The organism is Geomonas diazotrophica (assembly GCF_018919385.1).
In the GTDB taxonomy this organism is placed as follows: domain Bacteria; phylum Desulfobacterota; class Desulfuromonadia; order Geobacterales; family Geobacteraceae; genus Geomonas; species Geomonas diazotrophica.
The window spans coordinates 283,352-339,259 of record NZ_JAHLMF010000006.1; the positions used below are offsets into that span (position 1 = coordinate 283,352).

52 protein-coding genes (2 of these 52 only partly in view) are annotated in these 55,908 nt (G+C 62.8%); 23 read left to right on the forward strand and 29 right to left on the reverse strand.

The annotated features are described in order from the left end of the window. Positions 1–850 carry the 5' portion of an efflux RND transporter periplasmic adaptor subunit gene (locus KOM00_RS08640; RefSeq protein ID WP_216498508.1) on the reverse strand. Its footprint begins 368 nt before the window's first position, so 850 of the gene's 1,218 nt are visible here — the first part of the coding sequence; it begins with the start codon at positions 848–850; the stop codon falls past the left edge of the window. Positions 851–927: 77 nt separating this feature from the next. Further along, positions 928–1,209: a DUF503 domain-containing protein gene (locus tag KOM00_RS08645; protein WP_216498509.1), complete on the reverse strand. Its 282-nt coding sequence runs from the start codon at positions 1,207–1,209 to the stop codon at positions 928–930. 372 nt (positions 1,210–1,581) lie between these two features. Here KOM00_RS08645 and rdgC point away from each other — a divergent pair, with 372 nt between their 5' ends. Beyond that, positions 1,582–2,775 (forward strand): recombination-associated protein RdgC, encoded by a 1,194-nt coding sequence (gene rdgC / locus KOM00_RS08650; protein ID WP_216498510.1) that lies wholly within the window; start codon positions 1,582–1,584, stop codon positions 2,773–2,775. A gap of 161 nt (positions 2,776–2,936) precedes the next feature. Here the strand turns inward: rdgC and mnmA are convergent, their stop codons facing one another. Beyond that, positions 2,937–4,016 (reverse strand): tRNA 2-thiouridine(34) synthase MnmA, encoded by a 1,080-nt coding sequence (mnmA, locus tag KOM00_RS08655; RefSeq protein ID WP_216498511.1) that lies wholly within the window; start codon positions 4,014–4,016, stop codon positions 2,937–2,939. A 220-nt stretch (positions 4,017–4,236) separates the two neighbouring features. Here mnmA and KOM00_RS08660 point away from each other — a divergent pair, with 220 nt between their 5' ends. Further along, positions 4,237–5,067, forward strand: coding sequence for an HDOD domain-containing protein (locus KOM00_RS08660; RefSeq protein WP_216498512.1), 831 nt, complete (start codon positions 4,237–4,239; stop codon positions 5,065–5,067). Here the strand turns inward: KOM00_RS08660 and KOM00_RS08665 are convergent. Genes KOM00_RS08665 through KOM00_RS08675 form a run of 3 tightly spaced genes read right to left on the reverse strand, consistent with a single transcriptional unit; the run spans position 5,049 to position 9,434 of the window. After that, entirely contained in the window at positions 5,049–5,465 is a 417-nt protein-coding gene (locus KOM00_RS08665) for a (deoxy)nucleoside triphosphate pyrophosphohydrolase (protein ID WP_216498513.1), read from the reverse strand. The genes KOM00_RS08660 and KOM00_RS08665 overlap by 19 nt on opposite strands. 43 nt (positions 5,466–5,508) lie before the next feature. After that, positions 5,509–6,636, reverse strand: coding sequence for a hybrid sensor histidine kinase/response regulator (locus KOM00_RS08670; protein WP_216498514.1), 1,128 nt, complete (start codon positions 6,634–6,636; stop codon positions 5,509–5,511). A 2-nt stretch (positions 6,637–6,638) separates the two neighbouring features. Next, the gene (locus KOM00_RS08675) at positions 6,639–9,434 is read right to left on the reverse strand and encodes a PAS domain-containing hybrid sensor histidine kinase/response regulator (RefSeq protein ID WP_216498515.1); all 2,796 of its coding nucleotides are present in this window, start codon (positions 9,432–9,434) and stop codon (positions 6,639–6,641) included. A gap of 297 nt (positions 9,435–9,731) precedes the next feature. Here KOM00_RS08675 and KOM00_RS08680 point away from each other — a divergent pair, with 297 nt between their 5' ends. From KOM00_RS08680 to KOM00_RS08690, 3 genes are all read left to right on the forward strand, one after another. Further along, positions 9,732–10,307 carry an ANTAR domain-containing response regulator gene (locus KOM00_RS08680; RefSeq protein WP_216498516.1) on the forward strand — a complete coding sequence of 192 codons (576 nt, stop codon included), beginning with the start codon at positions 9,732–9,734 and terminating at the stop codon, positions 10,305–10,307. A 247-nt stretch (positions 10,308–10,554) separates the two neighbouring features. Continuing rightward, the gene (gene htpX, locus KOM00_RS08685; RefSeq protein WP_216498517.1) at positions 10,555–11,394 is read left to right on the forward strand and encodes a zinc metalloprotease HtpX; all 840 of its coding nucleotides are present in this window, start codon (positions 10,555–10,557) and stop codon (positions 11,392–11,394) included. A gap of 12 nt (positions 11,395–11,406) precedes the next feature. Further along, the gene (locus tag KOM00_RS08690; protein WP_216498518.1) at positions 11,407–12,333 is read left to right on the forward strand and encodes a TerC family protein; all 927 of its coding nucleotides are present in this window, start codon (positions 11,407–11,409) and stop codon (positions 12,331–12,333) included. A 153-nt stretch (positions 12,334–12,486) separates the two neighbouring features. Here KOM00_RS08690 and KOM00_RS08695 read toward each other — a convergent pair whose 3' ends face one another. The 6 genes from KOM00_RS08695 to KOM00_RS08720 form a co-directional block, all read right to left on the reverse strand. Then, positions 12,487–13,791, reverse strand: coding sequence for a hemolysin family protein (locus KOM00_RS08695; RefSeq protein ID WP_216498519.1), 1,305 nt, complete (start codon positions 13,789–13,791; stop codon positions 12,487–12,489). Between the two features lie 217 nt (positions 13,792–14,008). Further along, positions 14,009–14,509, reverse strand: coding sequence for a chemotaxis protein CheX (locus tag KOM00_RS08700; RefSeq protein ID WP_216498520.1), 501 nt, complete (start codon positions 14,507–14,509; stop codon positions 14,009–14,011). Positions 14,510–14,629: 120 nt separating this feature from the next. Further along, positions 14,630–15,835, reverse strand: a complete 1,206-nt coding sequence (locus tag KOM00_RS08705; RefSeq protein ID WP_216498521.1) for a methionine adenosyltransferase — start codon at positions 15,833–15,835, stop codon at positions 14,630–14,632. A gap of 124 nt (positions 15,836–15,959) precedes the next feature. Next, positions 15,960–16,355, reverse strand: a complete 396-nt coding sequence (locus KOM00_RS08710) for an FxsA family protein (RefSeq protein WP_216498522.1) — start codon at positions 16,353–16,355, stop codon at positions 15,960–15,962. Between the two features lie 9 nt (positions 16,356–16,364). Then, positions 16,365–17,738, reverse strand: coding sequence for a sigma-54-dependent transcriptional regulator (locus KOM00_RS08715; protein ID WP_216498523.1), 1,374 nt, complete (start codon positions 17,736–17,738; stop codon positions 16,365–16,367). An 11-nt stretch (positions 17,739–17,749) separates the two neighbouring features. Next, the gene (locus KOM00_RS08720) at positions 17,750–18,943 is read right to left on the reverse strand and encodes a pyridoxal phosphate-dependent aminotransferase (RefSeq protein ID WP_216498524.1); all 1,194 of its coding nucleotides are present in this window, start codon (positions 18,941–18,943) and stop codon (positions 17,750–17,752) included. 179 nt (positions 18,944–19,122) lie between these two features. On the opposite strand from KOM00_RS08720, the gene KOM00_RS08725 reads away from it, so the two are divergent. Beyond that, positions 19,123–20,406: an O-acetylhomoserine aminocarboxypropyltransferase/cysteine synthase family protein gene (locus KOM00_RS08725; RefSeq protein ID WP_216498525.1), complete on the forward strand. Its 1,284-nt coding sequence runs from the start codon at positions 19,123–19,125 to the stop codon at positions 20,404–20,406. A 319-nt stretch (positions 20,407–20,725) separates the two neighbouring features. On the opposite strand, the gene KOM00_RS08730 is transcribed toward KOM00_RS08725, so the two are convergent. Further along, a complete protein-coding gene (locus KOM00_RS08730; RefSeq protein ID WP_216498574.1) occupies positions 20,726–21,217 on the reverse strand; it encodes a YchJ family protein in 492 nt (163 codons plus the stop codon). 33 nt (positions 21,218–21,250) lie between these two features. Then, the gene (locus tag KOM00_RS08735) at positions 21,251–21,541 is read right to left on the reverse strand and encodes a Dabb family protein (RefSeq protein WP_183349410.1); all 291 of its coding nucleotides are present in this window, start codon (positions 21,539–21,541) and stop codon (positions 21,251–21,253) included. 233 nt (positions 21,542–21,774) lie between these two features. Here KOM00_RS08735 and KOM00_RS08740 point away from each other — a divergent pair, with 233 nt between their 5' ends. Together KOM00_RS08740 and KOM00_RS08745 are read left to right on the forward strand one after the other, a co-directional pair. Continuing rightward, the gene (locus KOM00_RS08740; protein ID WP_236026834.1) at positions 21,775–22,479 is read left to right on the forward strand and encodes a DUF4350 domain-containing protein; all 705 of its coding nucleotides are present in this window, start codon (positions 21,775–21,777) and stop codon (positions 22,477–22,479) included. Positions 22,480–22,546: 67 nt separating this feature from the next. Next, on the forward strand, positions 22,547–22,921 hold the full coding sequence (locus KOM00_RS08745; protein ID WP_216498527.1) for a desulfoferrodoxin: 375 nt from the start codon (positions 22,547–22,549) through the stop codon (positions 22,919–22,921). Between the two features lie 88 nt (positions 22,922–23,009). On the opposite strand, the gene KOM00_RS08750 is transcribed toward KOM00_RS08745, so the two are convergent. Together KOM00_RS08750 and KOM00_RS08755 are read right to left on the reverse strand one after the other, a co-directional pair. Beyond that, entirely contained in the window at positions 23,010–24,380 is a 1,371-nt protein-coding gene (locus KOM00_RS08750) for an HD-GYP domain-containing protein (protein WP_216498528.1), read from the reverse strand. Then, positions 24,373–25,980, reverse strand: coding sequence for a HEAT repeat domain-containing protein (locus tag KOM00_RS08755; protein WP_216498529.1), 1,608 nt, complete (start codon positions 25,978–25,980; stop codon positions 24,373–24,375). Before KOM00_RS08755 ends, KOM00_RS08750 begins: the two co-directional genes overlap by 8 nt. 256 nt (positions 25,981–26,236) lie before the next feature. Between KOM00_RS08755 and KOM00_RS08760 the strand changes: the two genes are divergently transcribed. From KOM00_RS08760 to KOM00_RS08770, 3 genes are all read left to right on the forward strand, one after another. After that, positions 26,237–27,532 carry an Nramp family divalent metal transporter gene (locus tag KOM00_RS08760; RefSeq protein ID WP_236026835.1) on the forward strand — a complete coding sequence of 432 codons (1,296 nt, stop codon included), beginning with the start codon at positions 26,237–26,239 and terminating at the stop codon, positions 27,530–27,532. A 5-nt stretch (positions 27,533–27,537) separates the two neighbouring features. Next, entirely contained in the window at positions 27,538–28,455 is a 918-nt protein-coding gene (locus KOM00_RS08765; protein WP_216498531.1) for a universal stress protein, read from the forward strand. 391 nt (positions 28,456–28,846) lie between these two features. Beyond that, positions 28,847–29,035, forward strand: coding sequence for a hypothetical protein (locus tag KOM00_RS08770; RefSeq protein ID WP_216498532.1), 189 nt, complete (start codon positions 28,847–28,849; stop codon positions 29,033–29,035). Positions 29,036–29,112: 77 nt separating this feature from the next. Here the strand turns inward: KOM00_RS08770 and KOM00_RS08775 are convergent, their stop codons facing one another. Continuing rightward, complete coding sequence (locus tag KOM00_RS08775) at positions 29,113–30,537, reverse strand: DEAD/DEAH box helicase (RefSeq protein WP_216498533.1); 1,425 nt, start codon at positions 30,535–30,537, stop codon at positions 29,113–29,115. Positions 30,538–30,773: 236 nt separating this feature from the next. Beyond that, positions 30,774–31,397, reverse strand: a complete 624-nt coding sequence (locus tag KOM00_RS08780; protein ID WP_216498534.1) for a hypothetical protein — start codon at positions 31,395–31,397, stop codon at positions 30,774–30,776. Between the two features lie 236 nt (positions 31,398–31,633). Here KOM00_RS08780 and KOM00_RS08785 point away from each other — a divergent pair, with 236 nt between their 5' ends. The 3 genes from KOM00_RS08785 (at position 31,634) to KOM00_RS08795 (ending at position 35,770) form a co-directional block, all read left to right on the forward strand. Then, a complete protein-coding gene (locus KOM00_RS08785; RefSeq protein ID WP_216498535.1) occupies positions 31,634–33,082 on the forward strand; it encodes an ATP-binding protein in 1,449 nt (482 codons plus the stop codon). Continuing rightward, the gene (locus KOM00_RS08790; RefSeq protein ID WP_216498536.1) at positions 33,079–33,759 is read left to right on the forward strand and encodes a response regulator; all 681 of its coding nucleotides are present in this window, start codon (positions 33,079–33,081) and stop codon (positions 33,757–33,759) included. Before KOM00_RS08785 ends, KOM00_RS08790 begins: the two co-directional genes overlap by 4 nt. Positions 33,760–34,093: 334 nt before the next feature. Further along, the gene (locus KOM00_RS08795; RefSeq protein WP_216498537.1) at positions 34,094–35,770 is read left to right on the forward strand and encodes a methyl-accepting chemotaxis protein; all 1,677 of its coding nucleotides are present in this window, start codon (positions 34,094–34,096) and stop codon (positions 35,768–35,770) included. A gap of 95 nt (positions 35,771–35,865) precedes the next feature. Here KOM00_RS08795 and KOM00_RS08800 read toward each other — a convergent pair whose 3' ends face one another. From KOM00_RS08800 to KOM00_RS08815, 4 genes are read right to left on the reverse strand one after another with little or no spacing between them, the layout of a single operon-like run. Next, positions 35,866–36,174, reverse strand: coding sequence for a hypothetical protein (locus KOM00_RS08800; RefSeq protein ID WP_216498538.1), 309 nt, complete (start codon positions 36,172–36,174; stop codon positions 35,866–35,868). Positions 36,175–36,189: 15 nt separating this feature from the next. After that, positions 36,190–36,843, reverse strand: a complete 654-nt coding sequence (locus KOM00_RS08805) for a CBS domain-containing protein (RefSeq protein ID WP_216498539.1) — start codon at positions 36,841–36,843, stop codon at positions 36,190–36,192. A 38-nt stretch (positions 36,844–36,881) separates the two neighbouring features. Next, positions 36,882–37,493 (reverse strand): DUF4124 domain-containing protein, encoded by a 612-nt coding sequence (locus tag KOM00_RS08810; protein WP_216498540.1) that lies wholly within the window; start codon positions 37,491–37,493, stop codon positions 36,882–36,884. Positions 37,494–37,552: 59 nt separating this feature from the next. Next, positions 37,553–38,425, reverse strand: a complete 873-nt coding sequence (locus KOM00_RS08815; RefSeq protein ID WP_216498541.1) for a methylenetetrahydrofolate reductase — start codon at positions 38,423–38,425, stop codon at positions 37,553–37,555. Between the two features lie 274 nt (positions 38,426–38,699). Between KOM00_RS08815 and KOM00_RS08820 the strand changes: the two genes are divergently transcribed. Next, positions 38,700–40,334 carry an ABC-F family ATP-binding cassette domain-containing protein gene (locus tag KOM00_RS08820; RefSeq protein ID WP_216498542.1) on the forward strand — a complete coding sequence of 545 codons (1,635 nt, stop codon included), beginning with the start codon at positions 38,700–38,702 and terminating at the stop codon, positions 40,332–40,334. A 284-nt stretch (positions 40,335–40,618) separates the two neighbouring features. Here the strand turns inward: KOM00_RS08820 and KOM00_RS08825 are convergent, their stop codons facing one another. From KOM00_RS08825 to KOM00_RS08835, 3 genes are all read right to left on the reverse strand, one after another. Then, positions 40,619–41,218, reverse strand: a complete 600-nt coding sequence (locus KOM00_RS08825) for a MarC family protein (protein WP_216498543.1) — start codon at positions 41,216–41,218, stop codon at positions 40,619–40,621. Between the two features lie 134 nt (positions 41,219–41,352). Beyond that, entirely contained in the window at positions 41,353–42,342 is a 990-nt protein-coding gene (locus KOM00_RS08830; protein WP_216498544.1) for an NAD(P)H-quinone oxidoreductase, read from the reverse strand. A gap of 127 nt (positions 42,343–42,469) precedes the next feature. Next, positions 42,470–42,838: a hypothetical protein gene (locus KOM00_RS08835; RefSeq protein ID WP_216498545.1), complete on the reverse strand. Its 369-nt coding sequence runs from the start codon at positions 42,836–42,838 to the stop codon at positions 42,470–42,472. 144 nt (positions 42,839–42,982) lie between these two features. Between KOM00_RS08835 and KOM00_RS08840 the strand changes: the two genes are divergently transcribed. From KOM00_RS08840 to KOM00_RS08870, 7 genes are all read left to right on the forward strand, one after another. Then, on the forward strand, positions 42,983–43,726 hold the full coding sequence (locus KOM00_RS08840) for a YebC/PmpR family DNA-binding transcriptional regulator (RefSeq protein WP_216498546.1): 744 nt from the start codon (positions 42,983–42,985) through the stop codon (positions 43,724–43,726). A 209-nt stretch (positions 43,727–43,935) separates the two neighbouring features. Beyond that, positions 43,936–44,430 (forward strand): crossover junction endodeoxyribonuclease RuvC, encoded by a 495-nt coding sequence (ruvC, locus tag KOM00_RS08845; protein WP_216498547.1) that lies wholly within the window; start codon positions 43,936–43,938, stop codon positions 44,428–44,430. A gap of 83 nt (positions 44,431–44,513) precedes the next feature. Continuing rightward, positions 44,514–45,113 (forward strand): Holliday junction branch migration protein RuvA, encoded by a 600-nt coding sequence (gene ruvA / locus KOM00_RS08850; RefSeq protein WP_216498548.1) that lies wholly within the window; start codon positions 44,514–44,516, stop codon positions 45,111–45,113. 371 nt (positions 45,114–45,484) lie between these two features. Next, positions 45,485–46,357 carry a transglutaminase-like domain-containing protein gene (locus KOM00_RS08855; protein WP_236026848.1) on the forward strand — a complete coding sequence of 291 codons (873 nt, stop codon included), beginning with the start codon at positions 45,485–45,487 and terminating at the stop codon, positions 46,355–46,357. 104 nt (positions 46,358–46,461) lie between these two features. After that, complete coding sequence (locus KOM00_RS08860; protein ID WP_216498550.1) at positions 46,462–48,801, forward strand: hybrid sensor histidine kinase/response regulator; 2,340 nt, start codon at positions 46,462–46,464, stop codon at positions 48,799–48,801. 69 nt (positions 48,802–48,870) lie between these two features. Beyond that, the gene (ruvB, locus tag KOM00_RS08865) at positions 48,871–49,884 is read left to right on the forward strand and encodes a Holliday junction branch migration DNA helicase RuvB (RefSeq protein ID WP_216498551.1); all 1,014 of its coding nucleotides are present in this window, start codon (positions 48,871–48,873) and stop codon (positions 49,882–49,884) included. Positions 49,885–49,891: 7 nt separating this feature from the next. Continuing rightward, positions 49,892–50,599: a DnaA/Hda family protein gene (locus tag KOM00_RS08870; protein WP_216498552.1), complete on the forward strand. Its 708-nt coding sequence runs from the start codon at positions 49,892–49,894 to the stop codon at positions 50,597–50,599. Positions 50,600–50,761: 162 nt separating this feature from the next. Here the strand turns inward: KOM00_RS08870 and KOM00_RS08875 are convergent, their stop codons facing one another. The 4 genes from KOM00_RS08875 to trpB form a co-directional block, all read right to left on the reverse strand. Further along, positions 50,762–52,660 carry an ABC-F family ATP-binding cassette domain-containing protein gene (locus tag KOM00_RS08875; RefSeq protein ID WP_216498553.1) on the reverse strand — a complete coding sequence of 633 codons (1,899 nt, stop codon included), beginning with the start codon at positions 52,658–52,660 and terminating at the stop codon, positions 50,762–50,764. Positions 52,661–52,786: 126 nt separating this feature from the next. Continuing rightward, positions 52,787–53,281 (reverse strand): LEA type 2 family protein, encoded by a 495-nt coding sequence (locus KOM00_RS08880; protein ID WP_216498554.1) that lies wholly within the window; start codon positions 53,279–53,281, stop codon positions 52,787–52,789. 99 nt (positions 53,282–53,380) lie between these two features. Continuing rightward, positions 53,381–54,073: a lytic transglycosylase domain-containing protein gene (locus tag KOM00_RS08885; protein WP_216498555.1), complete on the reverse strand. Its 693-nt coding sequence runs from the start codon at positions 54,071–54,073 to the stop codon at positions 53,381–53,383. Between the two features lie 240 nt (positions 54,074–54,313). Then, positions 54,314–55,504 (reverse strand): tryptophan synthase subunit beta, encoded by a 1,191-nt coding sequence (gene trpB / locus KOM00_RS08890; protein WP_216498556.1) that lies wholly within the window; start codon positions 55,502–55,504, stop codon positions 54,314–54,316. Between the two features lie 264 nt (positions 55,505–55,768). Here trpB and KOM00_RS08895 point away from each other — a divergent pair, with 264 nt between their 5' ends. Continuing rightward, a protein-coding gene (locus KOM00_RS08895; RefSeq protein ID WP_216498557.1) for a tRNA (cytidine(34)-2'-O)-methyltransferase crosses the window boundary here: on the forward strand, positions 55,769–55,908 show its beginning. It continues 337 nt past the right edge of the window; the window shows 140 of its 477 coding nt (coding positions 1–140); the start codon lies at positions 55,769–55,771; its stop codon lies beyond the right edge, outside the window.

Consider the following 55,908-nt stretch of genomic DNA (forward strand, 5'->3'; position numbering starts at 1 on the left):
GCGCGCCGCGGAACCGTACGTCCGGCAGGGCATCGAGGAGGATCTCGCACGGCTGCCCCACCTTGACCTTGGCCAGGTTGGCCTCGGATACGTCGGCCTCCACCTGCAGCGACCCCATGTCGGCCATGGTGACGACGGCAGCCTTGGCGTTGGCAGAGGCGGCAAGCGGCGAGACGATGTCGCCGACGTCGGCGTTCTTGGTGAGCACCACGCCGTCGAAGGGGGCGCGGATCAGCGTGTAGTCAAGGGACGCCTCCGCACCCCGCAGGGCGCTCTGCGCTCCGCTGATATTGGCCTGGGCTGCGGCGACTGCGGCGACCGCGCGCTGGTAGCGGGCCTCGGCGGTATCGTAATCCGCCTGGGCGATGATCCCCTGGCCGATCAGCTCCTTCGCCCGTGAGAGAGCCCGGGTGGCATCCTTTTGCTCGACCCTGGCCTGCTCGAGGTTGTCCCGCGCAGCCGAAAGCGTCGCCGAGGCCTGCCCCTTTTCGGCAGCCACATCACGGTTTTCGAGCCGTGCCAGAAGTTGCCCCGCCCGCACCACGCTCCCCTCCTCCACCCCGAGCCATTCCAGCCTACCGGTTGCCTTGGAGGCCACCGCCGCCTTTCTCTGGGCCACCACGTAGCCGCTCGCGTTCAAAAGGGAGATGGTCTGCGAGGGATAGATGAGGGACACGGTGGCCACTTCCACCTCGACGCTGCGCCTCGCCGCCACGGTCCAGATCGCCAGCACCAGGGCCAAAAGCACCAGCACCGTCACGACCTGCGTGCGCCGCTTCTTGCCGGCGCCTCCGGCGGGGGTGTGGCGTTGCTTGTCGATGGTCAGTCTGTTCAGGTCATCTTGTGCCATGCAGGGTCACCCCGATTAGCGATTTCATAGAAGCGGAAGCTAACACATTTTCGAATGGGTGGAAAGCCACAATGCTGCTACAGCTCTTCGACCTGCAGGTCGATGATCTGCAGGTCCGGCCGTTCCGAGACCAGCCAGTACTCAAGTTCCTGCAGGAGCTGCCTGGCGCGGGTGGGGTTTGGGGCGACCGTGACGAAACAGAGCTCGGCATCGGCTGGTTGGTCGTTCAGGGCGCTCTCGGAACAGGCGACGTTGAACCGGTTGCGCGCACGGGCCAGCACGCTCTTCACGATCGCCCTCTTCTCCTTGAGCGTGCGGCTTGGCAGCAACAGCCTCATCTGCAGCAGCGCAACGTGCATCGGGTCCTCCTTTGACAAAGACAATGCAGCGATTCTACCACATCGGAGTAATTGCTGGAGCAGGCGACCCGGTATGCGGCTCGTGTGGTGACGGGGGCCGGTTACGTGTTGTTTTGGCGCGGCAAATTGAGTACACTGGCGCCGCTCTAAACGGAGGCGACATGAAGGAGTTCGTACTGATCCTGATTGCCGTCCTTCCGTCGGGATCACCATGAGTTCCGGTGGCGTCCCCTACCCGGCCCAAAAAGCCGAGCCGGAAGCGGGAACCGTTGGCTTTTACCCTTTTTAACTTGCCCCTCAAAGGCAAAAGGTGTATCCATGCTGTCCCGCCCGCGCGGGAAACAAGAAACGCAAACCGAAGGAGAAACATCGATGGGCATCCTCGCCAACACAGTAAGCGTCTGCCACTTCAAGGTCCAGGGAGATCTACCGCCGCAGGAAGAGCTTTACGCCTGGGTCACCAAGCAGCTGGCAGCGAACAGGTTCAACCCGATCGACCAGGGAACCGAGGAAACCTCGGTCGGCTGGGCGCATCTGGACGACCCCAGAATAGCCGACTTCGACTCCCCCGCGGCCTGCTGCCGGGAGCACTATTTCATGTTCACGCTGCGCCGCGACAAGCGCTCCGTCCCCTCCGCGGTCCTGAAGGCGCACCTCGAGAAGGCCAAGGAGGAGTTCCTCGCGGAGAACCCGAACTTCGCCAAGGTCCCCAAACAGAAGCGGGAGGACCTGAAGGAGGCGGTGCACGCCATGCTCCTGTCGCAGACACTCCCCACCCCGGCCACCTACGACGCGGTCTGGGACACGAAGAGCGGCATCCTCACCTTCAGCTCGCTCTCTCCCAAGGTCATCGAGCTCTTCGAGGAGATGTTCAAGAAGACCTTCGAGGGGCTCAGGGTCTCCGCCTTCCATCCCTACGCCCGTGCCGAGAGCGTGCTGGACGAGGGGAACAAGGTACTGCTGCAGCAGGCCAACAAGGCCGGCGGCGACAACTACCTGGAACTGATCAAGGAGAACCAGTGGCTGGGGACCGACTTCATGCTCTGGCTCATGTACCAGACCATGAACGAGTCCTCCGAGTACAGCGTGAACCAGCCGGGCGTGCTGCTCGCCCAGGAGCCCTTCGTGTCGTACCTGGACGACCGCGTGGTGCTGCTTGGCTCCGGCGAAAACGGCGCGCAGAAGATCACGGTGGCCGGTCCGCAGGACCACTTCAACGAGGTGAGAAGCGCGCTCTTGAACAAGAAGCAGATCACCGAGGCGACGCTGCACCTGGAGGCGGGGGACGACCACTACAAGCTGACGTTGAAGGGTGAGCTGTTCCACTTCGCGTCCTTCAAGTCTCCGGCGGTCAAGCTGGAGAAGGACAGCACGGTGGACGAGGCGATGGAGCGGGAGGCGGTCTTCTTCGAGAGGATGCTGCTGCTTGAGAAAGGGACCCAGCTCTTCAACTCGGTGTTCGCGACCTTCCTGAAGCTGAGGCTGGGGAACGGATGGGCGGAGGAGTCGGAGGCCATCCAGAAATGGCTCAACGTCTGCAGCTTCTGCAACAGCCAACTCGCCTAACCGCTGCGGCGGAATTGCATCACGGGTAAAGCAAAAGGGCGCCGGGGAATCTCCCCTGCGCCCTTCGTGCATCCGGTGCGGTAGCCATGGTGCAGATCTGCGGGGCAGCGCAGGGCAATGATCATTTGCCCCTACAGTTCCCAGATACCTGCCGAGGTCGGCTACTCCCCTACATGCAGCGCTTTCACGATGCGGCCGCCCCCCACCAGTTCATCCCCCTGGTAGAAGACCACCGACTGCCCCGGGGTCACCGACTTCTGCGGCTCGGCAAAAAAAACTTCGCCCATCCCTTCCCCCAAAAGCTTCACCCGGCAGTCGACGGGCTGCTGCCGGTAACGGATCTTGCACGTGGTCTGCACCGCGTCCCCCGCGACGGGGACCACCCAGTTCAGATCGCAGGCCACAAGTCCCGCAGCGAGCAACCCCCCGACCTCGCCGACCACGACCCTGGCGTCGGCCGCGTCGATGGCGACCACGTAGAGCGGCTCCTTCCAGGCGATCCCCAATCCCCTTCTCTGCCCGATGGTGTAGCGGTGGGTGCCGTTGTGGCGCCCGAGCACGGTTCCGTTCACATGCACGATCTCGCCGCTTCTCCCCTGGAGCCCGCCCCCCTTTTCCAGGAAGGCGACGTAATCGTCGCCGGGGACGAAGCAGATCTCCTGGCTGTCGCTCTTCTGCGCCACCGGGATCCCGAAGCCGGCGGCCAGCCTTCTCACCTCGTCCTTGCTCGGCATATCCCCCAGCGGGAAGATGACGCGGGCCAGTTGCCGCTGGGTGAGGGTGTAGAGAAAGTAGGACTGGTCCTTGGCCAGATAGGCCGCCTTGAGCAGGTGCCAGGTCCCGCCTTCGTCCTTGCTGGTCCTCACGTAATGGCCGGTGGCGAGGTAATCGGCGCCCAGTTCCAACGCCTTGTCCAGCAACAGCCCGAACTTCACGTACCTGTTGCAACGCACGCAGGGGTTGGGCGTCTCCCCCGCCAGGTACTGGGCGCGGAAATCATCCATGATCAGGCGACCGAACTCCTCCTCCAGGTGCACCTGATGGAACCCTATGCCGAGATATTCGGCAACGACCTGGGCGTCCCCCTTGGCCTGGGGGTCCTCTCCATCGCGCCGAAACAGCTTCATGTTGATGCCGATCACCTCCGCCCCCTGCTCTTCGAGAAGCGCCGCGACCGTCGATGAATCCACGCCGCCGCTCATGGCGACGGCTACCTTCTTGCCTTTGTACTCTGCTGACATATCTGCTCCGTTATGCTGCGGGTTACTGCGGTTTGCTGCGCATCCATACTTGACCGAATCGCCGCTCCAAGGCAACCTTTTTCTCCTGTCGCGGCGAGAAGTCCCCACCGGGGCGGGATCCCACTTAAGTTCCACGGCCGCCGACCGATTTGTATTGTGATGCCTGGTTTTTGTGGATTAAACTGTCTTCCGGGTCCGTACCCGTCGAAGGAGAATCGCCATGCCCCTGTCGCTCACCATCAGACGCCTGCTGAGTACGCAGCCGATCGACCTCCCGGTCTTCCACCCCATCGCGGTGAGGATCCTGCACCTGCTGCAGACTCCCGACTTCACCATGACCCAGATCACCGATCTTGCTAACGAGGACCAGTCGCTGGCCGGCCAGATACTGAAGATGGCCAACTCCCCGATGTACATCGGGCGAGTCCGGACCGAGACCATCAAGGAAGCGGTGGTAAGGCTTGGGGGGCAGGAGATCGCCAACCTTTCCATGGCGGCATCGCAGGCGAGTTTGCATACCTCGGAAAACAGAACGATCAACAGCTTCATGCAGTCGCTCTGGCTGCACAGCCATGCCTGCGCCCTAGGCAGTCGCTGGCTGGCGCGGCGGGCCGGCTATCCGCAGCACGGCGACCAGGCTTACATGGCGGGGCTTCTGCACGACATCGGAAAGCTGTACCTCTTGAAAGCGCTGGAGCGGCTGAACCAGATGGGGGTGGCGCAGGCGGCGCTCGAGGAGGACTTGCTGCTGGAGATCTTCGCCGAACTGCACGTCGAGCAGGGGTGCCGGCTCATGGAGCACTGGAACATGCCCAAGGGGTACTACAACGTGGTCGCCAACCACCACGACGAGAATTTCGACACCCAGGACATAGTGCTGACAGTGGTGAGGCTCGTGAACACGGCGTGCCGGATGAAGGGGATCGGCCTGCTGCACGACCCGGAGATCGACCTCTTCGAACAGACCGAAGCGGCCATGCTGCAACTCAGCCAGGAAGAGATGGACGATCTTCTGGACGTCCTGGAGGATTCTCAGGAACTGGTGTTGTAAGAGTTCTGGTACTCCAGAATGATGGGGAGGTCGGCGTCGGCCCACTCCAGCTCCAGCATCCTCTCCGGGGGGAGCCATGTCAGGGCGGAATGCTCGTACAAGGTGATCTCGCCGGATGCGATGCTGCAGACGTAAGGGTACAGGGTCACATCGAAGCCGGGGTACCGGTGGGTGGTCGGAGTGAGCGGGCGCCCCACCGCTATCTCCACCCCCATCTCCTCGACAAGCTCGCGTTTCAGACACTCCTCGCGCCCCTCGCCGGGCTCTATCTTCCCACCGGGAAACTCCCACCGAAGCGGCAGGTTCATGGATGCGCTGCGCCGGGCCGACAGCACCAGCCCGTCGCGCTCGATGATGGCGCAGGCTACGTGGACATGTTTTCTTTCTTGCGTATTCATGGCGTCGGACTATAGCACCAAATGATCCGGCAGTCCCTATTTTTCAAGTTGCGGGGATGCTATTGGCGTCCGGGAGCACCAGCGGGATCTGCAGCTGGAAAACGGAGCCGCCGTCGGGGGAGTTCTCGGCCCAGATGCTGCCGTCCAGCAGTTCGGTCATGCGCCGCGCCAGGGTGAGCCCGAGCCCCAGCCCCGGATAGGAGCGGGTGATCGAACCGTCGGACTGGGTGAAGTCGCCGAAGATGCGCTCAAGGTCCGCCTCGTCGATCCCCACGCCGGTATCGGAAACCGCGAACTGCAGCATAGGCTCGCCCGCGACCTCCTGCTGGCGCACCTCAAGCCCCACGGCACCGCGGGGGGTGAACTTGACCGCATTCCCCAGGAGCATGACGAGGATCTTGTGCAGCATCCCCTGGTCGGTGACCACCGCTTCCGGCAGTGCCGGGTCCAGGTGGACCTTGAAGGCAAGCCCCTTGGTATCGGCCATGGCCCGGGCCTCCATCACCACGATATCGAGGAAGCTCTTCAGGTGGAACGTGGCATTCTCGGGCGCTCCCCCCTCCCCTTCCAGCCGGCTGGTCTCGATGAGGTCCTCCACGATCCCCAGGAGCCTCAGGGCTGATTTCTGCACCATCCCCAGATACTTGCGCTTGTTATCATCCTCTTCCTGGTTGAGCACCAGGTCGGTCATGCCTATGATCGGTGTGAGCGGCGTGCGCAGTTCGTGGCTTACGCTGCGCAGGAACTCCTTCTTGGCACGCTCCGCCGCGCTCGCCAGCTGCTCGAGAAGATCGCGGTATCGCTTCAGTTCCAGGTGGTTTTTCACCCTCGCCCGGACGATGTGCGGGCTGATCGGCTTGGTGAGGTAATCGATCGCCCCCAGTTCCAGCCCCTTGATCTCCTGCTCCTCCTCGATCATGGCGGTCACGAAGATGACCGGGATGTCGCGCGTGGAGGGATCGCCCTTAAGGATGGCGCAGAGCTCGAACCCGTCCATCCCCGGCATCATGATGTCCAGAAGGATCAGGTCCGGTTTGTCGGCACGGATCAGTTCCAGGGCGTCCAACCCGCTAGTGGCGAAGAACAGTTCGTAGTCGTCCCCGAGGCTCTCGCTCAGGATCTCGATGTTGGCGGGGGTGTCGTCGACTATCATCACTGTCTGGCGTTTCATAGCTACTCCCTGTTATCCGGATGGTGCTCCTGCCCTGCCGGAAAGATGGCCAACAGCTGGCGTGCCTTCCTGAAGTCCAGTTTTTCCATGCAGGCCTGGAGCGCCTGCAATTCTTTGGTGAAGCGGCCGCTCGGCACCTGTCTGCAGAACTTGTCGAACTGCCGCTTGGCGTCCAGGCTGTTCCTGGCCAGCAGGCGTTCGAGCTTCGTCTTTTCGGCCGCGAAATGGTCGGGCAGGAAGTGACCTTCGGGTGCCGAAGGTACCGCCCGCGCCACGGGGGGGACAGCCGGTGCGCGTTCCGCCTGGTGCGCCGCGGTACGGGCCAAGGCGCGGATCATCCCGTCCACGAGGAGCGAAGGGCGCACCGGAGCCGCGTAGACGGCGCTCACCCCCCACTCGTCCCCGAGCTGCTGCACCGTCTCCAGTTGGTCCGCAGGAACCGTGGCCACTACCGCGACCTCACTGCGGTACCGGCTCGAGATGCTGCGGGAAAGCTGTTCCAGCCCCTCCTCTCCGGCGGTAACACCGTCAATCACCACCATGTCGAAGGGAATCTGGTCCGCCGCCGGCTGCTCCTTGAGCGCCTCGCAGGCGGCGGCGAAAGTCGGTACCGCCTGAAGCTCGACCGGCAGCCCCTGCAACATCTCCGCAAGCCCCTCCACCGCGGCGGGATTGCCATCCAGGACCAGGAGCCTCAGGTTGCGCAACTCATCTTCCCGGGCTTCAGACACCGGCTTGCCGGCGGCTGGGATCGCGAATCCCACCGTAAAGGAGAAACTGCTCCCCGAGCCGGGCACGCTCTGCACCTTCAGTTCCCCCCCCATCAGTTCGACCAGTTGGCGGCTGATGGAGAGCCCGAGGCCGGTGCCGCCGTACTGGCGCGTGGTGGAGCTGTCCGCCTGGGTGAAGGGGGTGAAGATCTTTTCCATCTGCTCGGGAGTAATGCCGATGCCGGTATCCTGGACGCAGAAGTTGACCTGCACCGCCCCGTCTTCCTGACCGACCGGCTTTACCGCGACCACCACCTCGCCCCGGTTGGTGAACTTGAGCGCGTTGCCGATCAGGTTGTTCAGCACCTGGGTGAGGCGCAGCGGGTCGCCCAGGAGTTTCCCGGGGAGTTCCGGGGCGAGCCGCATCTTGAAGTCGAGCCCCTTTTCCTGCGCCTTCAGGTGGTGCATGTCCGAGATGTTGCCAAGGATCTCCTGCAGGTTCAGTTCGGTCTTTTCCAGCTCCAGCTTGCCCGCCTCCATCTTGGAGAAGTCGAGGATGTCGTTGATGATGTTCAAGAGGGTCCTGCTGGCGGAGCAGATCTTCTCCAGGTAGCCGCGCTGCTTGGGCATGAGTTCGGTCTTCAGGGCAAGACGGCTCAACCCCATCACCGCGTTCATGGGGGTCCTGATCTCGTGCCCCATGTTGGCCAGGAACTCGCTCTTGGCCTGGCTGGCTGCCTGCACCAGGTCGCGCTCCCGGCGCAGTTCCTGGGCCTCGCGCTTGGCGGTCACGTCCTCGATGACGCCGATCAGATACTTCGGCTCCCCCTTCGGTCCGCAGACCAGGGACTTGGTGAGGTTCACCCACACCACGGAACCATCCTTCCTGAGCTGGCGCATCTCGATGCTGTAGTTGTCGATCTCGCGGTTGACCAGCCGGGAGAGCTGTCCCTGTTCGGCAGCGCGGTCGTCCGGGTGGATGGTCTGCTCCAGGGTCCACCCCAAAAGTTCCTCCTGGCTGTAGCCCAGAATGTCGCAAAAGCGCCGGTTGATCCGGATCAGGATGTCGCTCAGGGCGATGTGACAGATCCCCACCGCCGCCTGTTCGAAGGTGTTGCGGAAGCGCTCCTCGCTCTCCTTCAGCTGTTCCTCTGCCTTCTTGCGGAAGGTGATGTCGGTCAGGACGCCGAGCAGGGCATACACCCGCGCATGGTCGTCCTTGAGTGGGATGAGGGCCTTGCTGACCCACTTGCCGTCACGCTCGCGCTGCTCGTCGCGCTCTATGGCGGTCCCTGCCGCCATCACCCGCTCGTCTTCCTCCTGGCGCTTGCGCGCCAGCGGCTCCTCGAACAGCTCGTAGTCGGTCTTGCCGAAGACGTCACTGGGCTCGAGCCCCAGTTCGCGGGCGAAGCTGGAGTTGCAGGAGAGGTAGACCAGGTTGCAGTCCTTGAGGAAGATGCGTTGAGGCAGGTTCTCGATCAGCCCCCGGTAGCGTTTCTCGAAGAACAGGGCACTCTCCGCCTCTTTGCGCTCGGTGATGTCGTGCACCACGCTCACTACGCGAAGAGCGGTTCCGGCATCGTCGCGGAACACCTCGCCCACCTCGGAGAGGTAACGCTCGCCGCCGTCGGGGCGGACCAGGGCATACTCCACGGTGAAGGAATCGTCACCGAACAGCGCCCTTTCTACCGCGGCCGTCACCGCCTCCCGCACCGGAACCGGGAGCAGGTCGAGGAAGTCGGGGAAGTTTTCCGGCGCTTGCTCGAAAGGGATGGCGAAGATGCGGCAGAGTTCCTCGGAGCAGTCCAGGCGGCCGCTGGCGACATCCCAGTCCCAGCTCCCGATATGGGCGATGCGCTGCGAGATGCGCAACTGCTCCTCGCTGCGCCTCAACTCTTCCTCCGACTGCCGGCGCCACTTGAGGCGCAGGGCGTGCAGCCCCCCCACGAAAACCATGGCCAGGGCTCCCACCGACCCGGCCTGGGGACGGCAGACGGCCGCGACCAGGACCAGCAGCAGACACGCGCAGATGCCAAGGGCCAACGTGCTTCGGCTATGGATTGCTGCGGATCGGGTGGCAAAAAGCATGGGGCTCCTTTAACTACCGGAGAGGCTCACAGTATCCCGCGGCATCCTTTTCAAAGGTTGACGCAGCGGTCACCCCACCGTTTGCAGGGGCATAGCCACGTTATCGGCTGCATCGTCCAAAACATTAATGAAATTAGCAGTGACGGGTGAGCCGGGTCACGCGCCGGCAAGCAACGGCCGGCACCCTGCACCGGTGCGCTTGCCTCGCCAAACACCGCTTTTTGGAACGCTCTATGCTTTTTACCAGTCAACCTGCCCGTCCGTGGCAGTTCCAATCGTCGTAAGGAGGTGAAATTCATGGGAAAAGCGGTCCTGTACATTCGCGACGAGGATCTCCTAGAGAGCCTAAAAAACAGGCTGAGGGAGCGAGGTTTTGCTGAAATAATAGCGTCCGGGGGGTCGGGCGAGCTGCTGAGCGAGGCTCTGGCTAACCATCCGGAGGTGGCCGTCGTCGAATTCCGCGCGGGCGACCAGGAGATCGTCGGTACGGTGAAAAAGCTCTGGGACAAGCTCAGCCTCCCGATCGTGATGATCGCGGAGAGCCGTGACCTGGAGGAAGTGCAGACCTGGGGAGAGGCGGCTGTGTCCACCATCCTGGCCAAGCCGGTCCGCGAGGAGGAACTGGTGGCGGCGCTGTTTCTTTCCATCGCCGCGGCGCGACGGGTGGAGCGGCTCAAGGAGGAGGTCTGTTCGCTCAAGGAGAGCATCGAAAGCAGGAAGGTGATCGAGAAGGCGAAGGGACGGCTCATGGAGCGAGACAAGCTCTCCGAGGCGGAGGCCTTCCGCAGGATGCAGCGGCTCGCCATGGACCGCAGGATATCGATGCGGCAGCTTGCCGACGCGATCCTGCTCACCGAGAGCATCGCCGGGTGAGCCCCCGTCCGTAGTGGGGTAAAAGAAACGATTGACACCCGTGCTTCCGTTACCTATATTTCATCATGGTAAAGGGGAGTAGCTATCGGTTGACACGGCAACCGACCCGTGTTCGTCAAGACGGCCGCCAAGGCCCGGACATGGGGCATGACAATCCTGTCAGAGCAGGCAAGACCTTTATCCAGTGCGACTGTGCCTGGGTAAAGGTCTTTTTATTTGACCAGGCGACTCGGCAAGGAGGTAAGTCATGAACAGATTCAAGACAGCGGTCCTGCTCACCACGCTCACGCTGATCATGGTGGCCCTTGGTAGCGCCATCGGCGGCAGGGGCGGCATGTACCTCGCCTTCTTCATGGCCTGTGCCATGAACCTCTTCTCCTACTGGTTCTCGGACAAGATCGTGCTCCGCATGTACGGGGCCCAGGAGATCACCGAGGCGGAGAATCCAGCCTTCTACGGCATGATCAGAAGGCTCGCGGTTCAGGGGGGGCTCCCGATGCCCCGGGTCTACATCATCCCCTCGGAGAGCCCCAACGCCTTCGCCACCGGCAGGAACCCGGAACATGCCGCGGTCGCCGCGACCGAGGGGATCCTGCGCATCCTCACCCCCGAGGAGATGGAGGGGGTTATGGCGCACGAGCTGAGCCACGTCGCCAACCGCGACATACTCATTTCCACCATCGCCGCCACCATCGCCGGGGCCATCTCGATGCTGGCGAACATGGTGCAGTGGGCCGCCATCTTCGGCGGCCGCAGCGACGACGAGGAAGGTGGCGGCTGGGGCGGCCTGGCACTTGCCATCATCGCGCCCATCGCCGCCATGCTGATCCAGCTCGCAGTCTCCAGAAGCCGCGAATACTTGGCCGACGAAAGCGGCGCCAGACTCTGCGGCAAACCGCGCTCCCTGGCCAGCGCGCTGAGGAAGCTGGACCAGGCTTCCCGGGCGCTGCCGATGTACGAGGCCAGGCCGGCCACGGCGCACATGTTCATCGTGAACCCGCTCACCGCGGGGATGCTGACGAGGCTTTTTTCCACGCACCCTCCCATGGAGGAGCGTATCGCCCGGCTGGAGCAGATGGGGCATTAACCGGAGGGAGTTTTGACCGACAGAGAGATGATGTGGATCGCCTTCGCGGGGATCATGACCGTGATGTTCATCCTGGACCTCTTCGTGTTCAACAGGAAGAGCCACGAGATAAAGTTCCGTGAGGCGCTGGCCTGGACCCTGGTCTGGGTCGGCCTCGCCATGGCGTTCAACCTCGGCGTCTGGCAGGTCCTGGGGCCGGCCAAAGCCCTGGAATTCCTTACCGGTTATATCATCGAGGAGTCGCTCTCCGTCGACAACCTCTTCGTCTTCATCATGATCTTCTCGTACTTCAAGGTGGCCCGGGCGCATCAGCCCAAGATCCTGAAATGGGGAATCATCGGTGCGCTGGTGATGCGCGGCATCTTCATCCTGCTGGGGATCGAGCTGATCGAGCGTTTCCACTGGATGGTCTACGTCTTCGGGGCGGTGCTGATCTACACCGGGTTCAAGATGGCTTTCGGCGGGGACGACGAGGTGCACCCCGAGCACAACCCGCTGGTGCGGCTGGTCCGGCGCTTCATCCCCATCACCAAGAGGGCGCGGGGCGACCACTTCTTCATAAAGAGGCGCGGCATCTGGGCTGCGACGCCCCTCTTTCTGACCCTGATCGTGGTCGAATCGAGCGACCTGATCTTCGCGGTGGATTCCATTCCCGCGGTACTGGCGGTCACCCATGACCCGTTCATCGTGTACAGCTCCAACATCTTCGCCATCATGGGGCTGCGCTCGCTGTACTACCTGCTGGCCCACGTCATGGAGATGTTCGTCCACCTGAAGCTGGGTGTTTCCGTGATCCTCGCCTTCGTCGGGACGAAGATGCTCCTGGCTGACCTGGTCGAGATCCCGCTGCAGCTCTCCCTGGGCGTCATCGTGGGCGCCCTGACCATCTCCATCCTGACTTCGATCTTCCTGGCCGGAAAGCATAAAGGCAGGGTGTAGGAGCTGAAAACGACAAAGGCGGGCTTAATGCCCGCCAGTCCCCAGTTCTAGTCCCCAGTTCTAGTCCCCAGTTCTAGTCCCCAGTTCTAGTCCCCAGTTCTAGTCCCCAGTTCTAGTCCCTAGTCCCTAGTCCCTAGTCCCTAGTCCCCAGTCCTAGTCCTCGTCCTTCTTGACGATCCGTACCTGGCTGATGCCGGTGCGGGTCACTTCCTCGCAGGTGAGCTGGTACTCGCCCAACTGCACCTTCTCCCCCTGCTCGGGGAAACGCCCGATCCTGTCAAGGATCAGCCCCGCCAGCGTGTCGTAAGGAAGATCCTCGCCCAGGTCGACCTCCAACAGGTCCTCGAGATCCGAGATGGAGATGAGGGCGTCAACCTGGAAGCTCCCGTCCGCCAGCACCTGCACCCGGCTCGGTTCCCCCACGTCATGCTCGTCCTCTATCTCGCCGACCAGCTCCTCGAGCAGGTCCTCGGTGGTCACGATGCCGCTGATGCTGCCGTACTCGTCCACCACAAAAGCCATATGCACCCTGGTCTTTTGCATCTCCTTCAACAGCTCGCTCACCTTCTTGCCCTCGGGGACGAAGACCGGCGGACGCACTATGGAACGGATGTCGAAGTCGGGCTCGCGCACCATGCGCCCCAAAAGGTCCTTGCCATGGATGAACCCGACCGTCTCCTCGATGCTCCCCAGGTAGACCGGGTAGCGGGAGTACTGGTTGTCCAGCACGCCGTTCAGGATCTCCTCGTTGGAGAGGTTCAGGTCGAAAGCGACCACGCGGGTGCGCGGCACCATCACCTCGCGTACCGCGGTGTGGGTGAAGTCGAAGAGGTTGTCGATGAAGGTGTGCTCGGTCTCGCTGAAGATGCCGCTTTCGTGCCCCTCGGCGACGATGTGCTGCACCTCCTCGCGGGTCATGAAGGCCTTCCCCTCGCCCCTGAGGCCGAACAGGGCCAGGGTAGCCTTGGTGGAGAAGCTGAGCACGGAGACCAGCACGGCAGCCACCCGCGCCAGGAAGGTGATGGTGTGGACCACCCGCAACGCTACCGGCTCGGCGTACTGTAGGCCGATGGTCTTCGGGACCAGTTCGCCCAGGATGAGCTGCAGGTAGGAGATGGCGCTCACGACGATGCCGATGGCCAAAGGCTCTGCCGCGTTACGGACCATGGCGACGGAGGACACCTGCAGCACAGGGCGGATGTAATCCACGGCGATGACGCCGCCCACCGCGGACGCGGTCGAGCCGACCACCGTGACGCCGATCTGCACGATGGCCAGCAGGCGGTGCGGGTCCCTTTGCAGCGACTCCACCAGCGCGGCCCGCTGGTTCCCCAGGGCGACCAGCTGCGCGACCCTGCTCTTACGAATTGAGATGATGGCGAATTCGGCGCAGGAGAAAAATGCGTTCAGCAGAATGAGGACGGCGATGACCAGCAGTTCGACGAAGACGGTGTCCAATTACCCTCCAGGTTAGTTCATGGGTCGCCCGCAGTTGCTCCGCAGGCGTCCAAAGTTCAACAGTTGCTCATTTTCAACGGTAACCGGTGTCTTGTCAACCTTTTGTATCGACTGAGCCTGGACACGGGGCATGGTCCGGCTTGACGGGGGGACCACAAACAGAAAGCGGCCACCTCGTTGGTGACCGCTGCCAGTGGGACGAATTCGGAGAGAAAAGCTACTTGCCGATCTTGAACGAGAGCAGGAAACGCTCATCGCCGCAGGTAAAAGGCATCACCAGCGATTCGGCACTGGAGATGCTCTCCAGGGCGTAGTCGTTGCCGTAGATCACGGTGGGTATGGAGAGGTTGATGTCGGCACCCTTGGGGGAGAAGATGTGCTTCACGTCCCCCCCCACCATGTTGGCGATCTCGCCCATGGCGTCGTTGACATCGTCGTCGACTTCGGTGACGTCCATTCCCAGCATGCTCGAGGTGACCTGGAGGGCCAGCCTCTTGGGACAGTGGATGGCCAGGATCCCAGAGTGGCTTCCGGCCAGCCCGACCATGCTGGTCACCGTTTCATGAAAGGTCAGGACCGGCTCCTCCAGGGGGGGCTCGTCGACCACGTCCAGCATCACCATGGTGGAGAAGACCCCCTTGGTGATCTCGGCAATGGTTTTTCTTACCTCGTCCTCGGTTGTGTTGGCCTCGCTGAGCACCGCTGCATCAAGCCCCATGTTCCGTCCTCCTCACGCGCATCGATTAGGTACGTCTTCCAGCACCCGACAAAGAAGAGCAGGCTGATAAAGATCCGTATAATTGCATTCGGCAGAAATGCGCCGCTCTTTAGCGAATTTTTAACAGACCGGGTAGGCGCCCCGGGCTAGGGCATAACAGAACTCCGTGATGCCGGAGAATTGCCGCTGCATGACCTCCCGCACCTCCCCCTCGACTTCGGCCACGCTGCGCCCGGGTTCCATGACGAGCTGCGCGTTCGCCATCTGCGGCCGGTCCACCGGGTCCCCGATCCGGCTCAGCAGCATGACGTAGGCACCCTGCACGCCGGCGACCGACTTGCAGATCTCCCGCGCGATCCGGTGCGACAGCACGTTGTAGATCTTGCCGACATGGCTCATGGGATTCTTCCCCGCGGCGGCCTCGGTGCCGATCGGACGCGCGATGGGGATCAGGCCGTTGACGCGGTTGCCCCGCCCCACCTGACCGGAATCGGCGTCCTCGGCGGAGGTCCCCAATAGCGACAGGTAGACGCCGTTAAGGCCGCGCCCGGCCTGGTCCAGGGTGTTGTAGTGCACCCGGACCCGCTCGAAGCCGCGGCACCCCCCCGCCAGGAACTGCTGCATCTCTGTTTCGACGGCGTGCTTTCGCTCGAAGTAGTCGCGCTCAGAGGTGATCCGCTCGGCAAGAAGAGGCATGGCGACGGTCAGGTCCAGTTCTTTGCCGTTTCTAAGCCCCATCACCTTGACGTCCTCGCCGGTTTCCGGAAAGAGCGCCTTGAACCGCCCGCTGTTCAACTCCCGCTCCAGGGTCAGCACCGCACGCTCGGTCGGGCTCAGGGGGTAGTACCCCACGGCGGCCGAGGTGTCGTTGGCCCCCCTCACCTCGCCGGGGCGCGCGAAGATGTCGGTCAGCTCCTGCGAACCGGGGGCGAGCTTCAGGCGGTAGGTTACGTGGCGCTCCGGGTCCACGTGGCGCAGGTTGCCCGCGATCCACCCCTTGGCGGCGGCGACCGCGATGTCGTGCACCGGGATCTCCTTGCCTGCCAGAGTGAAGGTGGCCCGGTCGCCGATGGTGAGCTCCATCGGTTCGAGCACCTCGCCGCCGCCGAAGCGCTTTCCCACGCGTCCGGCCGCCAGGAGCCCCTTGTCGATGTTGTGATGCAGGATGGTACCGAACTCGGCGAGGTACGCCTGGGAGAGCGCGACCGAGATGGAGTCCATGATGCAGTCGCAGATCTGGTCCGGGTGCCCCGTCCCCTTGCGCTCCACCATCTCGACCCGCTGCTGCATCACCTGGGTACCGTGAAACTCTTCCACGACCAGCATGGCGTTCCCCTTTCCCCGCAGCAGGCGCACCGACGGCCGCGCGGACACTGGGAAATAGTAGCCCAAAAAGGTGGGGGTGCAATTGGAGCGGGAAACGGAGGGTGCCGCCGGGACGAAGCAGGGATCAGAAGTGTCGGCGCATCACGAAGCCGCCGCGGGCGATCCTGGCCTGCAGCCAGAGCCCGAGCCAGAGCTTGATGTAGCGCCTGGTGGCGGGGATGAGGAAGAAGATACCCAAAAAGTCGGTGAAGAAGCCGGGTGTGGTGAGCAGGACGCCCCCGACGAAGACGAGGGCCCCGTCGAGAAGCTGCGCCGCGGGAAGCCTACCCCGGGAGAGCTCGTCGCGGATCTCCCCGAGCACCCTCCCCCCTTGGTGGCGCATGAGCCACGCCCCCAGAAGGCTCATGAACAGCAGCGAGGCGACGGTGGCGACGCCGCCTATCACCTGCCCGATCTTGATGATCAGGTAGATCTCGATGACCGGGACGATCAGGAAAATGAGGAACAGTCTGAAGAACATGGCGCCCCGCTACTTCTTCATGTCGATGCCGTAGCTCTTGATCTTCCGGTGCAGGTTGCTCCGCTCCAGTTCGATCGCCTCCGCGGTCTTCGAGACGTTCCAGTCGTTCTCCTCGAGCTTCTGCATGATGAACTCGCGCTCGAATTCCTCGCGCGCCTCCCTGAGGCTTGAGAGCTCCAGCACGCTGTCGAGCTTGCCGCCCCCCCCCTCCCGCCCCCCGGCGGAGACGAAATCGTCGGGGAGGTGGTTCATGGTGATGGTGCCTCCGGGGGTCATGATCACCAGGCGCTCCACGATGTTCTTCAACTCGCGCACGTTGCCGGGCCAGTCGTAGCGCTTGAGCGACTCCATCGCCTCGGGGACGATGCGCTTGTGCTCGCGCCCCTCCAGGTCGCAGAAGGCGTCCAGGAAATAGCCGGCCAGAAGCGGGATGTCCTCGCGGCGCTCGCGCAGCGGCGGCACCTTGAAGGGGACCACGTTCAGGCGGTAGTAGAGGTCCTCGCGGAAGGTGCCGTTCTTGATCTCCTCCTCGAGGAGCTTGTTGGTGGCGGCGACGATACGGACGTCCACCTCGAGGGTCCTGGTCCCCCCCACCCTCTCGAACTTCTTCTCCTGCAGGATGCGCAGCACCTTGGCCTGGGTCTTGAGCGACATGTCGCCGATCTCGTCCAGGAACAGGGTGCCGCCGTCGGCCAGGTCGAACTTCCCCTTCTTCTGCGCGACCGCGCCGGTGAAGGCGCCCCGCTCGTGGCCGAAGAGCTCGCTCTCGATCAGCTCCTCGGGGATCGCGGCGCAGTTGATCTCGATGAAGGGCTTGTCCCGGCGCTGGCTGTGGTAGTGGACCGAGCGGGCCACCAGCTCCTTGCCGGTGCCGTTCTCGCCGGTGATGAGGACCGAGGCGTTGGTGGGGGCGACCAGCCGGATCTGCTCGGCGAGCTGCTGCATGGCGGCCGAGTTGCCGATCATCTCGTGCCCCTGCTGCACCTGCCCCCTGAGCGCCGCGTTCTCCTCCTTGAGGCGGTTCATGGAGAGGGCGTTCTCCACGGTGACCACCACCTTCTCCAGGGAGAGCGGCTTCTCGATGAAGTCGTAGGCCCCAAGCTTGGTCGACTTGACCGCGGTTTCGATGGTGCCGTGGCCGCTCATCATGATGACGTTGAGGGCCGGGTGCAGCTCCTTCAGGCGCTTGAGCGTCTCGATGCCGTCCATCTTGGGCATCCAGATGTCCAGGAGCACGAGCCCCGGGAGCTCCTTCTGGCACAGGGCCAGCGCCTCGGTGCCGTCGGCGGCGCAGACGGTGCGGTACCCCTCGTCCTCGAGGATGCCGGCCAGGGAGGAGCGGATACCCTCCTCGTCGTCGACTATCAGAATGGTCTCGGTCATGGTGGTCCCTTCTATCCGGGGAGGCCCGCCTCTTTGGCCAGCTCGCGCCAGGCGGGGATGCTTCTCTCGATCATCCCCTTGTCCACGCAGTAGGCGATGCGGAAGAAGCCGGGGGCTCCGAAGCCGGCGCCGGGCACCAGCAGGATGCGGTGCTTCTGCGCCATCTTCACGAACTCGACGTCGTCGGCCAGCGGCGACTTGGGGAAGAGGTAAAAGGCGCCGTCGGGCTTCACCATGGAGAAACCCATCCCGGTGAGGGAGTCGTAGAGCAGGTCGCGCTTGACGCGGTAGGCGTCGATGTCCACCGAAACGTGCTGCAGCCCGGCCACCAGGCGCTGCATCAGGGCCGGCGCGTTCACGAAGCCGAGTACGCGGTTGGAGAACACCGCCCCCTCCATGAACTGGTCGACGTTCTTCATCCGCGGGCTCGCGGCCAGGTAGCCGATGCGCTCGCCGGGGAGGGCCAGGTCCTTGGAGTGCGAGGTGACGATGACGGAGTTCTGGACGTAGCGGAAGATGCTGGGAACGCTCTTGCCGTCGTAGGCGATGCGGGCGTAGGGCTCGTCGGAGATGACCAGGATCTGCCTCCCCAGTTCCTCTTCCTTGGCGGCTATCATCTCGCCCAGCGCCTTGAGGCTCTCGGCCGGGTAGATGACGCCGGTCGGGTTATTGGGGGAGCAGATGATGATGGCGCGGGTCTTGGCGGTGACCGCGGCAGCGATGGCCGGGATGTCGAGCTGGAAGGTCTCGCGGTCGGTCCAGACCTCGACCGGGACGCCGCCGTGGTTGTCGATGTAGAAGCGGTACTCCACGAAGAACGGGGTGAGCAGGATCACCTCGTCGCCGGGGTTCAGGATCGTCTTCAGCACCACGTTGAGGGCCCCGCCGGCGCCGCAGGTCATCACCACCTGGCCACCCTGCACCGGAAGGTCGGAGGCGGCGGAAAGCATGCGCGCCACTGCGTTCCTGGTCTCGAGGTAGCCGGCGTTGTTCATGTAGCGGTGCATGCCCGGGACCGGCGCATTGGCGAGCTTCTGGAACTCGGCCTGGAACGCCTCGGGGGGCTCGACGTCGGGGTTCCCGAGGGTGAAGTCGTAGACCTTGTCGGCGCCGTACTCCTTCCTGAGCTTCTCCCCCTCCTCGAACATCTTCCTGATCCACGACGATTTCGCAATAAATCCGGCGATCTTATCAGCGACGGGCATGCATCCCCTCCTTTTTTGGTGTCTCGTTTTATTAGCACATTACCGGAACCGGGGCAAGGCGTATTCCCCCGGCGATCAGGCCACCCAGGCGCCATTCTAATATTTCCCTGCAAACGCGATGACAATTCTGCTATAGTACGCGCCTTGCCTTGCTATACAGACTCACGGAGGAGGGAACCATGAAGAAGAATTGGCGCATCGAGACCCAGGCGATCCAGGAAGGCTTCGCCCCCAAGGACGGCGATCCCCGCATCCTGCCCATCTACCAGAGCACGACCTTCAAGTTTTCCAGCGCGGAGCACGTAGCCAAACTGTTCGACCTCGAAGTCGGGGGGCATTTCTACACCCGGCTTTCCAACCCGACGGCGGAAGGGTTCGAAATGAAGATCGCCGCAATGGAGGGGGGGATCGCTGCCATGGCGACTTCGAGCGGCCAGGCGGCCTCCACCATCGCCGTGATGAACATCTGCCGCTCCGGCCAGCACGTGGTCGCGGCCAGCACCCTGTACGGCGGCACCTACTCGCTTTTCGCCAACACCTTTCCCAAGATGGGGATCGAGGTGACCTTCGTCGATCCCGAGGCGGACGAGGCGACCATCGTCGCAGCCTTCCGCCCCGAGACCCGCTGTCTCTTCGGCGAGACCATCGGCAACCCCGGCCTCAACATCCTCGACTTCGACAAGTTCTCCCGCATCGCGAAGAAGATGCAGGTGCCCCTCATCATAGACAACACCTTCCCGACGCCGTACCTCTGCCGGCCGCTCGAGCTCGGCGCCGACATCGTGATCCACTCCGCCACGAAGTACATCGACGGACACGCGACCAGCGTTGGGGGCGTGATCGTGGACGGCGGCAACTTCGACTGGGGCAACGGGAAGTATCCGGAGATGACCGAGCCGGATGAGAGCTACCACGGCCTGCAGTACCTGAAGACCTTCGGCAAGCTCGCCTACATCGTCAAGGCGCGCGTGCAGCTCATGCGCGACATCGGCCCCTGCCCGGCCCCGATGAATGCCTTCCTTTTCAACCTGGGGCTTGAGACGCTGCCGCTTAGGATGCAGCGCCACTCCGAGAACGCGCTCGCCATGGCGAAGTTCCTGGAGAAGCACGAGGCGGTTTCCTGGGTGAGCTACCCGGGGCTCGAGAGCCACAAGAGCTACGCCCGGGCGCAGAAGTACCTCCCGAAGGGGGCGAGCGGCGTGCTCACCTTCGGCATCAAGGGGGGCGCAGCGGCCGGGAAGAAGTTCATGGAGAGCTGCCAGCTGGTGGCCCTGGTGGTGCACGTGGGTGACGCGAGGAGCTGCGTCCTGCACCCGGCCAGCACCACGCACCGTCAGCTTTCCGAGGAGCAGCAGGTCGCCTCGGGGGTCACGCCCGACCTGATCCGGCTCTCGGTCGGCATCGAGCACATCGACGACCTTATCGAGGACGTGAACCAAGCGCTTTTGGCCAGCCAGGAGTAGGTGATCCGCCCGGAGGAAATCCCCCTGTACCCCATTCGCAAAAAGGGGGGCCCTCACCCGGCCTTCGGCCACCCTCTCCCGGAGGGCGAGGGTAGTCGGCACCGTTTGCCGGTGGCAGGGTAGTCGGCCACCTTTTCCCGGTGACAAGGGTAGTCAGCCACCGTTTCCCGGTGGCAAGGGTAGTCCTTCCCCTTCTCCCCTCGGGAGAAGGTGCCCCGAAGGGGCGGATGAGGGCACCCGCAGCTGCCGCACCAACGCCAAAAAAAGAAGGGGCGAGTGGAATTCCACTCGCCCCTTTCCTATTCCCGCTCCGGCCGGTCTACTTGCCGCAGCACTTCTTGTACTTCACCCCGCTGCCGCAGCTGCAGGGATCGTTGCGCCCGATCTTGGGCGAGGTCCTCACCACCGGCTGCCGGGTCACCGGTTTGCCGTCGGTAAAGAGCCACCCCTCCTTCTCCTTCTTGAACAGGGCGCGCTCGTGGTGCACCCGGTCCTCCCCCTGTTCCTTCCAGCGGGCCATGAACTCCACCTCGCCGGTGGCGTCATCCTTGCCGCCGTCCTTGGTGGAGACGATCTCCAGTCCCTGCCATTCGGACTTCTCGGCCCACTCGCGCGTCCCCTGAGCGTCGTACCCCTCGCGGTGCTTTGGGTGGGTGCTCTCCAACAGGAAATCGGTCTCGACGTTGGCGTACGCGGCGTAACGCGCGCGCATCAGCGCCTCTGCCGTCTCAGCGCGGCGCTCCCCCTTGATGACAGGGCGGCAGCATTCGGCGTAAGCCAAACCGCTGCCACAGGCACACAGCTCCATCAGTTACTCCTCCTCGTTGTTTGGTGTTGCTTGCGATCAGACTTCATAGTCGGCGGCGACCACCGAGGAGCAGACGCTCCTCATGTAGGCGGCCACCTCGTTGGCGTGGTACGGGTGCACCTGGTAGGCCTGCAGGTCTTCCAGTGAGTCGAACTTGGTGTACAGGGCGATGTCCGCGGACCGCTCCGAGCGGATCAGGTCCACCCCCACCTCGAGGTGACGCAGCAGCTCCACCTTGCCATCCATGCTCAGAAGACGCTGCCTGGCAGCCTCGACGTTCTCAGCGGTGGCCTCTTTGAGCTTGAAAAGCACTATATGCACGATCATGTGTAGCCCCCAGAATCAGTGATGACGTTCTCCGGATACCTGTAATACATCGGCGCCAGCCCCCCTGTCAACGATGGCAGTCCCGTAGACCGAAAAAAAGTTATTGCGTGGCCGGAACAATGCTGCTATAAGGACCAACAGGATCAAAAAGGTCTTTTTTAAAATTTCATGCAATGGAGGATTTAATGACTGGCGCTTTGAGATTCATGAGTATAATTGTACTGGCGTTCTTAATGATGACCTCTCCCGTGCTGGCCGCAGGGAAGGTGCTCTTCGACAACGGGCACGGCGAACGCTTCCAGGTGAAGGAACAGGGGCCGCTGCAGCTCTCGGGGCTGGCCGAGGTGTTCCAGGGGGCGGGCCTTGAGGTTGGCACCGTGGACCAGCCGCTCACCGATGCCACGCTGGCTGGCGCGCGCGCCCTGGTCATCAGCGGGGGCTTCACCCCGCTGCACCCCAACGAGATCGAGGCCGTGACGCGGTTTATCCAAAACGGCGGCCGCGTGGCGGTGATGCTCCACGTAGCGCCCCCGATGGCTTCCCTTTTGGACCGGCTGCAGGTCAGCCACACCATGGGGGTGATCCAGGAGCGCGAGAACGTGATCGAGGGTGACCTCCTAAGGTTCCGGGTCGTCCGGCTGAAGGAGCACCCGCTTTTCCGGGGCATCAAGGATTTTAGCGTGCACGGCGCCTGGGGGCTCATCAACCAAGGCGACGGCGCCGAGGTCATCGCGGCCACCGGCTTCCAGGCCTGGATCGACGTCGACCAGGACCAGAAGCAGTCCAAGGAGGAAACGGCCTCCTTCGGCGTGGTGGTGGCCGGCGACATGGGGAAGGGCTCCTTCCTTGTCTTCGGCGACGACGCCATCTTTCAGAACAAGTTCCTGCAAGGGAACAACCGGGCTTTGGCGGCAAACCTCGCCGCCTGGTTCAAATAGCGGCACCAAATACCGACCGGCATACAGCGGCAACAAAATACCAACCAACAAAAACAGGAGGGATTCAATGGCTCAGGCTCTGGAAATCTACAAGTGTGAAATGTGCGGCAATATAGTCGAGGTGTTCCATGCCGGCGGCGGCCAACTGGTCTGCTGCGGCGAGGAGATGAAGCTGCAGAAGGAAAACACCGTGGACGCTTCCAAAGAGAAGCACGTACCGGTCATCGAGCGCGGCGCAGGAACCGTCACCGTCAAGGTCGGCAGCATCCCGCACCCGATGGAAAGCGCCCACTACATCGAGTGGATCGAAGTGATCGCCGACGGCAAGGTCTACCGCGCCCAGTTGCAGCCGGGCCAGGCCCCGGAAGCGACCTTCCCGATCAGCGCCGCCGACATCAAGGTCCGCGAGTACTGCAACCTGCACGGCCAGTGGTCCGCCTAGGCACGCACGCCACGCTTTAGATGCAGAAAGGGGGGACGGCCAAAGCCGTCCCCCCTTCTTTTATCCCTTTCAACCTCAACCTGCCTTATCAGGCGAGCAGGTGATTGGCCAGGTTGATGTTCTTAAGGAGCGGGTCGACGGGGGCGATGATGGTGGCGTAGCGCCTCCCCCCCTGTTCGGCGAGGCTCACCAGCCGGGGCGTCTCCAGCGTTTCGCCCTGGGCGCCGATCAGGATCTTCACCGACGGCTCCGCGCACTCCATCGGATGCGGCTTCAGCACCAGGGCGATCTCGTTGGTATCCAGGCGCACCAGGCTTCCCACCGGGTATTCCCCCATCATCGCCTCGAACTGCTCCACCAGCTCGCCGTTTAGCGAGGAGCCCGCCAGGCGGTGCATGATCTGCATGGCCTCCTTGGGCAGGGTCGGCCTCTGGTAGGTGCGCAGCGTGGTGATGGCGTCGTAGCAGTCGGCCACGGAGACGATCTCGGTGTACAGACCGAAGTGCATCTCCCGGGCCCACTCGGGGTACCCGGTGCGGTCGTGGCGGATGTGGTGGCCAAGCACCGCCTCCGCCACCGCCGTGGGGATGTTCTTCATCTTCTTGACGATCTCGGAACCTTCCTCGGCGTGGCGCTTCATCTCCTTGAACTCGGTGTCCGAGAGCTTGCCCGGGCTGTTCAGGATGGTCTTGTCGATCCTGGTCTTGCCGATGTCGTGCAAAAGCCCAGCGGTGTTGATCTCGTGCAGCGCCTCCTTTTCCAGGCCGAGAAAGGCGGCCAGGGTGAGCGCCAGGATGCCCACGTTCACCGAATGGCTGAAGGTGTAGTTGTCGTAGTCCTTGATCATGGCGAGGCCGAGCAGGGTGGTCGGTTCCTCCATGGTCACCGTGACCATGTTCTCCACCACACCGTTGATCCACTCGCCGCTTGGGATCCGACCGTTATCGATCTCGCGCATGGTGTCGCGCACCGCCTTCAGCGCGTCGCGGTAGATGGCGGCGGGGACCAGGGCCTCCCCTTTCCCCTCCCCCTCGCCGGCGACGACCTCGTCGATCCCCAGCCGGACGTTGCTGATCCCCTTCCTCTCCAGCTCTGCCGCGAAGGTCTCCGCGCCGACCTGCCGGTTCGCCAGCAGCGTGGCGAAGCCGAAGAGGTCGTCGGGGGTGACCCCGGGGTAGATGGTGACGGCGTCGACCCCCTTCTGCAGCAGGCGCTCGACCAGTTCGGCGACGGCCGCGTTGGGGGAGACCAGCAGGCACCCTTCGATGAAGAAGGTCCCCTCCACCACGCCCAGGTGCAGTTCATGCCGCTCCCCCATCATCTCGCCCATGAGCCCGACCAGTTCCTGCAAAGGCTGGCGCACCGCCGGATGGGCCAGGGGATAGAGCAGCACCGACTTTATCGAGGCGGTGAACAGCATCGCCGCGCGCTGCACCTCGTTTTTGGTGATCTCACTCATGCCCTGTTTCCTTCTGCGCCATTGTCTGCAGCGCCGCCGCCGCTGGGCCGGCCAGCTCTCCGTTGCCCGAGGCGTACCCCTGCAGGAACGCCCGCGCCTGTTCCCCTCCCAGGGCGGCGATGGCCTCGAGGGCGACGAGTTTCTGCTCCCGGCGGCGGGTCGTGCCGAGCAGGCAGCGTCTGCGGACCACCTTGAACAGTGCCGCGAGGGCGCGCCGGTCGCCGATGCGTCCTACGGCCCTTAGCGCCTCCAGCTGCAGCGCCTGCAGCTTCCCCCTCAGGTCGCGCCTCGCCACCAGCCTGAGCAGGGGCTCGAGCGCCGCCTGGTTTCGGCAGGTCCCAAGCCAGGAGATCGCGTGCAGAGCGGTCGGTTCGTCCCCCTCCTGCACCAGGGAGAGGAGCACGCCGGTGGCCTCCATCCCGCCGATCCGCGCCAGTGCCCGGATGCTCTCCATGCGCACCCGCCCCTCCGGGTGATACGCGGTCAGCACCAGCCCCTTGACCGCATCGCGGTTGCCGATCTCGGCGAGGATGGCCACCGCCATCTGCACCACCTGCACCCGGCCGTCCTTGAGGAGGGTGAGCAGTTGGGGCTGCGCCTGCACCCCGATGCGGACCAGGGCGGTGCCGAGCGCCTTGCGAGCGCCCCTGCTCCCGGTGGCGGTCAAGCGCCGAACCACCGCGTCCACCACCTCGGCACCGCCGAGCCTGAGCATGCGGCAGATCGCCTCCTTGTCGGGGAAATCGACATCCTCCAGGTGGTTCAGCAGGTGTTCGGCCATCTCCCCGAGGATGAGCTGTTGCAGCACCGTGTGCGCCACGTCGCGGCAGACCGTACTCCTGGCCGGGTCCGCCTGCTGTTCCAACAGGCGCGCGAGCACCACGTAGAGCCGGTCGAAGTTACCCTCCAGCTTAAGCGGCAGGGCCTTTTTCAACAGCAGGCGCGCAAGCTGCCGGTAGCGTTCATCATCGGTCTCGGCGGCCAGCGCGGCCAGGAGCTCGTCGACGCCCGGCTCGGCTGCCTCACCGGCCACGCTCCCCTGTGCCGGAGAAGGCTCGAGGGGGCGCTCCTCGGGCACCTCGGCGCCGCCGTCCCCCTCCTCTTCCTCGGCCTGTCCCGCCGACTTCTTGGTGTACACGGCCGATACGTCGATCTGGTTCACCATTACGGCGGAGATGCCGTTTCGGGACAGCATGCCTGCCACGCCACCGTCCTCGGCGATCTTCTGCGGCGACACCGCCAGTGCGGAAAGGAGGGCGGAGAGATCCGCCGGGGACAGCTCCGGGAGGAAGGTGAGCCGCTGCAGCTCGCGGGCGAAGAGCTCCTGGGCCAGGGCCTTGGTCATCGGGTTGTTTTCGATGGCGTCCTTGCGGCCGGCGATGGCAAAACCGCCGCGCTGCACGATCAGGGTGACGGGGCCGCGCCTGACCAGATTGGCAAGAGCCTCGTAGGCAGAGGTGAGTATTTGCGAACGCAGGGGATGGTTATCGGGATAGAAGGAAAAGGCCTTCAATGCCTTGGAGGTTTCGGCGAGCGCTTTCTGGCAGGCGGCGCCGAGATCTTCACTGTCTTCTAGTAGATTTCGTTGGTCTTCCGGCATTTTCCATTCCCGTTGATAGGACGCCAGATTCTAGCCGAGATAATGATAATTATCAAACAATTTTGCAGCGACCGCAATGGCCGCCTCGGCTATACTACTTCACCGTCGCTTTTACCATGCTCTTTGGTGCGCTGCCAACTCATTTTACAGCCTTACGGCGCCTGACCATGTTTTTCAAAGCCAGGAGTTGCTCTTCAAGCCATCGCAGATAGAATTAGGTGACGTTCCGGCCCACGAGCCAGCCCGCGAGGTCACATTGCCCAAAAACAGCGCCAGCAACCTTGATTCGAGGACCGTCCAGTCCGCCCTGGAGGCCCTGTCGCGCGAAACGAAGAAATCCAGACTCGCCCGCGTCTTCCCCTTCCTCGGCCCCGCCTTCATCGCCAGCGTCGCCTACGTCGATCCCGGCAACTTCGCCACCAACATCCAGGGGGGGGCGCAGTTCGGCTACCTGCTGCTTTGGGTGATCATCACCAGCAACCTGATCGCCATGCTGATCCAGACGCTCTCCGCCAAGCTGGGCCTCGCCACCGGCCAGAACCTCGCGGAGCACTGCCGCAACCAGTTCCCCAAGCCGGTATCGATCACCATGTGGATCATCATGGAGGCGGTGGCCATGGCCACCGACCTGGCCGAGTTCATGGGAGCGGCGCTCGGCTTCCAGCTCCTGTTCGGCATCCCGCTTTTGGCAGGAGCCCTGCTCACCGCCCTGACCACCATCGGCATCCTCGGCATGGAGCGCTTCGGCTTCAGACCCCTGGAGGCGGTGATCTCCGCCATGGTCGCCGTCATCGCCCTTTGCTACGTGGCCGAGATCTTCATCGCGAGCCCGGACTGGGGCGACATCGCCGGCCACGTGGTGCGCCCCGCCTTCGCCGGTCGCGAAAGCATCCTCTTGGCCACGGGCATCATCGGCGCCACCGTCATGCCTCACGCCATCTTCCTGCACTCGTCGCTCATGCAGGGGAGGATCGTGGTGAAGGACAGGGCGAAGCTGCGCACCCTGTTCCGCTACGAGATCATGGACGTGGTGATCGCCATGGGGATCGCGAGCTTCGTGAACATGTCCATGCTCATCATGGCAGCGGCCACCTTCTACGCCACCGGCAAGACCTCGGTCGCCACCATCGAGGAGGCGTACCGGACCCTGGAGCCGCTCCTCGGCTCGGCGGCGAAGTACATCTTCGGCATCTCACTGCTCTTCTCCGGTCTCTCCTCAAGCAGCGTGGGGACCAGCGCAGGTCAGGTGATCATGCAGGGGTTCATCCAGCGCCACATAAAGCCCTGGATCAGGCGCCTCGTCACCATGGCGCCTTCCCTGTTCGTGATCGCCATGGGGTTCGACCCGACCCGCACCCTGGTGATCAGCCAGGTGGTGCTCTCCTTCGGGCTCCCCTTCGCCATCGTCCCGCTGGTGCTCTTCACCCGCCGCCGCGACCTGATGGGAGACCTGGTCAACAAGGGGGCTACCACGGTCCTTGCCGGCGTGGCGGCGAGCCTCATCGTCGCCCTCAACATCTACCTGATCTACGCGACCTTTTTCCCAGGATGATTACCATGTTCAAGCACATTCTCGTCCCGATGGACGGATCAAAACTCGCCGAGGCGGCCCTCCCGGCCGCCCGCTTCATGGCCGAAAAGCTGGGCGCCCAGGTGACCCTTTTCCACGTGGTGGAGAAGGACGCCCCGAGCCAGGTGCACGGCCAGAAGCACCTGACCGGTTTCGAAGAGGCGCAGCGCTACCTGCAGGAAGTGGCGCGGCAGTGGTTTGAAGGCATCCCGCGGGTCGAGTGCCACGTACACGAGACCGAGACCCAGCTCGTGTCCCAGAGCATCGTCGCCCATGCCGCCGAACTCGGCCACGACCTCGTGGTGATGTGCTCGCACGGGCGCGGCAAGGCAATCCACCTGCTGTTCGGCTCCATCGCGCAGAAGGTGATCGCCGGGGGGACCCTCCCGGTCCTGATCACCCACCCCGACGAGCGCGGCGAGCCGCCGCCGTTTTGCTGCTGCCAGATACTCCTGCCGCTGGACACCGACCCGGAGCACGAGAAGGGTCTGCCGGTGGTCATGGCGGTGGCGAGGATCTGCAACGCCGACCTGCACATCACCACGGTGATCCCCACCTACGAGTCGCTTCCCCCGGACGAGAAGGTGACGGCGCGGACCCTGCCGGCCACGGCGTCGCGCATCCTGGACCTGGAGGCGCGGGACGCCTCCGAGCACCTGGACGGGGTGGTGCAGGAACTGGTCCGGGAGGGGATCCGTGCCTCGGCCCACGTCCTCAGGGGGGATCCGGCCGAGACCATCGCCCGGGCCGCCCAGGAGGCGAAGATAGACCTCATGGTGCTCCCTACCCACGGCAAGACCGGCATGGCCGCCTTCTGGACCGGAAGCGTGGCCCACGGCATCTGCAGTCGCAGCAGGTGCCCCTTGTTGCTGGTTCCGATATCGGAGCCGTCCCCCGTCGACTGAGCCTGCGGCGTCCGCCGAGGCAACGCTCCGTGTAACGAGCAAAGGGGGACGCCGCAGTGGCCTCCCCCTCTTTTCGTATCCTCAGCGCATCCGTCCTGTTGTCTCTCCTGGCTGCGCTTTGCTATTTCCGTCCCGACCCCTTGCACATGGTGCAGGGAACTTCCTCGACATCATATCCGGACTGCCGGGAAGCCATCAGGATTTTTCCTCTGCCGTTGCATTTGGGGCATCTCGATGCGAGCATGGGTTACCTCCTCAGCCTGTAGCTATCTTCTTCTGTGACAACAATTTTAGCAAAAAAGGGTAAAATGGAATAGTAACATCTCAACAAAGACAATGCAGCTCCATCGGGCGAAGCGGCTATGACATTTCTGACTAGGAGGTGACAATCATGGCATGCAACAAAGAGGGGCACAGCGAGCACATCTGCGCCCTTACCGCGAGAGGAGAGATAGACAAGGTTCACCAACTCACGCTGCAACCTACCGTCGAATGCGGCAACTGCGGCGCCAAGGCCAGGGACGTCGACGCTGTATGCGATCCGGTACAGCTTCCCGAAGCGGGGTGGCTGGGAGACTGAAGCCGGCAGCCACCATGAAAAAAGGGGAAAGTCGCGAGACTTTCCCCTTTTCTTTTGCGCTTGATTGCCGCTGCAGCCTACCTGCCGCTGCGCCGGGCGGCCTGGTTGCCGGGACGCTGCGCGCCGGCGCGCTGCCCTTCACCGGCACCGGCACTGGCACCGGCCGGGCGGTTGCCGCCCTGGCGCTGCCCGGCCTGCTGGCGGCTGCCGCCGGGACGGGATGCACCGGGACCGCGGCTGCTGCCCGGCTGGGCGGGTCTCCCCGCTCCCTGCGCGCTCTTGGCTTCGGCGGGCTTGCCCTGGGTCGCGGCGGCCGGCTGCTTCTTGCGCTGCGGCTCGCGCGGGGCGCGGGCGAACTCGGCGTCCTTTTTCGGCGGCGGCACGGTGTAGTCGAACCCCTCCACCCGGCGCCGCTCGATCTTGGAGCCGAGCACGCGCTCGATGCTTTTAACCATCGCCTCGTCCTCGCCGGTCACCAGGGTGAAGGCGTCGCCGGTCTTGGCGGCGCGGCCGGTGCGGCCGATGCGGTGGGTGTAGGCCTCCGGGGTGTCGGGGATGTCGTAGTTGATGACGTGGGAGATGAGGGAGACGTCGATGCCGCGGGCGGCGATGTCGGTGGCAACCATGATCTGGTAGGTGCCGTCCCGGAAGCCGTCCAAGGCCGCCTGCCTGCGGTTTTGGGACAGGTTCCCCTGCAGGCTGGTCGCCTTGTAGCCCGCCTTCTCGAGCTGCTCCCCCACCCTCTTGGCGCGGTGCTTGGTCTTGGTGAAGATGAGCACGCTCTCGGTGTCGGTGTGTTTCAAGAGCTCGAAGAGAAGCGGGGTCTTCAGGTGCTGCCCCACCGGGTAAAGGGCATGCGAGACGGTCGCCGCCGGGGCGGTGCGGCTCACCTGCACGGTGACCGGACGGCACAGGATCTCGTGCGCCAGGCGGCGGATGTCGTCGGGCATGGTGGCGGAGAACATCAGGTTCTGCCTCTTGCCGGGGAGCACCCGCAGGATCTTCCTCACGTCGGGGAGAAAGCCCATGTCGAACATCTGGTCCGCCTCGTCCAGGACCAGGACCTCGACCTTGGAAAGATCGATGGTTCCCTGGGAGATATGGTCAAGCAGGCGCCCGGGGCAGGCGACCACGATGTCGGCCCCCTCCCTGAGCTTCTTAATCTGGGTGTTGATGTTGACGCCGCCGTAGACGGTGATGCTTTTCAGCCGGGTCTGCTGCGCCAGTGCGGTGAGCGATTCGTTGATCTGCTCGGCGAGCTCGCGGGTGGGGGCAAGCACGAGCGCACGCACCTGGCCGCGGCTCCCCTCCACCAGGCGGTGCAGCATGGGAAGACCGAAGGCGGCGGTCTTGCCGGTACCGGTCTGGGCCAGCCCGAGCACGTCCTGTCCGGCGATCACCGTGGGAATGGCCTGCAACTGGATGGGGGTCGGGGTCTGGTACCCCACGGCCTCTACGCCTGCCTGGACCTTGGGGTGCAAGTTAAACTGTTTGAAATCCACTGGTACTCCTGTTTCTTGGTGTGACGCCACAAAAAACCCCAGAAGCCTGAAAGGCCCATGGGGTCCGTGACTCATTAGAGTTGCGACTATACCACGAAACGGGAGAAAAGACGGCTCAAATTTCTCTAATGCTGCACAGCCGCCGTGGGAAAGGCTTCCCCCTCCCGTCCCGTCCCTCCAGGAGAAGGAGGAGAGCCCGGAAGCCCGGGCACGGGAGGAGGTTGCAGGCCGCGGGATCAGTGGCGATCCCTGTAGTCGCGGCGGTCGTCCCTGCGGTTGTCCCTGCGGTCGTCCCTGCGGTCATCCCAGCGGTTGTCGCGGCGGCCATCCCTGTACCCGTCGCGGTAGTAATCCTTGCGCTCGCCCCAGCGACCGTCGCGGCGCTCCGCCACCGGGCGGTACCAGTTGCCACGGTAGTGGTCGCGATCGCTCAGGTAGGTGCGATACTCGTGGTCGCGGTAGTAACGGATCTGCTCGTAGCGGTGCTGGTGCAGGCCGTAGGGGAGCCGGCGCGGGGCGACGTAGGTCCACGGTCCGCGGTAGCTGTTCGCCACGTACCAATAGCCGTCCCGGTACTGGTAGTAGCCGTTGTCCATGTAGACCACGTCGTAGGGTAGCCCCACCGACACGTAGAACCCCAGGGCAGGCGAGTAGATGAAGCTGGGCGGTTCGGCGTAGGCCACCGGGGCCACAGGGGGCGGGTAGACCACCGGGGCAGGTGCGGGGTAGACGACTGGTGGCGGGGCTACGGGGACCGGGGCGACCGGAATGCCGATGTTAACGCTGAAATCCACCCTTGCCTGGGCCGTGGCGGCTCCGGCAAGTACGATGACAAATGCCAGTGCGATAAGCTTTTTCATGATCTTCTCCTTGCGGCCTCAGGCCGTCTTTCTTTCAGATGATCGTTGCCGTGCTTTCAGTGGCGGCCATGACTTCCCGGTCCGCTCCAATCATTATTTGAGTATCAAGCTAACAGTACAATAAGGAACAATTGTGGAGCAAATGTGGAATTTCCTTCCGGCTCAAAGATGCAATGGCACATTAACCACAACTATGCTAATACAAAGCTGTACGATTGACTTAAACGGTGGATGCCATGAAGGTAAAGATCAAATACAGGCTCTTATTCACCATGCTTGCCGCAACCGGCGCGGTGGTGATTTCCATGTTCCTCATCATGCAATGGAGCATCGGGCACGGCTTCCTCGCCTACGTGAACACCATGGAGAAGGACCGGCTGCAGCGGCTGGCACGCGTGCTGGAGCAGTCCTACGGCAGTAACGGCAGCTGGGAATTCCTGCAGCAGGAGCCCTCCACCTGGTTCGACATCGTTGCCGCGACACGCGAAGGACGCGAAGGCGGCGACAGCGACGGCGCCCAGCACAGGATGGGGCGGCGCGGGTTCATGAACCTGAGCAGCCAGGGGCAGCACCTGCCGCAGCGCTTCCTCTACCGTTTCGAAGGGCGCGTGGTGCTGCTCGACGCCGGCAAGCGCCTGCTCCAGGGGACCCAGGGGAACTTGGACACGGCGCAGGTGAAGAAGCTGACCAGCGACGGCGAGGTGGTGGGCTACCTGGCGCTGCGTCCGAGGCAGCGGCTCACCGACACCTACCAGCTCCTCTTCGTGCAGCAGCAAAAGCTCACCATGGGGCTGGTCGCCGTCGTCATGCTGCTCGTGTCGGCGGCGCTCTCGCTCCCCCTTGCGCACCGCCTGGTCGAGCCGATCAAGAGGCTCGCCGGCTCCCTGCACCGACTCGCCTCGGGCGAATACGACACCAGGGTGCCGGTGGAATCCAGCGACGAACTTGGGCAACTCGCCCGCGACTTCAACACCCTGGCCCTCTCCCTGGAAAACAACGAGCGGGCCCGCCGGCGCTACCTGGCCGACATCTCCCACGAACTGCGCACGCCACTATCCATCCTGCGCGGCGAGATCGAGGCGCTGCAGGACGGGGTGCGCCCGCTTGGACCGGAGTCGATGCGGTCGCTGCACGCTGAGGTTATGCACCTGGGGCGGCTGGTCGAGGACCTGTACCAGATCTCCATGTCCGACATCGGCGCGCTCAACTACAGAAAGGAACTGGTCGACCTGACCGAACTCCTGGAGGACGCCCTGGAGCCGTTCGCCGCGAAGTTCCGCCAGAAGAGCATCGCGCTGCGGCAGCTGCTCCCCCGCGAGGAGCTGACCGTCTTCGCGGACGGGGGGCGCCTGAACCAGCTTTTCAGCAACCTCTTGGGCAACTCGCTCAAGTACACCGACCCAGGCGGTGAGCTCTCGGTGCGGCTCAAGCGTGACGGCGGCCGTGCCATCGTGGAATTCGCCGACTCGGCGCCCGGGGTGCAGCCCGAGGAACTGGCCCAGCTCTTCGACCGGCTGTTCCGGGTGGAGAATTCCAGGAACCGTGCCCTCGGGGGCGCCGGGCTCGGCCTGGCCATCTGCAAGAACATCGTGGAGGCGCACGAGGGGACCATCGCCGCACTCCCCTCCCCCAAGGGGGGGGTGCTGATCAGGATAGAACTGCCACTTACGGGGAGCAGGACATGACACAGACCATCATGATCGTCGAGGACGAGGAAAAGCTGGCGAGCCTTTTGGGGGATTACCTGAAGCAGTCCGGCTTCGAGACCGTGTGGATCGCCAACGGTACCGAGGTGGTGCCGCGGGTGCGGGAGCGGCAGCCGGACCTCGTGCTGCTCGACCTGATGCTCCCCGGGCGCGACGGGCTGGAGATCTGCAAGGAGATACGCACCTTCTCGCAGCTTCCCATCATCATGATCACGGCCCGCGTCGAGGAGATCGACCGGCTGCTCGGCCTGGAGCTTGGCGCCGACGACTACGTCTGCAAGCCCTTCAGCCCCCGCGAGGTGGTGGCGCGGGTGAAAACCGTGCTGCGCCGCAGCGTGGAACAGCCCACCACCTCGGCCGGCGGCCTCACCCTGGACCCCGACCGCTACTCGGCCCAGTTCAAGGGGCGCGACCTCGACCTGACCGTGGTCGAATTCAAGCTCTTGCACTTTCTCTACCAGAACCCCGGACGCATCTACTCACGGACCCAGTTGATGGACCGCATCTACTCCGACCAGCGCATCGTGAGCGACCGTACCATCGACAGTCATATCAAGAAGCTGCGCAAGAAGATCTCCGCCGTCGCCCCCGACCAGGAGCTGATCCATTCCATCTACGGCGCGGGCTACAAGTACGAGCCACCCAGCCAGAATTAGGGGGAGACTTCCCTCCCCCACACTCACTGTCTTCCGCCCTTTCTCTAAAAAGTGCCCCATCCGTCACTTCCGCCGGAGTTGTGTCCCTCCTCTCTGTGGAGAGCTGTCCCCATTTCCTCTCAAACCATTCTTTATTTAAGAAAATCCCACAGGCTCCGATATTCACATAAGCCCACGTGAAAAGTGGCAATGTGCTGATCTTGTACGCCCCGACCAAACGGGACATTTCGAAAATACTGATTCCATCAGTACCATTCCGTATACGATGCAAGAGTCGATATGTCAGTTAACAGCGACGTTACAGATAGGCGCTCTGCCTAAGGGGGGAATAAAAATGCTCAAGAACATGAAGATTGGTACCAGGTTGATGCTCAGCTTCGGGCTCGTTGTCCTGCTGTTGGTCGGAGTTGCCGGCACCGGTTACTGGGGGGTCAAAGACGGCGAAAACACCATGGTCACAGTCCTTGACGGAGAAGCCAAGATCGCCGAGCACGCAGCCAGGGCCAGGGCCAACGTATTGGGGATGAGACGCTATGAAAAGGACATGTTCCTGAACATCACCGATGCTAAAAAGGTCGAGGAGTATTACGCCAAGTGGAACGAGGAGGCGGGCAAGACGGCCGAGCGCGTAGCGGATCTGGAGAAAGTGGTACGGGACAAGGAGGACGTGGAGAAGACCAAGATCATAAAGGAAAGCTTCGCCCTCTATAAGGCAGGCTTTGCGAAGGTGGCCGGCTCCATCCTCGATGGGAAGGTGAAGACACCGGCCGAGGCCAACGCCGCCGTTGGCGCTTTCAAGGATGAAACCCACAAGATGGAGAATACTGCTGTCGAGCTGGCGCAGGAAGGAAACAAGGCCATGCAGCAGGAAAAAGGAATGGTCCTGAAAGCGACCCAGCGGGTGGTCTTCCTGCTAATCACCATCTCCATAGTTGCCGTGCTGCTTGCAGTCGCCCTCAGTTTCCTGGTCACCGCCAGCATCAAAAAGCCGCTGCAGGTGGGGGTCGACACCGCCAACCGTCTTGCCGATGGTGACCTGACCTTCGAAATCGGCCAGACCTCGAAGGACGAGACGGGACAGTTGCTCGCCGCCATGCGCACCATGCTGAACAAGCTCAAAGAGGTGGTGACCGAAGTGAAAGCGGCCACCAACTACGTGGCGCAGGGGAGCCAGGAACTCTCCTCCAGTTCCGAGGAGATGTCGCAGGGGGCGAGCGAGCAGGCGGCGGCCGCCGAGGAAGCCTCTTCCAGCATGGAGCAGATGACGTCCAACATCCGCCAGAACGCCGACAACGCGATCCAGACCGAGAAGATCGCGGTGAAGTCCGCCGAAGACGCCAAGGAAGGGGGCAAGGCGGTACAGGAAACCGTCCATGCCATGAAGGAGATCGCCAGCAAGATCAATATCATCGAGGAGATCGCGCGCCAGACCAACCTCTTGGCCCTGAACGCGGCCATCGAGGCGGCCCGCGCCGGCGAGCACGGCAAGGGTTTCGCGGTCGTGGCAAGCGAGGTGAGGAAACTCGCGGAGCGGAGCCAGAAAGCAGCCGGTGAGATCTCCGAGCTCTCCGCCAACAGCGTGAACATCGCCGAGAAGGCAGGCGAACTCCTGTCCAAGATGGTTCCGGACATCCAGAAGACCGCGGAACTGGTCCAGGAAATCAGCGCCGCCAGCCGCGAACAGGATACCGGCGCCGAGCAGATCAACAAGGCGATCCAGCAACTCGACCAGGTCATCCAGCAAAACGCCAGCGCCTCCGAGGAGATGTCCTCCACCGCCGAGGAGCTCGCCTCGCAGGCCGAGCAGTTGCAAAGCACCATCGCCTTCTTCAAGACCGGCGATGAAGGTACGGCGAAGGCGAGAACGGTCCGCACCACGAAGGCGAAGGAGAGGCCGGGCATGAAGCAGATAACTGCTGCCAAGGCACCCGCGGCCCACGTCGGTGCCGGTCATATGGGTAAGGCCGTCGGCGCCGACCTGGAAATGGACGAGGATTTCGAGCGCTTCTAGGACCCGTCACGCATCGACGAAAAAGCCGGGTGCCCGGCGACCATGACGGTCGCCTGAGCACCCGGCTTTTTTTTTACGCCTTGCAGTTCCCGCGGCTAGAGGAGCTCCACCTCGCTCGCTCTCACGATCAGCAGCGCCTGCCGGAAATCGGCAGTCAACTGCTGCCGGTACTTCCTCCACCAGGCCCGGTCCAGCTCCCTGGTCATCACCTCGTAGATGATGATGTCGTCCTGGACCGTGGTCTCCTTGGTCTCCTTCCAGAGTCCGCGTGCCGGGGAGCGCATGTAGGTGGTGATGCCGCCGAAGCGCTCCGAGAGCTCGTCACGCACCTTGAGGAACTCGTCCTGGGTGAACTGGTTACCCTCGTTGTCGTAAAGCGGCAGCAGGATCTGTATCAGGTGCATTTCACTCCCCTGCCGTCACGAGGTCTCGCGCACGTCCATGATCTCGCGCACGTGAGGCCGGATCGCCTCCACCAGCGTTTCCTTGGAGACCCCCTGCACCTTGAAGGTGTTCACCCAGGTGTCGGCCTGGTTGCCGTCGACCTCGCTGAAGCCAAGGCCGACGATGTTGCCGCCTGCCTCGTAGATGGTCTTGGTCACGTCGGCGAGGGTCCCCTTGGCACCGGTAGTGGCGACGGTGATGCGCACCCCCTGGCGGCGGCCGCCCAGGAGTTCAAGCAGGATGTTGAACAGATCGGATTCCGTGATGATCCCGACCAGCTTGCCCTCTTTGACTACCGGCAGGCCGCCGATCCTGCGATCCACCATGATGCGGGCAGCCTCCTCGAGCGGGGTGTCCTCGAAGACGGTGATCACGTCCTTCGCCATGCACTTCTCCACGGTGAGCTTGGCCAAGAGGTCGTGGATCTCCCAGATGGCCAGCGAGGTAGCCGGCGACGGTGAGGCCTGGAGCAGGTCGCGGTCGGAAACGATACCCACCAACAGCCCGGAGCGGTCTACTACGGGGAGGCGCCGGATCTTCTTTTCGCCCATCAGACGCAACGCCTCGGTCACCGAGATGTCGGGAATGATGGTTATCGGGTTTTGAGTCATCCTGTCTCGTACAAGCATTGTGGCACCCTCCTAGGTTTGTTGTGCTGCAGCCGGCGTCACTGCCGGTTCATGGAATCAGAAGCTGGCATCGGTACCGCCTGGGGCTCGGCCGGCTCTCCGGCGGCCGGACCGGGGAGCTCGCGGTTCGAGGCTTTCTTCATCATGCTGACCGCGCGCTCCTTGATCTTCATGCTGCTCTCCACCATGTAGTCCACGTAGCTCTTGTAAAGAAAGACCATGACGCCGACGAAAAAGGAGATGTAGATCACCCTGGAGAGCATGGGCGAAGAGAGCCATGAGGCGAGTTTGCCGACCCCGACGAAGAGGGCGGCGATAGCGGCGACCACCAGCAGCGGCTTGAGCCAGAGGTGGCGCGCGGTAAGTTGGGCGAAGCGTCCCGGCGGCGCGGCCGGCGCCTCCTGCTGCGCGGACGGGCTCTCCGGCGCCGCTTGAGAGGCATCTGGCGCCTGTCCGGCGGGTTGTTTTTTGGGATCCTCGCGGGTCACCTTCATGGTGGAGCGGTACTTGGCCGGGACAGCCTGCAGCTTGTTGGTCATGTGGACAGTACCGCGGTTGTCGGTGTAGCTGTAATAGTCGGCGAGGAGCCGAGAGGGAAGTGCGCAGATGATGAGCGCACCGAGCAGCAGGAAAAGCAGTGACTTGTTCACCTTCCCCCCTTGCAGCGACGGGTGGCCGCCGCCATTTCAATGTAATTGCATCGCAGGTCCTACGGCAGCAGTCCTTGCACCAGGTCGAGCACCGCCTGGTCTCGGTTCAGCGTGTAAATGTGCACCCCGGGGACGCCGGCCGCCAGCAGTTCCTCGGCCTGCCTCCGTGCGTGGGCCACCCCGACCTTCTGGACGGCGGCTGCCCCCCCCGCCCGGTCGGCAGCCTCCAGCTCGGCCAGGTAGGCCGCCGGGAGGCTCGCTCCGCAAAGGGAGATGATGCGCTGGATCACCTTGAGGCTCACCACCGGGATGATACCGGGAATGATAGGCTTGTCAATGCCGATGGAACGGGCCTTGGCGACGAAATCGAAGTAGAGCTTGTTGTCGAAAAAGAGCTGGGTGATGGCGAAGTCGCCCCCCTGGTCCAGCTTCAGCTTCAGGTACCCCAGATCGTGCTCGGCGTCGACCGCCTCAGGATGCACCTCGGGATACCCCGCCACGCCGATCCCCATGCCGGGGTGGGACTCTTTGATGAAAGCGGCGAGGTCGGAAGCGTGCAAGAGCGTCCGGCAGGCGGAGAACTCGGGGGGAGCGTCCTTGGGGAGGTCTCCCCGCAGGGCCAGGACGTCGTTCACCCCGGCCTCGGCGAGGCTGTCCAGGAAGAGCTGCAGGTCGCCGCGGTAGGCGCCGATGCAGGTCAGGTGGGCCATCGTGTCCAGGCCGTGCTCACTTTTCAACCGGCTCACGATCTCGAGGGTGTCCCCCTGGGTGCTGCCGCCGGCACCGTAGGTAACCGAGGCGAAGAGCGGCTTTAGCTGGGCCAGGCGATCGACCACCTGGAAGAAGCCGGGCCATTCGTTCTTGTCTTTAGGCGGGAAAAACTCAAAAGAGATGAACTGACTACCGCAGTTCATCTTGTCGACTATCTTCATGTATGCTCCACGGGTTGCCCAGGCCTTGGACGGCGTTTCGGCACCGGCCGGATCGACCGAGGCAGGCATCTTTGACTCCTCGACAGCGCTGGGCGTGACTTTAGCATTTTTTTATAAGAAAAGCGACTGCGCCGTACTGCGGCACGGGTACGGTTAAAATCGTGTCAGAAGAGAAAAAAGACGTTGCTCAGCCAGTCGCAGCAATGGTATAAATACGAGATTCACGACCACAGGCTATCCTGTGGTCTTTTCATTTTTCGCAGAAGGAGCAAGCATGATCAGCGCATCAAACGTCACCCTGTCCTATGGCAAGAGGGTTCTGTTCAAAGACGTAAACATAAAGTTCACCCCGGGCAACTGCTACGGCCTGATCGGGGCCAACGGCGCCGGCAAGTCGACCTTCCTCAAGATCCTTTCCGGGGAAATCGATCCTGACAAGGGGGAGATCTCGGTCGGCAAAGGGAGGGTCGCGGTCCTCAAGCAGGACCAGTTCGCCTACGACGAGCACACCGTCTTCAACACGGTGATCATGGGGCACAAGAAGCTCTACGAGGTGATGGCTGAGCGCGAGGCCATCTACTCCAAACCCGAGTTCAGCGAGGAGGACGGCATCCGTTCCGCCGAACTGGAGGCGGAGTTCGCCGAGATGAACGGCTACGAAGCCGAGAGCGAGGCGGCGGTGCTCCTGAACGGCCTGGGGATACCGGAGGAGCTGCGCGGCAAGCTGATGAAGGAACTGGAAGCGGGCGAGAAGGTGCGCGTGCTCCTGGCACAGGCCCTCTTCGGCAATCCGGACGTGCTCCTTTTGGACGAGCCGACCAACCACCTGGACCTGAAATCGATCGCCTGGCTGGAGGATTTCCTGTACCGCTTCCAGAACACCGTGATCGTGGTTTCCCACGACCGCCACTTTCTGAACCAGGTCTGCACCCACATAGCCGACATTGACTTCAGCCGCATCCAGGTCTACGTCGGCAACTACGACTTCTGGTACCAGGCAAGCCAGCTGAACCTGAAGCAGCGCCAGGACGAGAACCGCAAGGTCCAGGACAAGGCCGCCGAGTTGAAGGAGTTCATCCAGCGCTTCTCCTCCAACGCATCGAAGGCGAAGCAGGCGACCTCCAGGAAGAAACTCCTCGAGAAGCTCACCATCGAGGACATGCCGGTCTCTTCCCGCAAGTACCCGTGGGTGGTGTTCAAACCGGAGCGCCCCTGCGGCGACATCATTCTCGAGGTGAAAGGCCTCTCAAAGGCGGTGGACGGCGTGCAGGTGTTCAAGGACCTGGACCTGATCGTGAGAAAGGGCGACAAGATCGCCTTTGTCGGGAGCAGCTCACTGGCGAAGACCACCCTGTTCCAGATCCTCGCCGGCGAAGTGGAGCCGGACGAGGGGACCTTCCGCTGGGGCGTGACCATCACCAGCGCCTATTTCCCGAAGGAGAACGGCGACTATTTCAAGAGTGACCTGAACCTCATCGAGTGGCTCGGGCAGTACTCCCCCCCCACCGAGGGAGAGAGCTTCGCACGCGGCTTTTTGGGGAGGATGCTCTTCTCAGGCGACGAGGCGACCAAGAAGACCAGCGTCCTCTCCGGTGGCGAGCGGGTGCGTTGCATGCTCTCCAGGATGATGCTGACCGGCGCCAACGCCCTCATCCTGGACGAACCCACCAACCACCTGGACCTGGAGTCGATCACCGCCCTGAACAACGGGCTCATCTCCTACACCGAGGTGGTGCTCTTCGCCTCCCACGACCACGAGTTCGTCTCCACCGTGGCCAACAGGATCATCGAGATCACGCCGGGCGGCATCATCGACCGCGACATGAACTTCGACGATTACCTCGAGGACGCCGACGTCATCGCCGAGCGCGATAGACTCTGCAACGGTCACGCGGAGTTGAGCCTGTAACAGGGATAAAAGGGATAAGGAAAGAGGTAAAGGGGGCTCCGGTAAACGGAGCCCCCTTTTTTGTGTTGTGTGCGCCAAGATCTTCCCCACTCCCCCCTCCCCCTCCGGGGGGAGGGGCGTAGGACGCGGAGTGTTCTGTCTGGCTCCCCTCGCCCTCCGGGAGAGGGGCAGGGGTGAGGGCGCTGCAGTATGCGAGATCTCCCTTCGTGGCATGGCCCTCACCCGCCCTGCGGGCACCCTCCCCCGGAGGGGGAGGGCTAAGGGGGAAATATCTAGGCGCCGATCTACAGGAAGTTGCGGACCCCGGTGAAGACGATCTGGGCGGCGAGCGCCGCGACGAAGAGGCCGGTCAGCTTGCTCAGGATGGTGATCCCCTTCTTACCGACGATATGCTCGATGAAGGAGGCGCACACCAGCAGGATGCCGACGCAGAGGACCGCCATGGCGAGGGCGGCGAGACCTACGATGACCTGCCAGTTGTGCTGCACCTCGGCGCCCATGACCAGCAGCGCACCGGTCGTCCCGGGGCCGACCGTGACGGGGATCGCCAAGGGCACCACCGAGATGGCGCCGCGCTTTTCGCTGGGAGGCGCGCTGTCATCGCCGTGCACCATGTGCACCGCCGAGAGGAAGAGGAGGCTCCCCGCCCCGATCCTGAAGGAGTCGAGCGTGATCCCGAACAGGGAGAACAGGGTGTTGCCGAAGGAGTACAGGACGAAGCAGGCAACCAGGACCGCGAGGGTCACCCTGAGGGCGGTGGCGCGCCGCTCACGGGCGGTGAGCTCGGGGGTCATGGCCAGGAAGGTGGAGAGTACGAAGAAGGGGGTGAGCAGGAAGAAGAACCTGATCCACACGGTAAAGAAAAAATCCGAATAAGCTTCCATCCTGTAACTAACTCTCCTTTATTACGGACTCCGCCGTGGTAGTGGAAGCAGTCGGCAGGGCCAAAGTGGTAGGGGCGAATAATTATTCGCCCCTACAGACACCCGCACGCCTGCCCCCACCAAGGGGAGGTCCGCTATTGCGCTATCTTCAGCACGATCTTGCCGAAGTGCTTGTCTTCTTCCATCATCCGGTGCGCCTCGACCACCTGGTCGATGGGGAACACCTTCTCGATGATCGGCACGATGGTGCGGTCCGCAAACTTGGGCATGGCGCGACGCACGAACTCGGCCGCGATCTCCCCCTTCTCGGAGACCGGACGGGAGCGGAGCACGCTGCCGATGATCTGCTGGCGCTTGACCATCATGAGCGCAAGGTTCAGCTCCGCCTTGATGCCGGAGATGACGCCGATGACGACCAGCCTCCCCTTGTACCCCAGGGAGTTCATGTTGGGGGCCAGGTACTTGGCACCGACGTGGTCGAGGATCACGTCCACCCCCTTCTTGTTGGTGAACTCCTTGACCGCCTCACTGAAGTCAGGGGTCTCGCGGAAGTTGATCACCAGGTCCGCGCCCAGCTCCTTGACTCGTTCGAGCTTCTCCGGGGATGCGGTCACGATCAGCTTCGCGTTGGGCACCAGGGCCTTGCAAAGCTGGATCGCCGCGGTGTTCACCCCCCCGCCGCCGCCATGCAGGATCGCGGTCTGGCCATCCTCGAGCCCGCCGATCATGAACACGTTGAGAAACGCGGTGATGTAGGACTCGCAGATGCAGGCCGCCTCCTCGAAGCTGACCGTCTCCGGGATCGGCATCAGGTGGTTGGCGTAGGCCACGGCGTACTCGGCATAACCGCCGCCCCCTACCAGAGACACCACGCGGTCGCCCACTTTCCAGCCGGTGACACCGGCCCCCAGCTCCTCGACGACGCCGGCCACCTCGAGCCCCAGGATCTCGGAGTCGCCGGGCGGGGGGGGATATTTCCCCTCACGCTGCACCAGGTCGGGGCGGTTGATCGAGGTGGCGTGAACCTTGATCAGCACCTCGTTTTCCTTGGGGGCAGGTCTGTCCACCTCGCCCACCTTGAGCACCTCGACGCCGCCGAAACCTTCCATCAGTACCGCTTTCATGGCCTTCCTCCTGTATCGATTGAATTCATGGCAGCCGAGTCACTCGGCCACGATAGTGTATACGGCGCACACTATCTCAAAAATGTGCGCCCTTTATCAATGGAATTTTCTCAGGAGGAGGAAAAAGTCAGCGGAATTTTATGGCAGTCCCCCGGGCGGTAATCTCGCTCTTGGGGAAGAAGATGTAGGTGTCCATCTCCACTTTGACTTCGGGCAGGATCACGGCATCGGCTCCGATCTTCGCCGCCTCGGCACGCAGTGCGTCGTTGGCCCAGCTGTAATCGGCAGGGGTGAGGTCCTCCTTGTCGCCGTAGCGCACGCGGTGCACCTCGATGGTCCCCACCTTCTTGTAGGGGCGCAGTAGTTCGTCCTGTGCCAGTACGGGCGGGGCATCGCGTCTGATGGCCAGCTTGGTGCAGCCGAGGGCGGACAGCATGAGGCAAAGCAGCAAAAACAGAGGCGAGAAGTGTTTAAGCGTGCGGTAGAACAGGTCCATGATCTCTCCCTGACGGAGTTGAATCCCCGCTTCATGCGGGTTCAGCCGCACAGTTTAACTGCCATTTTCCCACTTTACAACACTCTTTTGGCCGTGCTAGTATTTCGCGTTTCATTCACAAACTGATCGGAAAGGAAGCGGATCATGTCAGGTCATAATAAATGGAGTACCATCAAGCACAAGAAAGGCGCCGCGGATGCCAAACGCGGCAAGATATTCACCAAGCTGATCAAGGAAATCACCGTTGCCGCGAAGCTCGGCGGTGGCGACCCCGATGGGAACCCGCGCCTGAGAACTGCTATCGATAAGGCAAAAGGCGAGAACATGCCCAAGGACAACGTCGAGCGCGCCATCAAGAAGGGCGTCGGCGGGATGGAAGGCGTGACCTACGAGGAGACCACCTACGAAGGGTACGGTCCGGGCGGCACCGCGGTGCTGGTGGAGGTCATGACCGACAACCGCAACCGCACCGTTTCCGATGTCAGGAGCACCTTCTCCAAGTGCAACGGCAACATGGGCGAGACCGGCTGCGTTTCCTGGCTCTTCGACAAGAAGGGGCTCCTGGTGTACCCGAAGAGCACCGACTTCGACAAACTCTTCGAAGCCGCCATCGAGGCCGGCGCCGACGACGTCGTGGATGAAGAAGAGCAGTACGAAGTGCTGACCGACCCGACCGCGTTCCACCAGGTGAAGACCGCGCTCGAAGCGGCAGGGTTCAAACCGGAGTCCGCGGAGATCACCATGATCCCGCAGACCATGGTCAAACTGGAAGGGAAGAACGCCGAGAACATGCTGAAGCTCATGGACCGTCTCGAGGACAACGACGACGTCCAGAACGTCTACGCCAACTTCGACATCTCCGCCGAGGACATGGAAAAGATGATGTAGCAAAAGCAGGTTGTTTGTGGTACTAAGAGCGCGGGCACTCCCCGCGCTTTTTTTATTGAATCAAACCACTGGCCACGGAGAAAATCTGAGGATATCTGAGAAAGGCAAAGTCTTGAGAAACAGACTAAAACATCTTTAGAGCCTTTTGCTTTTGGGTTTCTTCGAAGTTCTCAGATTTTCTCCGTGGCTAATGGTTTTAAGGTTTTGACATGATCATTCTCGGCATAGACCCCGGCTCCCGCAAGACAGGCTACGGCCTCATCTCCAAGCAGGGAAACCGCCTGGTCCACATCGACAACGGCGCCATCTTCACCCAGAGCGCAAAAGACTTCCCGCAACGTCTGGAGAAGATCTTCACCGGCCTCTCCGCGATCATCGCCGAGTACCAGCCGGAAGTGGTGGCGGTCGAGGACGTCTTTTTGGCCAAGAACGCGATGAGCGCCCTCAAACTGGGGCAGGCGCGCGGAGCCGCCATCGTCGCTGCCGTCAACGTGGGGCTCCCCGTCCACGAGTACACCGCAATGCAAGTGAAGCAGGCGGTGGTCGGCACCGGACGCGCCGAAAAGACCCAGGTGCAGCAGATGATCAAGGCGCTCTTGAACCTCCCCGAGGTGGCCCAGGAAGACGCCTCCGATGCCCTGGCCGTCGCCATCTGCCACGCCCACTCCGCCGGAATAGGTAGCTTATTGAAAAGCCTCAGGTAGGGAACCGGCGGCGGGCCGTGCGTCCGGCAACGTCCCGTTGTCCATTAACCATCGTCAATTGTCACTTGAAGCAAGAGGTTTAGATGATCGCCCTTCTCACCGGCAAGATCGCGCACAAGGCCCCCGACTACGTCATCCTGGACGTGAACGGCGTGGGCTACCAGGTCTTCATCCCCTTCTCCACCTACTACGCCCTTCCCGCCGAAGGGAGCACGACGACCCTGCAGGTCCACACCTCCGTGAAGGAGGACGCCATCAACCTGTACGGCTTCCGCACCCAGCAGGAAAAGGAGCTGTTCCAGCTGCTGATCGGCGTCTCCGGGGTCGGTCCCAAGCTTGCCAACAGCATCCTCTCCAACAGCGAGCCGGCGGAGCTCTCCGAGTCGCTGGTGAGCGGCAACATCGCCAGGCTTTCCGCCATTCCGGGTATCGGCAAGAAAACCGCCGAGCGCTTGGTGCTGGAACTCAAGGAGAAGATGAAGAAGCTGGGAATGACACACGCTGCCACGGGGGTTGCTGCCGCGCCGGCCAAGCCGGAGATACGCGAGGATATCCTGTCCGCGTTGATCAACCTGGGCTACAAGGAGAATGTAGTACAAAAAGCACTGGCAGAGCTCAAATTTCCCGAGGATGCCACCGTTGAGTCGCTTCTTAAGCAGGCACTCAAGAAATTGATGAAATAAAATGGAGCCGGAGCATGAAAAACCGCTCCGGCTCTGACAATTGCAGTTCCTCCCGTCCTCACTCTCATCTCCGTCACCAACTCAAAGTTCTCCCCTCAAATGTTTCCAGCCACGACCTTCACTGTAAACACTGATGCTCATTGATTGTAGAAAGCCACGAGATATACTAGTCGAGTATTGATCCAATCCGAGGTTTTGAGTCTCGATCAAGGAAAGGAGAATCCATGCGCGCAGCAATAACGGCGACAGCAGTATTCTTGATGGTCCTGGCAATTCCACTGACAGCTGTTTGTGCCCCCAGCAAACAGCGAAGCGGTACCGTGACCTTCGCCATAACGGTGACCTCACCCCAGGAAGCTCAAGATGTGAAGATGTGGTTCCCCTACCCCACCTCAGACCTAAACCAAAAGATCGACAACCTGCAGTTTAACGGCAACTATTCCACCTTCACCCTGTCCAGGGAACCACAAAGCGGCGCGCTCTACCTCTACACCCAATGGCGCGGGCCTCAAAAAGAGCGTCGCCTGACGGTGACCTTCGAAGCCACGGCCAAGGAGCGCAAGGTGACCAGGCTCGAGGAGAAAGCTGTCCCCATCCCGCCCGAGGTGACCAAATACGTGCAATCCGAGTTCTGGATACCCTCGAATGACAAGAAGGTGAAGGCGCTCGCGCGCCAGATCACCAAGGGCAAGAAGGGGATCCTGCCCAAGGCGCGGGCGGTGTACGACTGGGTGGTCGACAACACCCGGCGCGACCCCAACGTGCCGGGTTGCGGCGTTGGAAACGTGCAGGCCACCCTGGCAGCCCGCAGCGGCAAATGCGCCGACCTCAGCACGCTGTACGTGGCGCTGGCCCGCGCCGCCGGCGTGCCGGCCCGCGAGGTCTTCGGGCTGAGGCTGGGGCGGCCGGGGCAGACGGACATCACCGACGGGCACCACTGCTGGGCCGAATTCTACCTCCCCGGCACGGGCTGGGTCCCGGTGGACCCGGCCGACGTCACCAAGGCCGTGTTGGCGAAGAAACTGGACAAGGCGGGTGCCAAGCCCTACCGCGAGTACTACTTCGGCGCCGTGGATGAGTTCCGCATCGTGCTGCAAAAAGGGGGGCGGGGCATCGTCTTCAGCGAGGGTAACAAGGAAACGGTCAACTACTTCATGTACCCCTACGCCGAGGTGGACGGCCACGCACTCGACTACTGCCGCCCGGCCAGCTTCGCCTATACGGTCACCTTCCGTGAACGCTGACACCGTTTTTTTGGGGGACGGCCGCCGCCGTCCCCTTCCCCCGCTGCACCGCTGTGAAGAAATCGCCCCTGCGTCCCCGGAGTGGCGCACCAGGAGTTCCATGCATGCGCCTTAGCCTCAACATCTCAATCAACCTCATCCTGCTTGCCGTCATTCTCGCCTTGGGAAGCACCATAGGCGCCTTCTTCATTTCCCAGCAAAAGCTCGACCTGCACGAGGACCTGGAGCACCGGGTAAACCTGCTCGGCCAGCAGGTAACCAGCGAGGTGTACCCCGCACTGGCGCAAGGGGAGATCCATCACCTGGGGCGGATCCTGGAAGCCGCCACCGTCGATCGGGATGTGGCCTTCGTCATGGTCAAGTCTCTGGACGGTGAGGTGATAGCGGCGCGCTGGATGAGCAGTGTGACAGGCGGGGTCAAGGAGTACCACTTCCCGGTACGGGCCCAGTCCCACGAGACCTTCGCCCGCAGCGAGCTGGCGTTCGGAACGGTGACCTCAGTGGCGAACGGCGGAGAGATCGCGACGGTTGCCGTCGGCGTCGACCTGGAACCGATCAGAAAAGCTGAACGTGCTTTGGTGATCAGGACCGTCCTTGCGGTGATCCTCGGCTCGTTCATCGCACTTCTTTTGGGGCTGGCCATCGTGCGCAGGCTGCTTAACCGCTCCATCACTCCCCTGCTCAATGGCATCCGCGAGATCAGTTCCGGAGACTTTTCCAGCCGGGTGCAGCCCGATCCGCACCGGGAGATCGAGGAGATCGGTGCGGCCTTCAACGAGATGGCGGAACGCTTTTCCACGACCCTCATCTTCAAACACGAACTGGAGGAGACGGTGGCCAAGCGCACGGCCCAACTGCAGCAGGCCCTGGATGACCAGATCCGGGTGCGCGAGGCGCTGGCCGAACGGGAGGAGCACATCCGGCTCTTGTTCAACTCCACCGCGGAAGCGATCTTCGCCGTCAGCCGCGAGGGGACCTGCACCTTCTGCAACCCCGCCTGCGTGAGACTCCTTGGCTACGAACACCCCGAGGAGATCGTCGGCAGCCGGATGCACCAGTTCCTGGGGCACGCGGCCTCCGATGGAAGCGCGCTGGAGGAAGCCGACTGCCCCATCTGCCGGATGCTCAACGACGGCCGCGGCAGCCACACCGTCAACGAGACCTTTCGCAAGAAGGATGGCACCGCCATCCCCGTAGAATACTGGTCCCACCCAATCCAGCGTGACGGGGAGCTGGTCGGCGGCGTGGTCACCTTCCTGGACATCTCCCAGCGCGCCATGCTCGAGAGGCAACTGCTCCAGGCACAGAAGCTCGAGGGGATCGGGGTACTGGCGGGGGGAATCGCCCACGACTTCAACAACCTGCTTACCGCCATCATCGGCGGTGCGGAGATTGCCCTTAACGACATCGCGCCGGGATCGAAGGGGGCGAAGGCGATCCACGGGGTGATGGACGCCGCCACCCGTGCCGCCGATCTCACCCGGCAAATCCTCGCCTTCAGCCGTAAGCAGGTCCTCTCCATCAAGGAGCTGAACCTCAACGACGAGGTGCTTTCTCAAACCAGGATGCTGAGGCGCATGATCAGCGAGGACATCAAGTTCCAGGTAAAGCTGACCCCCGAGGAGCTCTGCATAAAAGCGGACGCAGGACAACTGCAGCAGGTCCTGCTCAACCTGGCTGTCAACGCCCGCGATGCCATGTCTCCCGGAGGTACTCTCACCATAGAAACGGGAACCGTGATGCTGCAGCGCTCGGACCGCTGGCTTGAGGAGGGGATGCCTCCGGGGCGCTACGCCGTGATCTCCGTGAGCGACACCGGTATGGGGATGGATGAGGACACCAAGTCCCGCATCTTCGAGCCCTTCTTCACCACCAAGGGGCCCGGCGAGGGGACCGGTCTCGGTCTCTCCACGGTTCACGGCGTCGTCAAGCAGCACCAGGGGAGCATCTCCGTGTACAGCGAACCGGGCAAGGGAACCACCTTCCGCATCTACTTGCCCCGCGTCGAGAGGATCGAGGCGGCCCAGGCGGCGCCCGAGGCGGCGCCGATACCGCGCGGAAAGGGGAAAATCCTGGTGGTCGAGGATGAAAAGGCGGTGCGCGACTTCCTGGAAAGTGCGCTGCAGGATAACGGTTACAGCGTGACCAGCGTTGGGAGCGGACCAGAGGCGATAGAGGCATGCGCCGGCACCACCTTCGACCTCATGGTGTCCGACGTGGTCATGCCGGGAATGAGCGGGCCGCAGCTGTACCAGGCCATAAGGGAACGGCAGCCAAAGCTCAGGGTGATGTTCATCTCAGGCTACCCGGCGAAGTCGGTCTCCCTCCAGGACATCCTCGAATGGGATGCCCCCTTCCTCGCCAAACCCTTCTCCGCGAGCACCCTGCTTGCCAAGACCCACGAGCTGATGCAGTCCACTGCGCCAGCCGGGCATGCCCCTTGACCTTTACCTTCAACTGTTATAATTTGGCTCCCTGCATTCGGGCGGCTCAAGCCGCCGGCAAGGAGAGGTATGACCCGTTTTATCAGCGCCGAGAGATCCGAAGACGACCTCCTTGAGGCATCGCTGCGCCCCCGGGCGCTGGCGGACTACGTGGGACAGGAAAAGGCCAAGGGTAACCTCGGGCTCTTTATCGACGCCGCGCGCGGCAGGGGAGAGGCGCTGGACCACGTGTTGCTGTACGGCCCCCCCGGACTTGGAAAGACCACCCTGGCCAACATCATCGCCTGCGAGATGGGGGTGAACATCAAGTCCACCTCGGGGCCGGTGATCGAGCGCCCGGGCGACCTGGCCGCCATCCTGACCAACCTGGAACCGCACGACGTCCTCTTCATCGACGAGATCCACCGTCTCTCCCACGTGGTGGAGGAGATCCTCTACCCCGCCATGGAGGACTTCCAGCTCGACATCATCATCGGCCAGGGACCGAGCGCGCGCACCATCAAGCTCGACCTCCCCAAGTTCACCCTGGTGGGCGCCACCACCCGCGCAGGCCTCCTCTCCTCACCCCTTAGGGACCGCTTCGGCGTGATCTCGCGGCTCGAGTTCTACACCCACGACGAACTCGCCTTCATCATCACCCGCTCCGCGCGCATCTTCGGGATGGAGATCGCGCCCGACGGCGCCCTGGAACTCGCGCGCAGAAGCCGCGGCACCCCAAGGATTGCCAACCGTCTGCTGCGTCGCGTGCGCGACTTCGCCCAGGTACGCGCCGACGGCGTGATCACCCGCGCAGTGGCGGACCAGGCGCTGGCGCTCCTCGAGATCGACGACATGGGGTTCGACACCATGGACCGCGCCATCCTTTTGACCATCATCGACAAGTTCGGAGGGGGACCGGTGGGGCTGGACACCATCGCGGCGGCCATCAGCGAGGAGAGCGACACCATCGAGGACGTCTACGAGCCCTTCCTGATCCAGAACGGTTTCTTGAACCGCACCCCGCGTGGACGCGTCGCCACCGCCGCCGCCTACCACCACTTCGGAAGGGTCGCTCCGGAGCCGCCTCAGGGAAGACTGTTTTAGGGGTTCTATGCAGCTTATCTTCGATTTCCCGGTAGTGCCGCGCTTTTGCTTCGAGAACTTCGTGGTCTGCGGCGGCAACAAGACCGCCTATCAATTCGCGCAGAGGATCGCCAGCGGCAGCGACGCCGAGAACCTCCTCTACATCTACGGCCCCGAAGGCTCCGGCAAGACCCACCTATTGACCGCCCTCTCCAGCACCATCGACGGCAGGTATTTCTCCTTCCGCGACGCCGATGCCCTTTACGGCAAGAGCTACGGCAGCGAAGGCCCCTCGCGTCTTGCCGAGCACTTCGCCGGCGCCAAGGCCCTCATCCTCGACGACCTGGACCTGCTGCCGGATCGCCAGGAGCTGAGGGTCGAGCTTTGGGAGCTGTTCAACGCCTTCTACAGTTCCGGGAGAAAGATCGCCATATCGGGCCTTACTCCCCCGAAGGAGCTGCCGCACCTGGACGGGCACCTGACCAGCCGTCTGCTGTGGGGATTGGTGGCGCGCATGGACGTTTCGGACGACGAGTCCAGGCGCATGATCCTGAAGAAGCTCGCCGAAGACCGGCAGATGACCCTGCCCGACGAAGTGATCGACGAGATGCTTTTGAAGGTGCGGCGCGACATCCCGTCGCTCGTCTACGCGCTTGAGACCATCAACCGCACCGCCATCGCCACCAAGCGGAAGGTGAGCTTGAGGCTGGCCAAGGAAATATTCAAAAGCAATTGACGAGGGGGACTGGCTCCGCCAGGTGCCAGTCCCCTTAACGGTGCCGCAAAGCGAAAAGCAAAGGCTTCTGAGAGAGCGTCTCCAGAAGCCTTTGCCGTATCAACAACGATTGCTCGCCATCACCGGTTTTGGTTCAATTTTAGATTGTTGATCGTCAATGGATCAACCGCCCTTCTTCGTCTCCAGCTCCTCCCACCGCCCGTAGGCCGAGGCGAGTTCGGCCTCGAGCCTGCCGTAATCGGCGGTAATGGCGGCGACGCCCCCCTCGACCGTGTCGTAGCGGGAGGGATCCCCCAACAGTTCCTGCACCCCGGCGAAATCCTGCTCCAGCACCTCGATGTTCCCCTCCAGTTTTTCCAGTTCGATCCGCTCGGCGTAGGTGAGCCCCTTCTTGGGCTTCTCCACCTTGGCCGCCTGGGCCTCCTTCTTCTCGACCCGCTGCGCGGTTGCCGCCACCCGGTCCGCCTCCTTGCGCTCCCGGTAGTTGCTGTAATTCCCCTCGTAGAAGACCACCTCACCATCCCCCTCGAAGGCCAATATCGCGGTGGCCACCTTGTCCAGGAAGAAGCGGTCGTGGGTCACCATGAGGACGCAGCCGGGAAAGGCGGAGATGGAGGCATCCAAAAGCTGCAGGGTCGGGATATCCAGGTCGTTGGTCGGCTCGTCCAGCACCAGCAGGTTGGAATCCTGCAGCATGAGTCTCGCCAGGATCAGCCGGCTCTTCTCGCCGCCGGAGAGGCTCCCCACCGGCCGCCTGCGATCCTCGCCCGAAAACAGGAAGTCCTCCAGGTAGCCGATCTTGTGCCTTTTCTCGCCGTTGGCGGTGGTCACGTAGTCACCCTCGCCGAAGAAGTCGTAGATGGTCTGGTTCGGATCGAGCACCTCGCGCAGCTGGTCGAAGTAGGAGATCTTGGTCTTCTTGCCGACCACGACCTTCCCCTGGTCGGGCTCCTCCTCCCCCATGATCATCCGGATCAGGGTGGTCTTGCCGCAGCCGTTGGGGCCGATCACGCCGATCCGGTCGCCGCGCTTCATGCCGAAGCTGAGCCGGTTCACCAGCGTCCTCTCGCCGTACCCTTTGACGACGCCGTCCAGTTCAAGGATGGTCCCGCCCAACCCCTCCTCGGTGTTGAAGCCGATCTTGAGGTCGCGGCGCGCCGGGCCGGAGACGCTTTCTTCGAGCGCGTGGTAGCGGTCGATCCTCGCCTTCTGCTTGGTGGATCGCGCCGGCGGGCCGCGCCGAATCCAGTCGGTCTCGGTGCGCAGCAGGTTCAAAAGGCGCGAGCGGCGGCTCGCCTCGTTCATGAGCCGCTCTTCTCTCAAGGTGAGGTAGGTGGAGTATCCACCCTGGTAGGAGACGAGGGCGCCGCGCTCGAGCTCCAGCATCCGGGTCACCACCTGGTCCAGGAAGTAGCGGTCGTGGGTGATCAGCATGACCGCACCCGGGTAGGCCTTCAGGTGCTCCTGGAGCCACTGCGTGGTGTCGGCGTCCAGGTGGTTGGTCGGCTCGTCCAGGAGCAGCAGCTCGGGCGCCTGCAAAAGGAGCTTGGCCAGGGCGACCCGGCGCTTGGTGCCGCCGGAAAGCGTGCCTATCACCTGGTTCGGATCGGGAAGCTGCAGATGGGTCATCATCTCCAGCACGCGGTGGTCGGTGTTCCAGCCGCCGTGGTGCTCGATCCAGACCGTGAGTTCCCCCTGGCGGGCGAGCAGGCGGTCCATGTCGGGTGGGTTCCCCGCCATTTTCTCGGAGAGCTCGTTGAAGCTCGCCATGGCGGCACGGATGGCGGTGAGGCCGCTCTCGATCTCGGCGGCGACTGTGGCCGCGTCATCGAGCACCGGCTCCTGGCTCAGATAGCCGACCGACGCCCCTCGTTTCATGGCGATGGAACCGCCGTCGCGGTCCTCGGCACCGGCGAGAATGGTGAGGAGCGTCGACTTGCCGGCACCGTTGGCGCCGATCAGCCCTACCCGCTCGTCCTCTCCCACGGCGAAGGTGACGCCGTCCATCAAGACGCGGGAGCCGAAGCTCTTGGAAAGTCCGGTGATATCAACAACGTTCATAAAATCTCCAACAAGTCTCTCTAGTAGGCGGTGATCTTACGCCACAGGCGTCCACAATCCCCTCTCCCTTCGGGCACCCTCTCCCACAGGGAGAGGGGACCAGCGGAAGATTCGTCCGTAATGTGGCTAGAATTTCAAAAAGTCGGCGAGCTTGCCGAAGATGGCTGCCGGGCGGTACTTCTTGGGGATGGCGTAGGTGCCGCTCTTTTTGACCGGGATGGTCATCTGCCCCACCGGGGTCTCCAGGTCGAGCCCCGCCGCCAGCTGGTAGGGGATCTTGTCCGGGTCCGGCCTGCGCTTGAAGATCTCCAAGAGGTCGGAATAGGTGATGCGGATCGGTATGCGAACGTCGGTCTCCTCGTTGGCGGGGAAGTTGATCTCCTCCCGCGCCCCCCCCTTGGCCAGGGGCAGCGCCATGATCCTGATGTCATAGCTGTACCCCTGCAGCTTCACGTCGAAGCTGTTGGTGTTCTGCACACTGAGGTACAGTTCCATCCCTGCGCCGGTCGGGTCCACCGACACAACGTTGAGATCCTGCACGGTCACCAGCGGGGCGTTGACCAGTTTGCTGCACCCGGAAAGAAGGACGACAAGTAACAAAAGGCAGGCGATTTTCCTCACAACTCTCTCCTGAAAAAACACGTCCCGCAAAACAAAGCGGGCGGGTCCCCGAAAGAACCCGCCCACTATAGCACAACCTCAACTCAAACAGCAAAAGGACTATCCGTTGACCGCCACCTGCTGCATCAGCATGCCCCTTTGCATTTCCCGCAGTATCTCGGTCCTGAAGCCCTTGCGGATCTTGTCATAGGCCCTCGCCGCCGGCCCGGTGCCGCAGTAGAGCCTCTTGGCGCGGGCCATGTTGCCCCGGGCCATGTCCAGCTTCTCATAGAGCTCCTTCACGGCCGCCTCCGCGCACTTCTCGTCGTCCCACATCTCCTGCGGGGTGTAGCCGTGGCTTTCCGCCCGCTCCGGCATCAACTGCCAGACCCCCAGGGCACCCTTGGTGGATACCGCTCTCGATGAGAGCTTGTGACCGCCTGTTTCCGCCAGGGCTATCTCAGCCAGGTCCAGCGGTGTGAATTTCGTTCCCTCCGTCTTTTCGTAGCAGATTTCCGCGAGCCACTTGGCCCGGGCCGGTGTGGTCCGGCGGGCGAACGTGGCGTAGATGGCGGGAACCAGTTTCTTCCTCCCGTCAAGTTCTGCCGCCTTGGGCAGATCCATCTGCACAGCCGGGGGCGCAGCGGGGGATTTCTCTCCCTGCTTCTCGCTCCCCTCCGCCCAGGTGAGCAGCGCCCGGTCCGACTCCGACACCGAGGGAGTCACCGGGACCTGCGCCTGCTGCAGGTGGGACTGGTCGCACGATGCCGTCATCATGAGCACCGCGACCAGCAGTGCAAGTTTTCTTTTCATAGATCGCTGTTGAATGGCTTTTGCCGGCTTTAGGTAGAGATACTAAATGTCGGTAGTGAAGCCCGCGCCAATCATCTCCTTTCATTAGAATCGCATTGGCTCGTCGCCAATCTGAGGTCCTGTTAGTGTAATCAAATCCGACTGCATTGCAACTGTTACATTAATTTTATGCAATCATGCCGAATAAAAAGGGAGCCCCGCCCAGCGGACCTCCCCCACTAAAGCCTCGAATTTTCTATATTAAAGCTGCACCCCCATAACATCGGCCACGGTATGGATGTCCTTATCGCCCCTGCCCGACAGACAGACGACGATGCTCTCATTGGCGGAAAGTGTCGGAGCCAGACGCAGTGCATGGGCGACTGCGTGGGAAGACTCCAGGGCGGGGATGATCCCCTCCTCGCGGGTCAGCACCTGGAAGGCGTCCAGGGCCTCGTCATCGGTGACGGAGACGTAGCTGGCCCGTCCAATCTCCTTCAGGTACGAGTGTTCCGGTCCCACGCCCGGGTAGTCCAATCCGGCCGAAATGGAATGGGCGTGGGCGATCTGACCGAACTCGTCCTGCAGGAGATACGTTTTGTTGCCGTGCAGTACCCCGACGCTGCCGGCGGACAGAGGCGCCGCGTGCCTGCCGCTGTCGATGCCGTAGCCGGCCGCTTCGACGCCGATCATCTGCACCGATTCATCTTTAACGAAGGGATGGAAGAGCCCGATGGCGTTGCTTCCTCCCCCGACCGCGGCGACCAGGTAGTCGGGAAGCCTCCCTTCGGCTTCCAGGTGCTGCGCCCTCGCCTCCTGGCCGATGATGGCCTGGAAGTCGCGCACCATGACCGGGTAGGGATGGGGGCCGGCGACGGTGCCGATTATGTAGAAGGTGTCATCCACGTGGGTCACCCACTGGCGCATCGCCTCGTTCATGGCGTCCTTCAGGGTCGCGGTGCCGGAACTGACCGGGGTGACCTTGGCGCCGAGAAGCTTCATCCTGAAAACGTTCAGGGACTGGCGACGGATGTCCTCCACGCCCATGAACACCTCGCACTCCATGCCGAAGAGCGCCGCGACGGTCGCCGTCGCCACACCGTGCTGACCGGCGCCGGTCTCGGCGATCACCTTCTTCTTCCCCATCCGCTTGGCGAGCAGGCCCTGGCCGATGGTGTTGTTCACCTTGTGCGCGCCGGTGTGGTTCAGGTCCTCGCGCTTCAGATAGATCTTCGCGCCCCCCATTTTCCGGCTCAGTTTCTCGGCGAAGTAGAGCGGGTTGGGACGGCCGACATACTGGCGCAGGTAGTAGGCGTACTCCTCCTGGAACCCCTTTTCGTTGCGAAAATGGTGGTAGGCTTGCTCGAGTTCGAGCAGCGCCGGCATGAGCGTTTCCGAGACGTATCTGCCGCCGAAACGTCCGAAGTGTCCACTGTTGTCAGGCGTATCCAAAGTTGCCTCCGGTAGGTGTATGAGGGAAGCATTATAGACTATTTGTCGATAAATTGCAAGCTTACAGAGCCACCCCCCCGGACAACCCCCCGCCGTTACACACTTTTAGCCGTTTATCTTTGCCTTATTTTCTGCTTTGAGCTACAAATATCACCTGTTCCGGAAGCTCATTTTCGGGCACGAAATCGGCCTCATTCTGTGCCATTTTTTTCTCTGACAGAGGTCTTTTTTTGCTCCTGAAAAGTAACCGTCACGAGGTAACCGATGTCCTTGCAGCAACCCTTTCACATAGTGCTGGTCGAGCCCGAGATTCCGCCTAACACCGGAAACATCGCGAGGCTCTGCGGGGCCACCGGTACCGTCCTGCACCTGGTCGGCAAGCTCGGCTTCTCCACCGACGACCG

Bases quoted from the DNA above. Each gene is read 5' to 3' on its own strand.
- KOM00_RS08645 (WP_216498509.1), bottom strand. From the start codon at position 1,209: ATGCACGTTGCGCTGCTGCAGATGAGGCTGTTGCTGCCAAGCCGCACG.
- rdgC (WP_216498510.1), top strand. From the start codon at position 1,582: ATGGGCATCCTCGCCAACACAGTAAGCGTCTGCCACTTCAAGGTCCAG.
- mnmA (WP_216498511.1), bottom strand. From the start codon at position 4,016: ATGTCAGCAGAGTACAAAGGCAAGAAGGTAGCCGTCGCCATGAGCGGC.
- KOM00_RS08660 (WP_216498512.1), top strand. From the start codon at position 4,237: ATGCCCCTGTCGCTCACCATCAGACGCCTGCTGAGTACGCAGCCGATC.
- KOM00_RS08665 (WP_216498513.1), bottom strand. From the start codon at position 5,465: ATGAATACGCAAGAAAGAAAACATGTCCACGTAGCCTGCGCCATCATC.
- KOM00_RS08670 (WP_216498514.1), bottom strand. From the start codon at position 6,636: ATGAAACGCCAGACAGTGATGATAGTCGACGACACCCCCGCCAACATC.
- KOM00_RS08675 (WP_216498515.1), bottom strand. From the start codon at position 9,434: ATGCTTTTTGCCACCCGATCCGCAGCAATCCATAGCCGAAGCACGTTG.
- KOM00_RS08680 (WP_216498516.1), top strand. From the start codon at position 9,732: ATGGGAAAAGCGGTCCTGTACATTCGCGACGAGGATCTCCTAGAGAGC.
- htpX (WP_216498517.1), top strand. From the start codon at position 10,555: ATGAACAGATTCAAGACAGCGGTCCTGCTCACCACGCTCACGCTGATC.
- KOM00_RS08700 (WP_216498520.1), bottom strand. From the start codon at position 14,509: ATGGGGCTTGATGCAGCGGTGCTCAGCGAGGCCAACACAACCGAGGAC.
- KOM00_RS08705 (WP_216498521.1), bottom strand. From the start codon at position 15,835: ATGCTGGTCGTGGAAGAGTTTCACGGTACCCAGGTGATGCAGCAGCGG.
- KOM00_RS08710 (WP_216498522.1), bottom strand. From the start codon at position 16,355: ATGTTCTTCAGACTGTTCCTCATTTTCCTGATCGTCCCGGTCATCGAG.
- KOM00_RS08715 (WP_216498523.1), bottom strand. From the start codon at position 17,738: ATGACCGAGACCATTCTGATAGTCGACGACGAGGAGGGTATCCGCTCC.
- KOM00_RS08720 (WP_216498524.1), bottom strand. From the start codon at position 18,943: ATGCCCGTCGCTGATAAGATCGCCGGATTTATTGCGAAATCGTCGTGG.
- KOM00_RS08725 (WP_216498525.1), top strand. From the start codon at position 19,123: ATGAAGAAGAATTGGCGCATCGAGACCCAGGCGATCCAGGAAGGCTTC.
- KOM00_RS08735 (WP_183349410.1), bottom strand. From the start codon at position 21,541: ATGATCGTGCATATAGTGCTTTTCAAGCTCAAAGAGGCCACCGCTGAG.
- KOM00_RS08740 (WP_236026834.1), top strand. From the start codon at position 21,775: ATGATGACCTCTCCCGTGCTGGCCGCAGGGAAGGTGCTCTTCGACAAC.
- KOM00_RS08745 (WP_216498527.1), top strand. From the start codon at position 22,547: ATGGCTCAGGCTCTGGAAATCTACAAGTGTGAAATGTGCGGCAATATA.
- KOM00_RS08750 (WP_216498528.1), bottom strand. From the start codon at position 24,380: ATGAGTGAGATCACCAAAAACGAGGTGCAGCGCGCGGCGATGCTGTTC.
- KOM00_RS08755 (WP_216498529.1), bottom strand. From the start codon at position 25,980: ATGCCGGAAGACCAACGAAATCTACTAGAAGACAGTGAAGATCTCGGC.
- KOM00_RS08765 (WP_216498531.1), top strand. From the start codon at position 27,538: ATGTTCAAGCACATTCTCGTCCCGATGGACGGATCAAAACTCGCCGAG.
- KOM00_RS08770 (WP_216498532.1), top strand. From the start codon at position 28,847: ATGGCATGCAACAAAGAGGGGCACAGCGAGCACATCTGCGCCCTTACC.
- KOM00_RS08780 (WP_216498534.1), bottom strand. From the start codon at position 31,397: ATGAAAAAGCTTATCGCACTGGCATTTGTCATCGTACTTGCCGGAGCC.
- KOM00_RS08785 (WP_216498535.1), top strand. From the start codon at position 31,634: ATGAAGGTAAAGATCAAATACAGGCTCTTATTCACCATGCTTGCCGCA.
- KOM00_RS08790 (WP_216498536.1), top strand. From the start codon at position 33,079: ATGACACAGACCATCATGATCGTCGAGGACGAGGAAAAGCTGGCGAGC.
- KOM00_RS08795 (WP_216498537.1), top strand. From the start codon at position 34,094: ATGCTCAAGAACATGAAGATTGGTACCAGGTTGATGCTCAGCTTCGGG.
- KOM00_RS08800 (WP_216498538.1), bottom strand. From the start codon at position 36,174: ATGCACCTGATACAGATCCTGCTGCCGCTTTACGACAACGAGGGTAAC.
- KOM00_RS08805 (WP_216498539.1), bottom strand. From the start codon at position 36,843: ATGCTTGTACGAGACAGGATGACTCAAAACCCGATAACCATCATTCCC.
- KOM00_RS08815 (WP_216498541.1), bottom strand. From the start codon at position 38,425: ATGAAGATAGTCGACAAGATGAACTGCGGTAGTCAGTTCATCTCTTTT.
- KOM00_RS08820 (WP_216498542.1), top strand. From the start codon at position 38,700: ATGATCAGCGCATCAAACGTCACCCTGTCCTATGGCAAGAGGGTTCTG.
- KOM00_RS08825 (WP_216498543.1), bottom strand. From the start codon at position 41,218: ATGGAAGCTTATTCGGATTTTTTCTTTACCGTGTGGATCAGGTTCTTC.
- KOM00_RS08830 (WP_216498544.1), bottom strand. From the start codon at position 42,342: ATGAAAGCGGTACTGATGGAAGGTTTCGGCGGCGTCGAGGTGCTCAAG.
- KOM00_RS08835 (WP_216498545.1), bottom strand. From the start codon at position 42,838: ATGGACCTGTTCTACCGCACGCTTAAACACTTCTCGCCTCTGTTTTTG.
- KOM00_RS08840 (WP_216498546.1), top strand. From the start codon at position 42,983: ATGTCAGGTCATAATAAATGGAGTACCATCAAGCACAAGAAAGGCGCC.
- ruvC (WP_216498547.1), top strand. From the start codon at position 43,936: ATGATCATTCTCGGCATAGACCCCGGCTCCCGCAAGACAGGCTACGGC.
- ruvA (WP_216498548.1), top strand. From the start codon at position 44,514: ATGATCGCCCTTCTCACCGGCAAGATCGCGCACAAGGCCCCCGACTAC.
- KOM00_RS08855 (WP_236026848.1), top strand. From the start codon at position 45,485: ATGTGGTTCCCCTACCCCACCTCAGACCTAAACCAAAAGATCGACAAC.
- KOM00_RS08860 (WP_216498550.1), top strand. From the start codon at position 46,462: ATGCGCCTTAGCCTCAACATCTCAATCAACCTCATCCTGCTTGCCGTC.
- ruvB (WP_216498551.1), top strand. From the start codon at position 48,871: ATGACCCGTTTTATCAGCGCCGAGAGATCCGAAGACGACCTCCTTGAG.
- KOM00_RS08870 (WP_216498552.1), top strand. From the start codon at position 49,892: ATGCAGCTTATCTTCGATTTCCCGGTAGTGCCGCGCTTTTGCTTCGAG.
- KOM00_RS08875 (WP_216498553.1), bottom strand. From the start codon at position 52,660: ATGAACGTTGTTGATATCACCGGACTTTCCAAGAGCTTCGGCTCCCGC.
- KOM00_RS08885 (WP_216498555.1), bottom strand. From the start codon at position 54,073: ATGAAAAGAAAACTTGCACTGCTGGTCGCGGTGCTCATGATGACGGCA.